Annotated in this window: 56 protein-coding genes (1 of these 56 only partly in view); 38 read left to right on the top strand and 18 right to left on the bottom strand. The window is 74.3% G+C overall.

The genetic code is table 11. The features are described from left to right. The 4 genes in view from WD794_16605 to map are tightly spaced (at most 37 nt apart) and all read right to left on the bottom strand, a layout consistent with a single transcriptional unit that may run on beyond the window. On the bottom strand, positions 1-70 hold the beginning of the coding sequence (locus tag WD794_16605) for a DUF6480 family protein (protein ID MEX2291934.1). Its footprint begins 197 nt before the window's first position; only the first 70 of its 267 coding nucleotides appear in the window; its start codon is at positions 68-70; its stop codon lies off the left edge, out of view. Positions 71-107: 37 nt separating this feature from the next. Next, positions 108-1,034 (bottom strand): phytoene/squalene synthase family protein, encoded by a 927-nt coding sequence (locus WD794_16600; protein ID MEX2291933.1) that lies wholly within the window; start codon positions 1,032-1,034, stop codon positions 108-110. Beyond that, positions 1,031-2,557 carry a phytoene desaturase family protein gene (gene crtI / locus WD794_16595; GenBank protein ID MEX2291932.1) on the bottom strand — a complete coding sequence of 509 codons (1,527 nt, stop codon included), beginning with the start codon at positions 2,555-2,557 and terminating at the stop codon, positions 1,031-1,033. The genes WD794_16600 and crtI (WD794_16595) overlap by 4 nt, the downstream gene beginning before the upstream one ends. A 27-nt stretch (positions 2,558-2,584) precedes the next feature. Further along, complete coding sequence (gene map, locus WD794_16590) at positions 2,585-3,583, bottom strand: type I methionyl aminopeptidase (protein ID MEX2291931.1); 999 nt, start codon at positions 3,581-3,583, stop codon at positions 2,585-2,587. 135 nt (positions 3,584-3,718) lie between these two features. Here map and WD794_16585 point away from each other — a divergent pair, with 135 nt between their 5' ends. After that, positions 3,719-4,561 (top strand): EAL domain-containing protein, encoded by an 843-nt coding sequence (locus WD794_16585; GenBank protein ID MEX2291930.1) that lies wholly within the window; start codon positions 3,719-3,721, stop codon positions 4,559-4,561. Between the two features lie 42 nt (positions 4,562-4,603). Here the strand turns inward: WD794_16585 and WD794_16580 are convergent, their stop codons facing one another. Further along, positions 4,604-5,671: a polyprenyl synthetase family protein gene (locus WD794_16580; protein MEX2291929.1), complete on the bottom strand. Its 1,068-nt coding sequence runs from the start codon at positions 5,669-5,671 to the stop codon at positions 4,604-4,606. A 57-nt stretch (positions 5,672-5,728) separates the two neighbouring features. Here WD794_16580 and metF point away from each other — a divergent pair, with 57 nt between their 5' ends. Both metF and WD794_16570 read left to right on the top strand, forming a co-directional pair. Continuing rightward, positions 5,729-6,613 (top strand): methylenetetrahydrofolate reductase [NAD(P)H], encoded by an 885-nt coding sequence (metF, locus tag WD794_16575; GenBank protein ID MEX2291928.1) that lies wholly within the window; start codon positions 5,729-5,731, stop codon positions 6,611-6,613. A 28-nt stretch (positions 6,614-6,641) separates the two neighbouring features. Beyond that, positions 6,642-7,421: a CDP-alcohol phosphatidyltransferase family protein gene (locus WD794_16570; GenBank protein ID MEX2291927.1), complete on the top strand. Its 780-nt coding sequence runs from the start codon at positions 6,642-6,644 to the stop codon at positions 7,419-7,421. Positions 7,422-7,438: 17 nt separating this feature from the next. Here WD794_16570 and crtI (WD794_16565) read toward each other — a convergent pair whose 3' ends face one another. The 8 genes from crtI (WD794_16565) to WD794_16530 all read right to left on the bottom strand — a co-directional run bounded on the left by crtI (WD794_16565) (position 7,439) and on the right by WD794_16530 (position 14,331). Next, positions 7,439-8,929 (bottom strand): phytoene desaturase family protein, encoded by a 1,491-nt coding sequence (gene crtI, locus WD794_16565; GenBank protein MEX2291926.1) that lies wholly within the window; start codon positions 8,927-8,929, stop codon positions 7,439-7,441. After that, a complete protein-coding gene (locus WD794_16560) occupies positions 8,926-10,002 on the bottom strand; it encodes a glycosyltransferase (protein ID MEX2291925.1) in 1,077 nt (358 codons plus the stop codon). Before WD794_16560 ends, crtI (WD794_16565) begins: the two co-directional genes overlap by 4 nt. Further along, complete coding sequence (locus WD794_16555; GenBank protein ID MEX2291924.1) at positions 10,002-10,769, bottom strand: carotenoid biosynthesis protein; 768 nt, start codon at positions 10,767-10,769, stop codon at positions 10,002-10,004. Before WD794_16555 ends, WD794_16560 begins: the two co-directional genes overlap by 1 nt. Before the next feature lie 22 nt (positions 10,770-10,791). After that, entirely contained in the window at positions 10,792-11,238 is a 447-nt protein-coding gene (locus WD794_16550) for a hypothetical protein (GenBank protein MEX2291923.1), read from the bottom strand. Continuing rightward, positions 11,231-12,823 carry an NAD(P)/FAD-dependent oxidoreductase gene (locus WD794_16545; GenBank protein MEX2291922.1) on the bottom strand — a complete coding sequence of 531 codons (1,593 nt, stop codon included), beginning with the start codon at positions 12,821-12,823 and terminating at the stop codon, positions 11,231-11,233. The genes WD794_16550 and WD794_16545 overlap by 8 nt, the downstream gene beginning before the upstream one ends. Next, positions 12,820-13,350, bottom strand: coding sequence for a GNAT family N-acetyltransferase (locus WD794_16540; protein ID MEX2291921.1), 531 nt, complete (start codon positions 13,348-13,350; stop codon positions 12,820-12,822). The genes WD794_16545 and WD794_16540 overlap by 4 nt, the downstream gene beginning before the upstream one ends. A gap of 17 nt (positions 13,351-13,367) precedes the next feature. Beyond that, positions 13,368-14,069, bottom strand: coding sequence for a monooxygenase (locus WD794_16535; GenBank protein MEX2291920.1), 702 nt, complete (start codon positions 14,067-14,069; stop codon positions 13,368-13,370). Between the two features lie 106 nt (positions 14,070-14,175). Further along, positions 14,176-14,331, bottom strand: coding sequence for a hypothetical protein (locus WD794_16530; GenBank protein MEX2291919.1), 156 nt, complete (start codon positions 14,329-14,331; stop codon positions 14,176-14,178). Between the two features lie 69 nt (positions 14,332-14,400). Here WD794_16530 and WD794_16525 point away from each other — a divergent pair, with 69 nt between their 5' ends. After that, on the top strand, positions 14,401-15,081 hold the full coding sequence (locus WD794_16525) for a phosphoadenylyl-sulfate reductase (GenBank protein ID MEX2291918.1): 681 nt from the start codon (positions 14,401-14,403) through the stop codon (positions 15,079-15,081). A gap of 102 nt (positions 15,082-15,183) precedes the next feature. Here WD794_16525 and WD794_16520 read toward each other — a convergent pair whose 3' ends face one another. Both WD794_16520 and WD794_16515 read right to left on the bottom strand, forming a co-directional pair. Beyond that, a complete protein-coding gene (locus WD794_16520) occupies positions 15,184-15,354 on the bottom strand; it encodes a hypothetical protein (GenBank protein ID MEX2291917.1) in 171 nt (56 codons plus the stop codon). A 27-nt stretch (positions 15,355-15,381) separates the two neighbouring features. Continuing rightward, complete coding sequence (locus WD794_16515) at positions 15,382-17,016, bottom strand: nitrite/sulfite reductase (protein MEX2291916.1); 1,635 nt, start codon at positions 17,014-17,016, stop codon at positions 15,382-15,384. Between the two features lie 372 nt (positions 17,017-17,388). Here WD794_16515 and cysC point away from each other — a divergent pair, with 372 nt between their 5' ends. From cysC to WD794_16445, 14 genes are all read left to right on the top strand, one after another. After that, positions 17,389-17,955: an adenylyl-sulfate kinase gene (cysC, locus tag WD794_16510; protein ID MEX2291915.1), complete on the top strand. Its 567-nt coding sequence runs from the start codon at positions 17,389-17,391 to the stop codon at positions 17,953-17,955. Further along, positions 17,952-18,860 (top strand): sulfate adenylyltransferase subunit CysD, encoded by a 909-nt coding sequence (cysD, locus tag WD794_16505; GenBank protein ID MEX2291914.1) that lies wholly within the window; start codon positions 17,952-17,954, stop codon positions 18,858-18,860. Before cysC ends, cysD begins: the two co-directional genes overlap by 4 nt. Continuing rightward, entirely contained in the window at positions 18,860-20,104 is a 1,245-nt protein-coding gene (locus WD794_16500) for a GTP-binding protein (GenBank protein MEX2291913.1), read from the top strand. Before cysD ends, WD794_16500 begins: the two co-directional genes overlap by 1 nt. Then, positions 20,104-20,937 (top strand): ABC transporter ATP-binding protein, encoded by an 834-nt coding sequence (locus WD794_16495; protein ID MEX2291912.1) that lies wholly within the window; start codon positions 20,104-20,106, stop codon positions 20,935-20,937. Before WD794_16500 ends, WD794_16495 begins: the two co-directional genes overlap by 1 nt. Before the next feature lie 2 nt (positions 20,938-20,939). Continuing rightward, the gene (locus tag WD794_16490; protein MEX2291911.1) at positions 20,940-21,785 is read left to right on the top strand and encodes an ABC transporter permease; all 846 of its coding nucleotides are present in this window, start codon (positions 20,940-20,942) and stop codon (positions 21,783-21,785) included. Positions 21,786-21,804: 19 nt separating this feature from the next. Next, positions 21,805-22,662 carry an NAD(P)-dependent oxidoreductase gene (locus WD794_16485; GenBank protein ID MEX2291910.1) on the top strand — a complete coding sequence of 286 codons (858 nt, stop codon included), beginning with the start codon at positions 21,805-21,807 and terminating at the stop codon, positions 22,660-22,662. Then, positions 22,659-23,489 (top strand): sirohydrochlorin chelatase, encoded by an 831-nt coding sequence (locus tag WD794_16480; GenBank protein ID MEX2291909.1) that lies wholly within the window; start codon positions 22,659-22,661, stop codon positions 23,487-23,489. Before WD794_16485 ends, WD794_16480 begins: the two co-directional genes overlap by 4 nt. 296 nt (positions 23,490-23,785) lie before the next feature. Then, positions 23,786-24,100, top strand: a complete 315-nt coding sequence (locus WD794_16475) for a DUF6504 family protein (GenBank protein ID MEX2291908.1) — start codon at positions 23,786-23,788, stop codon at positions 24,098-24,100. 12 nt (positions 24,101-24,112) lie between these two features. Continuing rightward, the gene (locus WD794_16470; protein MEX2291907.1) at positions 24,113-24,523 is read left to right on the top strand and encodes an SAV_6107 family HEPN domain-containing protein; all 411 of its coding nucleotides are present in this window, start codon (positions 24,113-24,115) and stop codon (positions 24,521-24,523) included. Positions 24,524-24,525: 2 nt separating this feature from the next. Beyond that, complete coding sequence (gene dnaE, locus WD794_16465) at positions 24,526-28,473, top strand: DNA polymerase III subunit alpha (protein ID MEX2291906.1); 3,948 nt, start codon at positions 24,526-24,528, stop codon at positions 28,471-28,473. A gap of 195 nt (positions 28,474-28,668) precedes the next feature. Then, the gene (locus WD794_16460; protein ID MEX2291905.1) at positions 28,669-29,451 is read left to right on the top strand and encodes a hypothetical protein; all 783 of its coding nucleotides are present in this window, start codon (positions 28,669-28,671) and stop codon (positions 29,449-29,451) included. Between the two features lie 49 nt (positions 29,452-29,500). Then, positions 29,501-30,256, top strand: coding sequence for a methyltransferase domain-containing protein (locus WD794_16455; GenBank protein ID MEX2291904.1), 756 nt, complete (start codon positions 29,501-29,503; stop codon positions 30,254-30,256). A gap of 50 nt (positions 30,257-30,306) precedes the next feature. After that, the gene (gene dinB, locus WD794_16450) at positions 30,307-31,605 is read left to right on the top strand and encodes a DNA polymerase IV (GenBank protein ID MEX2291903.1); all 1,299 of its coding nucleotides are present in this window, start codon (positions 30,307-30,309) and stop codon (positions 31,603-31,605) included. A gap of 123 nt (positions 31,606-31,728) precedes the next feature. Beyond that, positions 31,729-32,181 carry a DUF3040 domain-containing protein gene (locus WD794_16445; GenBank protein MEX2291902.1) on the top strand — a complete coding sequence of 151 codons (453 nt, stop codon included), beginning with the start codon at positions 31,729-31,731 and terminating at the stop codon, positions 32,179-32,181. A gap of 82 nt (positions 32,182-32,263) precedes the next feature. Here WD794_16445 and WD794_16440 read toward each other — a convergent pair whose 3' ends face one another. The 3 genes from WD794_16440 to WD794_16430 are packed head-to-tail and all read right to left on the bottom strand — an operon-like array spanning position 32,264 to position 36,928. After that, the gene (locus WD794_16440; GenBank protein ID MEX2291901.1) at positions 32,264-34,636 is read right to left on the bottom strand and encodes a DUF3488 and transglutaminase-like domain-containing protein; all 2,373 of its coding nucleotides are present in this window, start codon (positions 34,634-34,636) and stop codon (positions 32,264-32,266) included. Further along, on the bottom strand, positions 34,633-35,922 hold the full coding sequence (locus WD794_16435) for a DUF58 domain-containing protein (protein ID MEX2291900.1): 1,290 nt from the start codon (positions 35,920-35,922) through the stop codon (positions 34,633-34,635). Before WD794_16435 ends, WD794_16440 begins: the two co-directional genes overlap by 4 nt. Positions 35,923-35,935: 13 nt before the next feature. Further along, positions 35,936-36,928 (bottom strand): AAA family ATPase, encoded by a 993-nt coding sequence (locus WD794_16430; protein MEX2291899.1) that lies wholly within the window; start codon positions 36,926-36,928, stop codon positions 35,936-35,938. 306 nt (positions 36,929-37,234) lie between these two features. Here WD794_16430 and mraZ point away from each other — a divergent pair, with 306 nt between their 5' ends. From mraZ to WD794_16330, 20 genes are all read left to right on the top strand, one after another. After that, entirely contained in the window at positions 37,235-37,654 is a 420-nt protein-coding gene (gene mraZ / locus WD794_16425; GenBank protein MEX2291898.1) for a division/cell wall cluster transcriptional repressor MraZ, read from the top strand. Between the two features lie 132 nt (positions 37,655-37,786). Beyond that, positions 37,787-37,948, top strand: a complete 162-nt coding sequence (locus tag WD794_16420) for a hypothetical protein (GenBank protein ID MEX2291897.1) — start codon at positions 37,787-37,789, stop codon at positions 37,946-37,948. A gap of 1 nt (position 37,949) precedes the next feature. Further along, positions 37,950-38,909 (top strand): 16S rRNA (cytosine(1402)-N(4))-methyltransferase RsmH, encoded by a 960-nt coding sequence (rsmH, locus tag WD794_16415; protein ID MEX2291896.1) that lies wholly within the window; start codon positions 37,950-37,952, stop codon positions 38,907-38,909. After that, positions 38,906-39,328 (top strand): hypothetical protein, encoded by a 423-nt coding sequence (locus WD794_16410; protein MEX2291895.1) that lies wholly within the window; start codon positions 38,906-38,908, stop codon positions 39,326-39,328. Before rsmH ends, WD794_16410 begins: the two co-directional genes overlap by 4 nt. Next, positions 39,325-41,265 carry a penicillin-binding protein 2 gene (locus tag WD794_16405; GenBank protein MEX2291894.1) on the top strand — a complete coding sequence of 647 codons (1,941 nt, stop codon included), beginning with the start codon at positions 39,325-39,327 and terminating at the stop codon, positions 41,263-41,265. Before WD794_16410 ends, WD794_16405 begins: the two co-directional genes overlap by 4 nt. A gap of 9 nt (positions 41,266-41,274) precedes the next feature. After that, a complete protein-coding gene (locus WD794_16400) occupies positions 41,275-42,783 on the top strand; it encodes a UDP-N-acetylmuramoyl-L-alanyl-D-glutamate--2,6-diaminopimelate ligase (protein ID MEX2291893.1) in 1,509 nt (502 codons plus the stop codon). Next, positions 42,780-44,222, top strand: a complete 1,443-nt coding sequence (gene murF, locus WD794_16395) for a UDP-N-acetylmuramoyl-tripeptide--D-alanyl-D-alanine ligase (protein MEX2291892.1) — start codon at positions 42,780-42,782, stop codon at positions 44,220-44,222. Before WD794_16400 ends, murF begins: the two co-directional genes overlap by 4 nt. Beyond that, positions 44,219-45,304 (top strand): phospho-N-acetylmuramoyl-pentapeptide-transferase, encoded by a 1,086-nt coding sequence (gene mraY / locus WD794_16390; GenBank protein MEX2291891.1) that lies wholly within the window; start codon positions 44,219-44,221, stop codon positions 45,302-45,304. Before murF ends, mraY begins: the two co-directional genes overlap by 4 nt. Further along, positions 45,304-46,686 (top strand): UDP-N-acetylmuramoyl-L-alanine--D-glutamate ligase, encoded by a 1,383-nt coding sequence (gene murD, locus WD794_16385; protein ID MEX2291890.1) that lies wholly within the window; start codon positions 45,304-45,306, stop codon positions 46,684-46,686. Before mraY ends, murD begins: the two co-directional genes overlap by 1 nt. Continuing rightward, positions 46,683-48,020: a putative lipid II flippase FtsW gene (gene ftsW, locus WD794_16380; protein ID MEX2291889.1), complete on the top strand. Its 1,338-nt coding sequence runs from the start codon at positions 46,683-46,685 to the stop codon at positions 48,018-48,020. Before murD ends, ftsW begins: the two co-directional genes overlap by 4 nt. Then, positions 48,017-49,108: an undecaprenyldiphospho-muramoylpentapeptide beta-N-acetylglucosaminyltransferase gene (gene murG / locus WD794_16375; GenBank protein MEX2291888.1), complete on the top strand. Its 1,092-nt coding sequence runs from the start codon at positions 48,017-48,019 to the stop codon at positions 49,106-49,108. Before ftsW ends, murG begins: the two co-directional genes overlap by 4 nt. Then, positions 49,105-50,493: a UDP-N-acetylmuramate--L-alanine ligase gene (murC, locus tag WD794_16370; GenBank protein MEX2291887.1), complete on the top strand. Its 1,389-nt coding sequence runs from the start codon at positions 49,105-49,107 to the stop codon at positions 50,491-50,493. Before murG ends, murC begins: the two co-directional genes overlap by 4 nt. Next, positions 50,490-51,242, top strand: coding sequence for an FtsQ-type POTRA domain-containing protein (locus WD794_16365; GenBank protein MEX2291886.1), 753 nt, complete (start codon positions 50,490-50,492; stop codon positions 51,240-51,242). The genes murC and WD794_16365 overlap by 4 nt, the downstream gene beginning before the upstream one ends. Positions 51,243-51,312: 70 nt before the next feature. Then, the gene (locus WD794_16360) at positions 51,313-52,266 is read left to right on the top strand and encodes a diguanylate cyclase (protein MEX2291885.1); all 954 of its coding nucleotides are present in this window, start codon (positions 51,313-51,315) and stop codon (positions 52,264-52,266) included. Between the two features lie 271 nt (positions 52,267-52,537). Further along, positions 52,538-53,722, top strand: coding sequence for a cell division protein FtsZ (gene ftsZ / locus WD794_16355; GenBank protein MEX2291884.1), 1,185 nt, complete (start codon positions 52,538-52,540; stop codon positions 53,720-53,722). A gap of 4 nt (positions 53,723-53,726) precedes the next feature. Then, complete coding sequence (gene pgeF, locus WD794_16350) at positions 53,727-54,476, top strand: peptidoglycan editing factor PgeF (GenBank protein MEX2291883.1); 750 nt, start codon at positions 53,727-53,729, stop codon at positions 54,474-54,476. Continuing rightward, positions 54,469-55,161 carry a YggS family pyridoxal phosphate-dependent enzyme gene (locus WD794_16345; GenBank protein ID MEX2291882.1) on the top strand — a complete coding sequence of 231 codons (693 nt, stop codon included), beginning with the start codon at positions 54,469-54,471 and terminating at the stop codon, positions 55,159-55,161. Before pgeF ends, WD794_16345 begins: the two co-directional genes overlap by 8 nt. Before the next feature lie 50 nt (positions 55,162-55,211). Then, the gene (gene sepF / locus WD794_16340; GenBank protein ID MEX2291881.1) at positions 55,212-55,796 is read left to right on the top strand and encodes a cell division protein SepF; all 585 of its coding nucleotides are present in this window, start codon (positions 55,212-55,214) and stop codon (positions 55,794-55,796) included. Positions 55,797-55,881: 85 nt separating this feature from the next. Beyond that, positions 55,882-56,178 (top strand): YggT family protein, encoded by a 297-nt coding sequence (locus WD794_16335; protein MEX2291880.1) that lies wholly within the window; start codon positions 55,882-55,884, stop codon positions 56,176-56,178. 37 nt (positions 56,179-56,215) lie between these two features. Continuing rightward, positions 56,216-57,073: a DivIVA domain-containing protein gene (locus WD794_16330; GenBank protein ID MEX2291879.1), complete on the top strand. Its 858-nt coding sequence runs from the start codon at positions 56,216-56,218 to the stop codon at positions 57,071-57,073. Positions 57,074-57,200: the final 127 nt, after the last annotated feature.

Raw genomic sequence — 57,200 nt, 5'->3', positions numbered from 1 at the left:
TGGCCTCGCGGCTGGTGGCGGTCTCGGACGGGTCGCGTCCCTGACGGCTGCTGGCGCTGTCTTCGGTCACGTCCGGATGGTCCCCGCAGTGGGAGAGTCCAATCCCCTCAACCGGTGGTGCGGCGGCGGGCCGCCCATGCCCGCGTCAGGCCCGGGGCGGCCACCCTGGCGCGCTGAGCGGCTCCCACGCCGACCCGCTGGCCGAGCACGGCGTAATCGGCCGCCTCCACCTCGTCCAGGATCCCGCCGTACAGGCGCAGGGCGGTCTGGATGCAGGGCCGGCTGGTGGGGTGCAGCAGCCGGGTGCCGTGTGCGGCGGAGCGGTAGATCTCCCGGGTGCGGGCCACCTCGAAGGCGAGCAGCCGGCGTACCGGCCCGTCCACCACGCCGTGCTCCAGGTGCTCGCGGGTCACCCCGAACACCTCCAGATCCTCCGCCGGCAGATAGATCCGGCCGCGGCGCAGGTCCTCGCCGACGTCGCGCAGGAAGTTGCTCAGCTGGAAGGCGATCCCGAGGTCGCGGGCGTAGGGGTCGGCGACCTCGCGCGGCACGAGCGGCTCGAGGATCGGCACCATCTGCAGCCCGATCACGGCTGCCGAGCCGTGGACGTAGGTCATCAGGTCCTCGTAGCGGGCGTACGACGTGACCGTCAGGTCCATCCGCATGCTGGCCAGGAACGCCTCGAAGTACTCCATCGGCAGCTCCCACCGGCGCACGGTGTCGACCACGGCCCGGCAGACCGGATGCTCGCTGCCGCCGCTGGCGACATCGCGCGCGAACTGCTCGCCCCAGCCGATCAGCCAGTCGGCCTTCTCGGCGTCGCTGAGCGTGCTGCCGAGGTCGTCCACGATCTCGTCGGCGTAGCGCGCGAAGCCGTACAGCGCGTGGACGTACGGCCGCTTCCAGGCGGGCAGCAGCAGCGTGGCCAGGTAGTAGGTCTTGCCGTGGCCGGCGTTCAGCCGGCGGCAGGCCTCGTAGGACGCCCGCAGCTGCGGATCCCGGATGCCGGCCGCGTCCAGCTCGCGCGCACTCACAGCGCGCGGGAGCGGTAGGTCCGGTCCTTGCCCAGGATCCGTTCGGCGGCCAGCCGGCCGGAGATCAGTACCATCGGCACCCCGACGCCCGGCTGCGTCCCGGAGCCGGCGAAGACCACGCCCGCCACCCGGGGTGCCAGGTTCGCCGGGCGGAACGGCCCGGTCTGGAAGAACGAGTGCGCCGCGGCGAACGGCGCGCCCTGCTCCATCCCGCGGCGCTGCCAATCGGCGGGTGTCGTCACGTGCTCGACCTCGATCGCGTCGCCGAAGCCGACGTAGCCGAGCGCCTCGAGCCGCGCGACCGCCTCCTCGCGGTAGCGCGGGCCGACGACCTGCCAGTCGATGCCGGCGCTGGTGTTCGGTGTGGGCAGGAGCACGTAGTACATGTGCCGGCCGTCCGGCGCGAGCGTCGGGTCGCTGTGCGTCGGGTTGGTGACCAGGATCGACGGGTCGCTCATCAGCGACTTCTCGTCGATCAGCTCCCGGAAGACGCGCTTCCAGGAGCGACCGAAGTGGATGTTGTGGTGGGCGATCCGGGAGTACGGCTGCGTCGACCCGGCGAGCAGCAGGAAACACGAGGGGGAGTACGACAGCGTCTTCACCCGGGCGGGCGTGGCCGCGGGCGGCAGCAGCTCGCGGTAGGCCACCGGCAGGTCCGGGTTCAGCACCACGACGTCGGCCGGGAGGCGCTCGCCGTCAGCCGTCTCGACGCCGACCGCGCGGCCGTGCTCCACCAGGACCCGCGAGACCGTCGTGTCGTAGCGGAACACGACGCCGTGCTTTTCTGCCGCCCCGGCCAGCGCCCGCGGCACCGCGTGCATGCCCCCCTTCGGGAAGAAGACGCCGGCGACGGAGTCCATGTAGGCGATGACGGCGTAGAGGGCGAGGGCGTCGTACGGCGACAGCCCGGCGTACATCGACTGGAAGGACAGCACCCGCTGGGTGCGAGGATCCTTCAGGTACTGCCCGACCTTCGGCGCGAGCCGGCCGAAGCCGCCGATCGCGGCGAGCCGGGCCAGGTTCGCCGTCAGCAGGTCCAGCGGCGAGTCGATGTTGCGGTCGATGAAGTCCTTCATCTCGTACCGATAGAGCGTCGAGACGAAGTCGACGTACGCCAGATAGCCCTTCGCCTCGGCCGGACCGCAGACCCGCTCGACCTCCGCTGCCATCGCGCCGGCGTCGGCCCTGACGTCGAGCGTCGACCCGTCGGGGTAGTACGCGCGGTAGAGGGGGTCGACCGGCGTGAGCTCGAGCCAGTCCGCGAGCCGCTCCCCGACGCAGTCGAGGGCATCGGCGATCAGGTCCGGCATGGTCAGGACGGTGGGGCCGGTGTCGAACCGGTAGGTCCCGTCGCCGCCCGGCGACGGGACCTCGAGCAGCCCGTTGCGGCCGCCGGGCACCGCCGCGCGCTCGAGCACGGTGACCTCGCGGTCGGCGCCGGCCAGTCGCAGTGCCGCCGACAGCCCGGCGAGCCCGGCTCCGACGACGACGACGCGGTCGGTCCTGCCGGGGACGGTCTTCACGCACGGAAGCGTAGGCGGGCGCCGGCGTCAGACGAGGGTCAGGATGTCCGCCCCGTCCCCGGTGACGACCAGAGTGTGCTCGAACTGCGCGGTCCGGGAGCGGTCGGCGGTGACGGCGGTCCACCCGTCGTCCCACATCTCGTGGTGCCAGTCGCCGATGGCGATCATCGGCTCGATGGTGAACGTCATCCCGGGCAGGATCTCGGTGCGTGCCGCCGGGTTGTCGTAGTGGAAGACCTGCGGGTCACTGTGGAAGCTGCGGCCGACGCCGTGTCCGACGAAGGCCCGCACCACGCCGTAGCCGTGGCTCTCCGCGTGCGTCTGGATCGCCCGGCCGATGTCGCGGATCCGGGCCCCCGGCCGCACGGCCGCGATGCCCAGGTCGAGGCACTCGCGGGTGACGTCCACCAGCCTGCGGGAGGCCTCGTCCACCTCACCGACCAGGAAGGTGGCGTTGGTGTCGCCGTGCACGCCGTCGAGGTAGATGGTCACGTCGCAGTTGACGATGTCGCCGTCGTTCAGGACGGTCGAGTCGGGGATCCCGTGGCAGATGACCTCGTTGACGCTGGTGCACAGCGACTTCGGGAAGCCGTTGTAGCCGAGTGGGGACGGGTAGCCGCCGCGCCGGACGCACTCCTCGTGAGCGATCGCATCCAGCTCGTCGGTCGTCACGCCCGGTGCGATGGCGGCCCCCACGATCTGCAGCACCTCGGCCGCGGCCCGTCCGGCGGCCCGCATCAGCTCGATCGTCTCCGCGTCCTTCGGCCGGCCGCTGTCGTGGTGCCTGGGCCGGCCGTGCTTGTCGAGGGCGTAGTCCGGCCGTGGGATGTGGGCGGGTACCTCGCGGCGCGGCGAGAGCGTGCCGGGGCGGACGAAGGAGGCGGCGCGGCGCTCGGCCTCCAGCCTGCGGGCCTGCTCGGCGGCCGCCCGGGCCGGGTCGAGATCGGCGATCCGGTGGCAGCGCTTGTAGCGCCGGCCGCTGCCGCACCAGCAGGGTTCGTTCGCGGCAAGGGCAGGTGTGTTCACCCCGGCAAGCCTAGAGGGCGCACCGGCACCCACGACATCCGGTGATCAATCTGCTACAACTCGTCACCATTGGCTGGTGCGGGAGTTGTTCCTGTGGCAGCTGCCCGGATTGTCCAGGTCACGAAGGAGGGGGCGGTGACGTCGACCGTCGACGCCGGCTCGGCTGCGCCGCCGGTCCCGGCTGAGCCGGCTGCGCCGCCGGTCCCGGCTGTGCCGGTTGGGTCGGGACAGCGCGCGCTGCGGGAGGTGCTCTCCGGCGCACAGCCGCTGCGGGTGCACCTGCAGCCGGTGGTGGAGCTGTCCACCGGCGCGATCTGGGGGGTCGAGGCGCTGGCCCGCTTCCCCGGCCATCCGCAGCCGGGGCCCGCGGAGTGGTTCGACGCGGCGCTGCGCGACGGGCGCGGCCCGGAGCTGGAGGCGCTCGCCCTGCAGGGAGCACTGGAGGTGCTGCCGCTCCTGCCGGCCGGGCTGCGGCTCACGGTCAACCTGTCCGCGCAGGCGCTGCTCACCCGCGGCGTCCAGCGGCAGCTGCACGCCGCAGCGGACCCGCGCCTGCTGATCGAGCTCACCGAGCACGAGTCCGTCGCGGACTATCCGGCCCTGCTCGACGTGCTGGGAACCTTGCGTGAGCGGGGGATCGGACTGGGCATCGACGACTTCGGTGCCGGCCACTCCAGCTGGCGGCACGTCCTGCACCTCGCGCCGGACGTCCTCAAGCTCGATCTGTCGCTCGTCCAGGGGGTCGAGCTGTCCCGGCAGCGGCAGTCGCTGGTCGCGGCGATGGTGGCGTACTGCCTCGGGACCGACACGGTGCTGGTCGCTGAGGGTGTCGAGGAGGCCGGTGACCTGGCCGAGCTGCTGCGGCTCGGTGTGGCGCACGCGCAGGGCTGGTTCCTCGCCCGGCCGGCCGAGCCCGCCGTCGTGCTGCCGGTCCTGGGCCGCGGGGACCTGCATCCCGCGGTGCTGGTGCTGCACTGAGCGATCGGCTGAGGCTCAAGACGCTTGCGTCCGAGCAACCGGTCAGAGCGAGCGGCAGGTGGCGGCGGCTGCCAGGCACCGGAGCACCCCGCGGGCCTGCTCGTCCATCGGAGCCGCCTGCAGGGCGGTGAGGGCCTGGTCGGTCCGCTGGTCGATGAGGGCCTCGACCCGGCTCAGCGCGCCGGTGTCCTCGATCACGGAGCGCAGCTGCGCCAGGCCCTCGTCGGACAGGTGCGGGTCGCCGAGATGCCGGCGGACGGCTGCGGTCTGCGCCGGGCCGGCGGCTTCGAGAGCCATCGCGACCAGCGCGGTGCGCTTGCCCTCGCGCAGGTCGTCCCCGGCCGGTTTCCCTGTCACTGTCGGGTCACCGAAGACGCCGAGCACGTCGTCGCGCAGCTGGAAGGCCTCGCCCAGCGGCAGCCCGTAGCCGGAGTACCCCTCGAGCAGCTCCCGGTCCGCGTTGGCCAGTGCCGCCCCCAGGTGCAGGGGCTTCTCGATCGTGTACTTGGCGCTCTTGTAGCGGGCCACCCTTAGCGCACGCTCGACCGATCCGCCGCCGCGGGCCTGCTCCAGCAGGTCGAGGTACTGCCCGCCCATCAGCTCGGTCCGCATCTCGTCGTAGACTTCGCGGCCGGCGACCAGGCGCTCCACCGGCAGGCCGCTGCTGCCGAGCATCTGGTCGGACCAGGACAGGCACAGGTCACCCAGCAGGATGGCCGCACCCGTGCCGAACATCTCCGGGTCACCGGCCCACCCCTCGCTGCGGTGCATGCTCGCGAAGCGCCGGTGGACCGCGGGCTTGCCGCGGCGGGTGTCGCTGCCGTCCATCACGTCGTCGTGGATCAGCGCGCAGGCCTGGAAGAGCTCCAACGCGGCCGCGGCCTCGACGATCGCGTCGGCGTCGGGGCCGCCCGCGCCGCGGTAACCCCAGTAGCAGAACGCCGGGCGCAGCCGCTTGCCGCCGGCCAGCAGCTCGGTGAGCGCGTCGGCCAGCGGGAGGAGCTCCGCGGAGATGTCGCCCAGCAGGGTGAGTCGGCGGGCGACGAAGCCGTTCAGCGCCTTCTGTACCCGCTGGCGCACATCGGCCCGGTCGAGCGGGTCAGTGCTCATGGCGCGCAGGCTACGGGCTGGCCGGGGATCCCGCGCGCCCGCCGCTAGCCTGACCGGATGGCCGACCGGACGATCAAGAGCATGCTCGACGCCGGGCGCCGGCTGTTCTCCTTCGAGTTCTTTCCCGCGAAGACCGACGAGGGCGAGCGCCAGCTGTGGCAGGCCATCCGACAGCTCGAACCGCTCCGGCCGGACTTCGTCTCCGTGACCTACGGCGCCGGAGGATCGACCCGCGAGCGTACGGTGGCGATGACCGAACGGATCGCGACGGACACGACGCTCACCCCGCTGGCGCACCTCACCGCCGTCAACCACTCGGTGGCGGAGCTGCGCCGGATCATCGGCCAGTTCGCCGCTGCCGGGGTACGCAACATGCTCGCGCTGCGCGGCGACCCTCCCGGCGATCCACAGGCCGAGTGGGTCCGGCACCACGAGGGACTGGAGTATGCCGACGAGCTGGTCCGCCTGGTGAAGGCGTCCGGCGACTTCTGCGTCGGCGTCGCCGCCTTCCCGGAGAAGCACCCGCGCTCGCCCGACCTGGACGTCGACACCGCGCGCTTCGTCGCGAAGTGCGGTGCGGGGGCCGACTTCGCCATCACCCAGATGTTCTTCCGGACCGAGGACTACCTGAGGCTCCGGGACCGGGTCGCCGCCACGGGCTGCGAGGTCCCGATCATCCCGGGCATCATGCCGGTCACCAACGTCGCGCAGATCGAGCGGATGGCGGCGCTGTCCGGTGCGGCCTTCCCGGCGGAGTTCGCCGCCCAGCTGCACGCGGTCCAGGACGATCCCGAGGCGGTCCGGCGGGTCGGTGTGGAGGCCGCGACGGCGATGTGCGACCGGCTGCTGGCCGAGGGCGTGCCCGGCCTGCACTTCATCACCCTCAACCGGTCCACCGCCACCCGCGAGATCTGGGCGCGGCTGGGCCTGCAGACGTCGTGAGGCTGCAGCTCGCGGGCGGGCGGGCGGCTTGACCGCCGCCGTCGTTCTGGCCGTCACCGGCCTGCTGCTCGTCGTGCTCGCGTGGGCGACGGCTCGCCGTCCCTTGCACGAGATCTCCGACAAAGAAGGCTATTTCGATCGCTGGGCGGTCCTGCACGGCGGCTACGACCCGCGTACCGGAAACCCGTGGTTGCGCGGCTGGCTGACGATGGTCTACACGGTCGCCCGGCCGCTGGCCCGGCGCGGCATCTCGCCCGACGTGCTGACGATCAGCTCCATCTGGCTGGCCGGCGCTGTGTTCCTCCCGCTGGAGCTGGGCGGCCGCTGGGCGATCCTCGCGGGCTGGGTGCTGGTCGTCAGTGGCCTGTTCGACACGCTCGACGGCTGTGTGGCCGCTCTCGAGAACCGCACCAGCCGGTGGGGCTACGTCCTGGACTCCGCTGTCGACCGGGTCAACGACGTCGTCTACCTCGTGGCGGTGGTCTCGGTCGGCGCGCCTCCCGGCCTCGCCGTCGCCTGCGGCTTCCTGTTCTTCTTCCTGGAGTACGTCCGCGCGCGGGCCGGCAACGCCGGCGGCGGCGACGTCGGGCGGATCACCGTCGCGGAGCGGCCGAGCCGGGTCATCGTCCTGGCCGCCTCCCTGCACTTCGGCGGCGTCTTCCTCGGATACCGCGAGCTGGTCGCGACGATCGGCATGGCGCTGATCGCGCTGTTGACGCTGGTGGGTGTCGGGCAGTTGTTGATCGCGGTGCGCCGTCAGCTGCTCGACCTGCCGGACGAGCCGGCCGTCCAGGTGCCGGAGGCGTGACCGGGCTGGCAGCGCGCTCACGCCGGGCCGATCAGCCCCGCCACGATCTGCGCCGACAGCGCCACCAGCGGGAGCCCGCCGCCGGGGTGGGAGGAGCCGCCGACAAGGAACAGCCCGGGGACGGGTGACCGGTTCGCCGGCCGGAGGAAGGCCGCGGTCGCGCCGTTGCTGGAGGTGCCGTAGATCGCCCCGCCGACCGAGCCGGTGCGGTCCTCGAGGTCGGCGGGGGAGAGCAGGTGTGACCAGCGGACCCGGTCGCGCACCGGCAGCCCGCGCTCGCCGAGCAGGTCGAGCAGCCGCTCGCGGTAGGTGGCGGCCAGGCCGGGTTCCCGCCAGTCCACGGCGCCGCGGCCGGTTCCGTGCCGCGGGGCGTTGACGAGCACGAACCACGCCTCGCAGCCCTCGGGTCGCAGCGCCGGGTCGTCCGGTGCGCTGATGTACAACGTCGGGTCCGGGACCGGCTGCGCCGGGCCGCCGAAGACGGCGTCGAACTCCGCGTCGTAGTCGGCCGGGAACAGCACGTTGTGGTGCGCCAGGCCCGGAGTGCGCCCCTCGACCGCCAGCAGGAGCACGAAGCCGGACAACGACGGCGTCGCGCGGGCCAGCCGCCGGGCTGCCGCGGGGGCCTCGACCAGCGTGCCGTAGACGTGGGCGGCGTCGGCGTTCGCGACGACGACGTCGCCAGCCAGCCGCTCACCGTCTGCCAGCCGCACACCGCACGCGCGGCCGCCCTCCACCTCGACCCGAACCACCTGGCTCCCCAACCGCAGCCGTGCGCCGCGCTCCACCGCGCGCTCGGCCATCGCCTGCCCGAGCCGGTACAGCCCGCCGGGCACGTACCAGCCGCCGTACGCCTGCTCGACGTACGGGACCGCGGCCAGGGCGGCCGGAGCGCGTCGTGGATCGGACCCGGTGTAGGTGGCGTAGCGGTCCAGGAATGTCCGCAGCCGCGGGTCCCTGAGGTGGCGCCGCCCCAGCGAGCGCAGCGACCGCCCCGGCAGGATCGCGGCGAGGTCGCGTGGCTGCCGGACGGCCAGCCCGGCGAGGCTGCGCCGGCCGTCGAGCGCGGACTCCAGGAACGGTGTGCGGCTGGCCTCCCACACCCGCTGCGCGCGTGCGGTGAAGCCGCGCCAGTCCTCGCCGCTGCCCGGCAGGAGCGCGGTGTCGAGCCGGTCGCAGAACTCCTCGAGGTCGGAGGTGGCGTCCAGCAGCGTGCCGTCGGCGAAGCGGTAGCGCGCCACCGGGTCGAGCGGCTCGAGCGACAGGCCGTCCGGCCACCCGCCGGTCTGCTCGAACAGGTCGCGGAAGACCTGCGGCAAGGTCACCAGCGACGGCCCGGTGTCGAAGCGGAAGTCGCCGAGCCCGGGCACCGCATGCTCGACCAGGCCGAGCTTGCCGCCGACGCTCTGCGCCGTCTCGCACACCGTGACGTCGTGGCCGAGCGCGGCCAGCCGGGCGGCGGCGGCCAGCCCGCCGACACCGGCTCCGATGACCAGGACCCGGCTCACGGTCCGGCACCCACCGGGCGGCCCTTCCAGATCAGCGCGCCACGCCGGCGCTGCACCCGGGACCGCAGCGCCAGCAGGCAGAAGGCGGTCACCGACAGGGGGTGCGCGAGGGCGTGCGGCAGCGCCGGCCCGCCGGTCCGGCGGGCGGTGACGACCCGCCCGGCCACCCCGGCGGCGTAGCCCACGGCGCCCGCTCGCGAGCCGCGCAGCGCCGCCACCGGCGGCAGCACGTAGAGCAGCGACATCAGCAGCAGGGACGCGGGCGGCAGCGTCCACAGCGACTTGGCGTAGCCGTCCATGAGCTGGCCCCAGGTGTCGTACATCCGGGTGGTCGCCAGAGCGGTCCCGTCGCAGACGCCGCCGCGCCCGCCGGCCCGCTTGAGGGCGCGGAGCAGCTCGACGTCCTCGACCACCGCCGACCGCACGGCGCCGTGCCCGCCGGCGCGGTCGTAGGTCGAGCGCCGTACGGCGAGCAGCTGGCCGTTGGCCGCCGACAGCGACGGGCGGGGCGAGCGCTCGGCCAGCCGCAGCGGCAGGAACGTCAGCCAGGACCACTGCAGCAGCGGCTGCACCAGGCCGGTGGCGCCGGGCGCCTCCTGCCGCGGGTAGGGGCTGAGCAGGTCCAGGCCCGTCTCCTCGAGCAGCGCGACGGTCGCGGCGACGGCGTGCGGTGCGAGCACCACGTCGGCGTCCACGAACACCAACACGCTGCTGCTCGCCGCCGCCGCGTCGGCCAGCTGCTGGCAGGCATGCGGCTTGCCGAGCCAGCCGTGGGGCATCGGCCGTCCGGTCAGCAGCCGCACCCGCGGGTCGCCCTCGGCCACTCGCCGGACCACGCAGGCGGTGCCGTCGGTGGAGCCGTCGTCGAGGACCACCACCTCGAGGTCCACACCCCGCTGCGCGAGCAGCGCCCGCAGGCACGGCTCGAGCCGGCCGGCTTCGTCGCGTACCGGCAGCAGCACCGAGACCCGCGTCGCCGTGGCGGTCGCCGCCGGCACCCGCAGCAGCGCCGCGTTCACCGCGGCGTGCACCGCGAGCAGCGCGGCGCCGCACGAGGCCAGCCGGACGAGCATCATCCGCGCCGCAGCGACAGCGCGTACGGCACCGCGACGATGCCCATGCCGACGCCGCCGAGCAGGGCCACGGCGGGACGGCCGAAGAAGACGGCGTTCGCCAGCACCGACGAGCCGTAGGTCCACAGGAACAGCGCGGCCGGCACCCGGTCGTCGGCGTCGCGCCGGGGCAGCAGCTGCAGTACCGCGAGCATCAGCAGAGCCACGAGCAGCCAGCCGAGGTAGTTGCTGACGGGGATGTCGGGCGACCCCGGTAGGGCCACCTGCACGTTCGACCACGACCAGTGCCCGGCCTGGACCATCTGCGGGTCGAGGAACAGGTCCCAGGACGCCAGCGCCCAGGCCCCGACGACCGCAGCGCCCAGCCGGGTGGAGGCCAGCCGCCGGCCGACGAGCAGGCACGGGTAGGCCATCATGGCCCAGGCCAGCGGGATGACCAGCGGCACCGAGAACAGCTTCCAGCCCAGCGATCCGGCGTAGTCGTACTGCCCGAAGGGGAAGCCGGTCGAGGTGCCGACCGACTCGGCGAGCAGCCCGGTGCCGACGGTGACCGCGACGTAGCCGCCGGTCCAGCGGGCACCGCGGTGGACCAGCGCATGGGACAGCGAGGCCAGGAAGAAGACCACCACCGTGACCACGGTCAGGACGTCGCGCGGCCGCCCGGCCAGGAGCGGGTAGCCGATCTGCAGCAGCACGGTGGCCGCTGCCAGGAGGACCGGGAGCCGGCGCGGCCAGGTCGCCACCGATGCGTCCGCGGGGGCAGTCACGCGGGCGAGCCTAGGCCTGCGGTCAGGCTGGCCGCAGGATCGAGCGGAGCCGCCGGACGGCGTCGGCCAGCGCCGGGCGCGCCGCCGCACCGTGGGTGGCGAACCAGTCCGGCGCGTCCTCGACCAGGTCGTCGTAGGCCTCCCCGAGATCCTCGCTGCCGAGCGCAGTTCCGACCAGCGGGTCGTCGTAGAGCAGCTGCCACAGCTCGCACACCTCGGCCGTCGACGGCTGCCGGGTGCCGGAGGTCAGCCAGCCGCCGAGGTCGAGGTCGATCTCGTCGGGCAGGTCGTCCTGCAAGGACAATCGGTGCTGCTCGGCGTGCTGCTCGAGCGCCGCGCGGCTGGCGAAGACCGGCACGTGCCGGCCGTCGCGCAGCAGCACGTCGGTCTCGGCCTCGTCGTCGACCACCCAGCCGACGTGCCAGCGGGTCTGGCCGTCGACGAGCAGCACCTCGTACAGATCAGGCACGGCGCAGCCTCTTTCCGACTCGGGACAGTGGGGACGGTCGGCGGTCGGCCAGCGCGACGCCGGCGGCCGACCGCCCGCTGGCACCGAACACGCCGCCACCGGGATGGGTCGACGCGCCGCACAGGTAGAGCCCGTCCACGCCGGGCATCCGGTAGCCGGCCAGCTCGGGCATCGGCCGCCACATGAACATCTGGTCCAGGCCCATCTCGACGTGCATGACCTGGCCGTTGCGCAGACCGAGCTCGCGCTCGAGGTCCAGCGGAGTCTGTACGTGCATGTGCTCGACGCTGCCGGCGAAGCCGGGCGCCACCCGGTCCACGGCCTCGACCAGCTTGCTGCCCTCGCGTTCGCGGATCGCGTCCCAGGTCTCGCCGTTGGAGAGGGCGTACGGGTGCCACTGGCCCCACACGGTCACGTTGTGCTTGCCGGCCGGGGCGATCGTGTCGTCGAACGCGCTGAACGTCATGGCCAGCGCGGCCGGGTGCTCCGGCGGCAGGCCGGCGTTGTACTCGCCGTGCGCCTTGCGCAGGAACTGCCGGCTCGGCGCGATCAGCTGCATCGCACGGTGCGTCTGGTCGGTGCCGGCGGCGTACTGCGGCAGGGCGGAGGTCGCCAGCCGCACCACCATCCCGATCCCGTTGCCGGTGCGGATGCTCCTGCGCGCCCGGGCGGCGAGCGCCGCCGGAAGGCCGTCGCCGAGCAGGTCGACCGTGGCGAGGATGTGGCAGCCCGCCACGACGAGGGTCGCGGCCAGGTGTTCGCCCGACTCGGTCAGCACGCCGGTCACCTGCCCCCCGCCGGAGGTGATCGCCGCCGCACCGTCGCCCAGCCGGACCCGTCCGCCGTAGGACTCCAGCCGGGTCTGCAGCGCCTCCGACAGCATCCCGCTGCCGCCCCTGGGGTGCCCCGGCGGCAGCAGGTGCATCACGGTGTTCCAGCCGACCAGGTCCGCGGTGGCCACCTCGTGCGTCGGCGGACCCGACTGCGCCCCCATCCAGGCCAGCGCGGTCTTGAGCCGCTCGTCGCTGAAGTGCTCGTCGAGCAGCGAGTCCGCGCTGGTGAGGAACTGCCGGGACAGCTCGCTGCCGCCCAGAGCGGTGGACCTGCCGACGCCCCACAGGGTGCGGCCGAGGTGGGCCGTCGTCGGCGCGCCCTGGAAGGCCTGGAAGACCCGGAGGTTGCGGGCCGACCAGTCCAGCACGAAGGCGCGGTAGGCGTCGGCGTCGCGCGGGCCGCAGACGCTCTCGATCGACGCACAGGTGCGGTCCAGGTCGACGAAGAAGTGGAGGCCCTCGGCCGTCCCGTCCGACACGAACGGCGCGAACCCCCACGGGTCGAGGTCCTGGTACTCGAGGCCGGCACCCACCAGGTCCAGGTCCTCCACGATCCCGGTGTGCCGGATCATGATGTGCGCGCTCGAGCCGCGGTCCATCCGGTAGCCGGGGAAGCGCTCGACGGTGCTCACGGCGCCGCCGACGACGGTGTCCCGCTCGACCACCTCGACGTCCAGACCGGCCCGGGCCAGGTAGCAGGCGGCGACCAGGCCGTTGTGCCCGGCGCCGACGACGACCGCCCGCCTGCTCACCGCTGCGACAGTAGGGGCAGCCCCAGGACCGCGAACAGGCGCGGGTCGCCCGGGAAGCGCAGCCCCGTCGTCAGGTCGACCCAGCCGCCGGCCCGGTAGAACCGGCGCGCCCGGGTCTCGCCGTCCGGCGTGGTCAGGACGGCGGTGCGGGCCGGGACCTCCTGCAGCAGGGTGTCGAGCAGGCCGCGGCCCAGCCCGGTGCCCTGCAGACCGGGGCGTACGTGCAACTCGCAGACCTCGAAGGCCCCCTCGAGCCACTCGCGCGACTGCGCCGCGGTGAGCGCGGCGTGCACCTGGTCGTGCCACCACTGCCCGGCGGCGCCGCGGTAGCCGTAGGCCACCCCGACCATCCGGTCGCCCTCGACCGCCACGACCACCCGCAGACCGTCGCGGTCCAGGTGGCTCGCCACGATCGACCGCCGGGAACGGGCCTCCTCCGGGGTGACCTGCATGGCCTCGGCGTAGACGTCGAGCACCTCGTCCGTACGCGCGCGGAACTGCGCCACCGGCAGCGCCAGCAGGCGCACGCTCCTGTCAGCGGTCCTCATGTCAGCGGGTCGCGGCCGTCGAGCGTGCCGCGGCCGCCGACCACGGCGAAGCGGGCGAACAGCTCCTCGGCGTACCACCGCTCAGGGTCGGTGCGGGCGACGACGGCGGCGTGCGCCGCCCCCTGGGCGAAGTCGCGCAGTGCCTGCGCCGACTCCCACAGGCTGAAGGTCCCCTGCAGGCCGACCGGCGCCTCGCCGATGCCGACCGCCGCGCGCAGCCCGGGCCGGTGGCGCAGGTCGGCGGACACCGGCGGCACGGCCCGCCAGAAGCCGGCCGCGGCGGCTGGGCGCAGCCGGGCGCGGGTCAACGCCGCGACCGGCCCGGTGACCCGTACCGGCACCGGGTCGCCGAACGGCGCGCGTCCGCTCCAGCGGCCGCGGGCGGCGACCGGCCGCAGGTCGACGCGCAAGGACTCGACCGCGTCGTGCTCCCACGACCGCACGACCGGGGACTGCTCGAAGCCGGCGGCGGCGCACTCGTCGGCCCACGTCACGAGCAGCCCCCAGCGCAGCGGGTCGGCATCGCGAAGGGTGAAGGTGCGGCCGTCGCCGGTGCCGAGCAGCTTGGCGAAGAGCACGCCGGGAGTACGCCGCACCCGGCCGCGGTCGCGCCCCATCCGCAGCAGCGCGCGAGGCACGCCGCGCGGCGGCACCCGCCACAGGTGCAGCGTGACGAGCGCGGGGACCGGCTCGCTCACCCGGCCACCCGCGGCGAGGACCTCGGCAGCGGGTGCACGCCGGGAAGCGTGCCATGCCTCGGGGTGTCGGGGCCTCGGGGTGTCGGGGCCTCGGGGTGTCGGGGCCTCAGGGTGTCGGGCTCTGCTCCGCCTTGTCGGCGTCGTCGCCCGGCACCTCGTCGATCTGGTTGTCGGTGTTGCTGTCGCCGGTCTGGTCGCTGCTGCACGCACCGGTGAACAGCAGGCCGAGCGCGAGCAGGAGGGCGGAGAGGGTACGCGTCATGCCTCAGGCTGTTCCCGCCGGAAGAGCGGGCTGCACCCCTGTGTTGGCACCGGTGTGGACAATGTTGTCGTGGAGCTGCAGTCGGTTGCCGAGCAGGCGGGCCGTGACCTCGAGGGGGCGCCCGCGCAGGAGGTCCTCCGCTGGGCCGTCGACACCTTCGGTGACCGCTTCGTCATCGCCTCCTCCATGGGCGACGGGCTGCTCGCGCACCTGGCCTCGTCGGTGGCCTCCGGCGTCGACGTGCTCTTCCTCGACACCGGCTACCACTTCGCCGAGACGATCGGCACCCGCGACGCGGTCGCGCAGGTCTACGACGTCAACGTCCGCACCGTCCTGCCGCTGCTGAGCGTCGCGCAGCAGGACGCGCAGCACGGCAGCAAGCTGTACGAGCGCGACCCCGACGCCTGCTGTGCGCTGCGCAAGGTGGAGCCGCTGGCCCGTGGCCTGGAGCCGTACACCGCCTGGGCTTCCGGCGTCCGCCGCGACGAGGCCACCACCCGCCGCGAGATCGGCGTGGTCGAGTGGGACGCCAAACGGGAGATGGTGAAGGTCAACCCGATCGCGGCGTGGACGCAGGCTGACGTCGACGCCTACGTCGAGGCCAACGGCGTGCTGGTCAACCCGCTTGCCTACGACGGTTACCCGTCCATCGGCTGCGCGCCGTGCACCCGCCGCGTCGCGCCGGGGGAGGACCCCCGCAGCGGCCGCTGGGCCGGCACCGCCAAGACCGAGTGCGGCCTGCACGTCTGATCCCACGCCTGCTCCGCCTTGCGTCCTGCTGCCTGCGCGGCGCCCTGCTCCGCTGAGCATGACGCAAGGGTTCAGGCTCGGGCTGAGCAGGACGCAGGAGAGCTAACCCGGGCCGGTCAGGCCCTTGTAGCGGACCGCGAACACCCGCAGGCAGGACGCGCAGCGCCAGTCCGTACGGCCGGAGTCGGGGTCGTCGCCGAACGGCCGGATGTCCTCCTCGCCGCAGTACGGGCAGTACATCGGCGCGGCCCGCTCGCCTCCGGGCGAGGTCATGTCAGCCGCGTCGTCATGTCCGCACCGTCATTTCAGCAGCGCCTCGTCGGCCCGGCGGGCCCAGGTGGCGAAGCGCTCGCCGTCGAGCCGGTGGTCGAGGTAGCTGCGCAGCAGTCGCTCGACGTAGTCGACCGCGCCGTCACCGGTGACCTTGAGACCGCGGGACTTGCGGCCGAAGCCGGCGTCCTCGCCGAGCCGCCCGCCGAGGTGGACCTGGAAGCCCTCCTCGCCGTCGACGATCGAGCCCTTCAGGCCGATGTCGCCGGTCTGGAACCGCGCGCAGGAATTCGGGCAGCCGTTGACGTTGATGGTCAGCGGCTCGTCGAAGTCGGGCAGCCGCTGCTCCAGCTCGGTGTAGATGTCGACCGCCCGCACCTTGGTCTCGACGATGGCCAGCTTGCAGAACTCGAGGCCGGTGCAGGCCATCGTGCCGCGGCGGAACACGGAGGGGCGCACCCGCAGGTCCTCGGCCTCCAGCGCGTCGACCAGCGTCTCGACGGCCTCCGGGCGGACGTCGAGGACGACCAGCCCCTGCTGCGCGGTGGTGCTGATCCGGGCGCCGCCGTGCTGCTCGGCGAGCTCCGCGACGCGCTGCAGCTGGAGACCGCTGGTGCGGCCCGCGCGCGGCACGGTCCCGACGTAGGGCAGCCCGTTGGTCTGCGCGTGCACCCCGACGTGGTCGCGGTCCGGGGTGGGCGGTGCGGCCGGCGCCGGTCCGTCCGGCAGGGGGGCGGTCAGGTACTCCTTCTCCAGCACCTCGCGGAAACGCTCCGGACCCCAGTCGGCCATCAGGAACTTCAGCCGGGCGTGCATGCGCGAGCGGCGGTAGCCGTAGTCGCGGAAGACGGAGGTGACGCCGGCCCACACCTCCTCGACCCGGTCCGGCTCGACGAAGGTGCCCAACCGGAGCCCGAGCTTGGGGTTGGTCGACAGCCCGCCGCCGACCCACAGGTCGTAGCCGGGACCGAGCTCGGGGTGCTGCACGCCGACGAAGGCGACGTCGTTGATCTCGTGGTTGGTGCAGTGTGTCGCGCAGCCGCTGATCGAGGTCTTGAACTTGCGCGGCAGGTTGCTGAACGCCGGATCGCCCACGAACCGCGCCGCGACCGCCTGCAGCACACCGCTGGCATCGATCACCTCGTCGGCGGCCACCCCCGCGAGCGGGCAGCCGAGGATGACGCGGGGCGTGTCGCCGCAGGCCTCCGTGGTGCCGAGGCCGACGGCCTCCAGGCGCTCCCAGATGACCGGCACGTCCTCGATCCGGATCCAGTGCAGCTGCACGTTCTGCCGGTCGGTGATGTCGGCGACGTCCCGGCCGTACTCCGTCGAGATCCGCCCGATCTCGCGCAGCTGCTCGCTGGTGAGCTGCCCCCCGTCGATGCGCACCCGCAGCATGAAGAAGGGAGCCTCCAGCTCCTCCGGCTCCAGCACGGCCGTCTTGCCGCCCGGGATGCCGTCGGCCCGCTGGGTGTAGAGGCCGTACCAGCGCAGCCGGCCGCGCAGGTCGGCGCCGTCGATCGAGTCGAAACCGCCCTTGGCGTAGCTGTCCAGCACCCGCTGTTTGACCGTCAGCGGGTTGCTGTCCTTCTTGGACTGCTCGTTGGCGTTGAGCGGCTCGCGGTAGCCGAGCGCCCACTGGCCCTGACCGCGCTTGGCAGGCATGAGGAACTCCTGGGGGTCTTCGTACGGGGATGCGCCGGCGCGCTGGGGAGGCGGGACTAGGCCCGGGAACAGATGGCGCTGCTGGTGCGCTGCAGATCCACATGCAGCCGCGACGTCAGGAGGGCACCCATGTCTTCCAGGGTGACACAGCCGCCCGCGGCGGCGTGTGCGACCCTGGAGCCATGACCGGCTCGTTCCTCGTCGCGCGGCTGCATGTCGATCTGCAGCGCGTCTCGAGCGCGGTGTGTTCCCCGCCCCACTCGGGCGAGTAGACCCCGCGCCACCGCGCGCCTCTTCCGCCCGACCGGGACGTCCCGCGTCGGGCGTCCTGCTGTCCGGATGTGCACCGTCCCTGCCAGGAGGAACCGCCAGATGACCGCCCTCGACGAGCGGGCCCGTACGGCGACCGGCGCCACCGTGTGGTTGACCGGCCTGCCGAGCGCCGGCAAGACCACGCTGGCCAGCGCACTGGCTGCCCGGCTGCGGGACGCCGGCGTCGACCGCGTCGAGCTGCTCGACGGTGACGAGGTGCGCGAGTTCCTCTCCAAGGGACTGGGTTTCAGCCGGGAGGACCGCGACACCAACGTGCTGCGCATCGGCTGGGTGGCCGCCACGCTCGCCAAGCACGGGGTGCTGGTGCTGGCCAGCGTCATCAGTCCGTTCGCCCAGACCCGGGACGCCGTCCGCGGTCTGCACGACGGCAAGGGCGCGGGCTTCCTCGAGGTGCACGTTGCCACGCCCGTCGAGGTCTGCAGCGAACGCGACGTCAAGGGCCTGTACGCCAGGCAGCGCGCGGGCGAGCTGTCCGGCCTGACCGGGGTCGACGCGCCGTACGAAGTTCCGACCGCACCCGCTGCCCGCATCCCCACGCACGAGCAGACGCTCGAGCAGTCGGTGGACCAGCTCGTGGCGCTGTTGAAGGCGAAGGGGTTGGCATGACGACGGTGGCGACCGGATTGTCGCAGCTCGACCTGCTCGAGGCGGAGAGCATCCACGTGATGCGCGAGGTCGCGGCGGAGTTCGAGCGGCCGGCGCTGCTGTTCAGTGGGGGCAAGGACTCGATCGTGATGCTGCACCTGGCCAGCAAGGCGTTCTGGCCGGCCCGCATCCCGTTCCCGCTGGTGCACGTGGACACCGGCCACAACTTCGACGAGGTGCTCGCCTTCCGCGACCGGCGGGTCGCCGAGCTCGGCGCCCGGCTGGTCGTCGCCCGGGTGCAGGACGACATCGACGCCGGCCGGGTCCGCGAGGTGCCGGGCGGGCTGCGCAACCCGCTGCAGACGACGACCCTGCTGCGCGCCATCGAGGAGGGTCGGTACGACGCCGTCTTCGGGGGCGCGCGCCGCGACGAGGAGAAGGCCCGGGCCAAGGAGCGTTTCTTCTCCTTCCGCGACGCCTTCGGCCAGTGGGACCCCAAGAACCAGCGCCCCGAGCTGTGGAACCTCTACAACGGCCGGCACGCGCGCGGGGAGCACATCCGGGTCTTCCCGTTGTCGAACTGGACCGAGCTCGACGTCTGGCGCTACATCGCCCGCGAGGGCATCGAGGTGCCGGCGATCTACTTCGCGCACGAGCGCGAGGTGTTCGAGCGCGACGGGATGCTGCTGGGCGTCACGCCGCACTCGCTGCCGCGCGAGGGCGAGACCGTGAGCACCCGGGTGGTGCGCTACCGCACCGTGGGCGACGCCTCCTGCACCGGTGCGGTGTCCTCCCCGGCCCGCACGCCGGCGGAGGTCGTCGAGGAGGTGGCCGTCACCCGGCTCACCGAGCGCGGCGCCACCCGGGCGGACGACCGCGCGTCGGAGGCCGCCATGGAGGACCGCAAGAAGGAGGGCTACTTCTAGTGGTGGATCTCCTGCGCTTCGCCACCGCCGGCTCGGTGGACGACGGCAAGTCGACGCTGATCGGCCGGCTGCTCTACGACAGCAAGTCGGTCTTCCAGGACCAGCTGGAGTCGGTCGAGCGCACCAGCGCCGACCGCGGCGACGACTACACCAACCTCGCGCTGCTCACCGACGGCCTGCGTGCCGAGCGTGAGCAGGGCATCACGATCGACGTCGCCTACCGCTACTTCTCCACGCCGGTGCGGTCCTTCATCGTGGCCGACACCCCCGGCCACGTGCAGTACACCCGGAACATGGTCACCGGCGCCTCCACCGCCGACCTCGCGTTGGTGCTCGTCGACGCACGCAAGGGCGTGATCGAGCAGACCCGGCGGCACGCCGCGCTGTCCGGCCTGCTGCGGGTGCCGCACGTCGTCCTCGCGGTCAACAAGATGGACCTCGTCGGTTTCGACCAGTCGGTCTTCGACGCCATCGTCAAGGACTTCGCCGACCTGGCCGACGAGGTCGGGCTCACCGACGTCACCGCCATCCCGATGGCCGCGCTGCCCGGCGACAACGTCGTGCACCGCAGCGCGGCGATGCCCTGGTACGACGGCCCGGCGCTGCTGGAGCACCTCGAGCAGGTGCATGTCGAGCGGGACCACGGCGAGACCCGCCCGGCCCGTTTCCCGGTGCAGTACGTGATCCGCCCGATGTCGACCGAACGGCCCGACTACCGCGGCTACGCCGGCACCGTCGCCAGCGGCACGCTGCGGGTCGGCGACCACGTCCTGGTCCTGCCGTCCGGCCGCCGCACCACCGTCGCCGGGATCGACACGGCCGACGGCGAGTTGCAGCAGGCGGTCGCGAGGCAGGCCGTGACGGTGCGGCTGGCGCACGAGCTGGACGTCAGCCGCGGCGACCTGCTGGCGGCGGCCGACGCACCGCCGCAGACCCTCTCGGTGCTCGAGGCGACGGTCTGCTGGATGGCCGACACCCCGCTGCGTCCGGGCGCCCCGGTCCTGGTCAAGCACACGACGCGCACCGTCAAGGCCAGCGTCAGCGCGCTACACGACCGGCTCGACGTCACCACCCTCGCGCGCGGCCCGGTCGACGAGCTCGGCCTGAACGACATCGGCCGGGTGTCGCTGCGGACCGCCTCGCCGCTGGCCGTCGACCCGTACGCCGAGGACCGCACCACCGGGGCGTTCCTCATCGTCGACGCCGTGACGGGCACCACCCTCGGCGCCGGAATGATCGACTGATGGCCGTGCGGCAGCGCGCCGGCCGGCGCGGGAAGGTCGTCCACATGCACCCTTCGGGAGCGGCGCTGCACGTCGATGACGTCTCACGGTCGTACGCGGGCAGGCGCGGCTCGACGCTGGCGCTCGACCGCTTCAGCCTCGACGTCGCCGACGGCGAGCTGGTCAGCGTCGTCGGGCCTTCCGGCTGCGGCAAGTCGACGCTGCTGGACCTGCTCGCCGGGCACCAGCTGCCCGACGCCGGGCACGTCTACGCGCACGGCGCGGAGGTCACCGGTCCGAGCAGCCGCCGGATGGTGATCTTCCAGGAGCACGCGCTGTTCCCCTGGATGACCGCGCGCGGCAACGTCGAGTTCGGCCTGCAGCTGGCCGGGGTGGGCAAGGCCGAGCGGCGGGAGCGCGCCGAGCTGTGGCTGCACCGCGTGCACCTGGAGCAGTTCGCGGACAGCCTCGTGCACGAGCTGTCGGGCGGCATGCGGCAGCGCGTCGCGATCGCCCGCGGCTTCGCGCTCGAGCCCGAGGTGCTGCTCATGGACGAGCCGTTCTCGGCGCTGGACGCGCAGACCCGCGACCTGCTGCACGGCGAGCTGCAGCAGCTCTGGACCGCGACCGGCACGACCATCGTGTTCATCACGCACAACGTGCGCGAGGCGGTGCTGCTCGGGGACCGGGTGGTGTCCATGTCCGCCCACCCCGGCCGGATCCGGCGGATCGTCGAGGTCGACCTCCCACGACCGCGTCACATGGAGGATCCGGGGCTGATCGACATCGCCCGTGAGCTGATGAGCGACCTGCGCGACGAGGTGCCGACCCGACGCGCCGCCGAAGGGGCTTGAGCATGGTCGCACCCTCGCGGCCGGGACCGGGCGCCGTCCTCAGCCACGACGAGCCGGTCGACCTCAGCGCGCCGGCCGGCGGATCGGGCCTGACCGCCCGGGTCCTGCCACCGGTCGGGTTCGCCGCCCTGGTGGCCGGGCTGTGGAGCCTGGCTGCGGCCTCTCGGCCGGACAGTGTGCTGCCCTCGCCGTGGACCGTGCTCGTCGAGACCTGGCGGCTGCTGCTGGACGGCGGCTTCGCGTCGATCATCGGCCGGACGGCGAGCACGATGGCGGTCGGCTTCGGCGTGAGTGCGCTCGTGGGGGTCGCCCTGGGGCTGGGTCTCGCGCGGCGACGGCTCGCCGACCGCGCGGTGTCGCCGTACCTCATCGGGCTGCAGTCGTTGCCGTCGGCGGTGTGGATCCCGGTGGCAGTGATCTTCCTCGGCGCGTCCTCCGACGCGGTCCTGGCGGTGACCATCCTCGGGGCGCTGCCGTCCATCGCGATCGGCACGCGGGACGCCGTGCACAGCATCCCGCCGATCCTGCTCCGGGCAGCCCGGACGCTGGGCGCCGACGGCCGGATCCTGCTGCTGCGCGTGGTGGTGCCGGCCGCGCTGCCCGGCATCGTCAGCGGTCTCGAGCACGGCTGGGCCTTCGCCTTCCGGTCGCTGGTGGCCGGCGAGCTCATCATCGGCGCGTCGGGTGCCGGGCTCGGCTTCTTCGTCGCGACCTCGCGCGACGAGGGGCGGGTGGACCACCTGCTCGCCGCGGTGCTGGTCATCATGCTGTTGGGCGTGGTCGTGGACCGCCTCGGCTTCGCCCGGCTCCAGCGGCGCCTGCGGGAGCAGCGCGGCCTCGGGGCGTGACGGCGAGGACGCTGCCCCCGTGAGCCGCTTCCCCCTGCACCTCGACCTGGCCGGCCGGCGGGTGCTCGTCGTCGGCGGGGGAGCGGTGGCTGCGCGTCGGGTGCGTGCCCTGGCCGGGGCGGACGTGCGGGTCGTCGCGCCCGAGCTGGCGGAGGGTTTTCCCGACGTTCCGGTCCGCCGTCGCGCCTTCGAGCCCGCCGACGTCGACGGGGCCTGGCTGGTGCTGGCCTGCACCGGCCGCGTCGACGACCTGGTCGCCGCCGCCTGCGAACAGCGTCGGGTGTGGTGCGTACGCGCGGACGACGCCGCCACCTCGCCGGCCTGGGTGCCGGCCGTCGCGCGCGTGGACGACGTGGTCGTGTCCGTGAGCGCCGGCGGCGACCCGCGCCGGGCGGCCGCGCTCCGGGACGCGCTCGCCTTGGCGCTGGACACCGGCTCGTTGCCGCTGCGCCGGTCCCGTCCGGGCGCCGGCTCTGTCGCGTTCGTCGGCGCCGGCCCGGGCGACCCCGACCTGCTCACCGTGCGGGCGCGGCGGCTGCTGGCCGGCGCCGACGTCGTGGTCCGGGACCGGCGGGCGCCACACGTCCCGCTGCCCGAGGAGGTCGAGGTCGTCGAGGTCGGCGGGCCGCCGGACGCGCAGCGCGATCTGGGTGCCCTGCTCGTCTCGCGCGCGCAGGACGGCAGGCGGGTCGTGCGGCTCAGGGTCGGGGACGGGCACGGACCGGCCGGTGGTCTGGACGAGGTCGCCGCCTGCGCCGAAGCGGGCGTCGCGGTCGAGGTCGTGCCCGGTGTCGGGGTGCCGGGTGCCGGGGCCGTGCCGGGTGCCGGCGGACCCGGGGCCGCCGGGGGGCCCGGGGCCGCCGGGGGGGCCGCATGACCGTGCTGCTCGGCGTCGCCCACGGCTCGCGGGATCCGGCGTCCCAGGCGGTCGTCGAGGAGCTGCTCGTCCGCGCGGCCGTCCTGCGACCGGGGCTGCGGACCGCCGCCGCCTACATCGACAACGCCTCGCCCTCGATCCGGACGGCGCTGTCGGACCTGGTCGCGGAGGGGGTGCGCGACATCGCGGTCGTGCCGCTGCTGCTCACCCCCGCCTCGCACAGCAAGACCGACGTGGCGGCTTCGGTGCAGGCAGGGCGGCTGGCGCATCCCGCGGTGCGGCTGCGCTACGGCCGGCCGCTGGGCCCGCATCCCGTCCTCGTCGACGTGCTGGTCCGCCGGCTGGCCGAGGCCGGCGCGCGGGACACCGACCCGGTGCTGCTCGTGGCCGGCGGGGCGCTGGACCCCGATGCCAACGCGCAGGTCGCCGCGACCGCCCGGCTGCTCTTCGAGGGGCGCAGCTGGCCGTCGGTGGACATCGCCTTCGCCTCGACCGCCCGCCCGACCGTGCCGGAGGCGCTCGAACGCCTTCGGACGCAGGGTTTCTCCCGTGCCTCGGTGGCCCGTTACTTCCTCGGACCGGGTTACCTGCCGCGGCTGGTCGAGCGGTCGGCGCAGTCGGTGGAGGGGATCGAGGTCGTGGTGTCCGCCCCACTCGGGGTCAGCGACGGGCTGACGTCGCTGCTGGTCGGCCGCTACGACGAGGTACTCACCGGCGATCTGCGGATGAACTGCGACGTCTGCCTCTACCGCGTCCCGCTGCCGGGGCGCGAGGCAGCGGTCGGTGCGGTCCAGCAGCCGCACAGCCACCCGGACGACCTCGCCTGAGGGTGCGGGCCGGTTCCTCGACCCCGGGTCGAGTTGACGGTCCTGTCGGAGGCGGTGTCTACTGTCCATGTTGTTCGAACGTCCGTTCGAGCGATCATGACGGCGGGTCTGCGGACCCGCCGCGGGCGGACTCCCGCTCGGCGGCGCAGAGACTCGACCCTCCGCACCGTCGGGCGGGACCGTCGGCCCGGGCCGAGCGTGGGGAAGCGCTTGGTCCGGGCCGGCTCGCCCGGTGCCGACTTCCCCCGGCGCCCGCGGACAGCGCCCGCTGCCCGCACGTCCTGGGAGGAGGAGCCGTGTCCCGCCTGCACGCCGACGTCGTCGAGGTCTCGCGCCGGGACGAGGAGCCGGTGCAGTTCCTGTGGCGCGGCCGGCTCTACGTCGTGCGCGAGGTGCTGGCCCGCTGGACCGAGTCCGGCGGCTGGTGGCGCAGCGCCGCCGTCCGGGGGCTGTCCGACGGGCACATCCCGGCGTCCGTCTCGATCGAGGACGGCGAGCAGGACTGGTTCCGGGTCGAGGCCGGCGCGGGTCGCGCAGCCGGCACCGGTGTCTACGACCTGTGCTTCGACTGGTCCACGGGCAGCTGGTCGCTCGCCCGGGTCCTGGACTGAGAGGACGCTTCGATGACTGCTCCTGCTGCGGGTCTGCCCGCCGGCACCCTGCTCGCGCTGTCCCGCCGAGGCCTGCTCGAGGCCTGCACCGCCGCCACCCCCGGCGAGCGCTATGCCGCCGCGCACCTGGCCGCGCTGCGCGCCGCCGCCGCGGTGCTGGCCTGCCGTGCCCGCCCGGCAGCCGGCCGGCGCGCCCGGCCGACCAGCGCCTGGGTGCTGCTCGCCGACGTCGCCCCCGAGCTGGCCGAGTGGGCTGCCTTCTTCGCCGCGGGCGCAGCCAAGCGGGCGGCCGCCGAAGCCGGGCTGCCCTCGGCGGCCACCGGTCGGGAGGCGGACGACCTGGTGCGCGATGCCGAGTTCTTCCTCGGCGTGGTCGAGGCGTCCCTCGGGTTGTCCGGCCAGCTGCTGCTCCGGTCCGGCTGACCGTGCCCGACCCGTTCGTCCATCTGCACGTCGCCTCCGGCTACTCGCTGCGGCACGGCGCCTCGCACCCGCGGGTGCTCGTCGACCGGGCCGCCGAGCACGGCATGGACACCCTCGCCCTGACCGACCGCGACGGGGCGTACGGCGCGGTGAAGTTCGCCAAGGCGTGCGCAGCGGCGGGCATCCGGCCGGTGTTCGGGGTGGACCTGGCCATGGCTCCGGTGGCGCCGGCTCCCGGGACGCCGCGGTCCGGTCCGCCACGGTCCGGGACGCCGCGACCGGGACGGGCCGCACCGGCCCGTGGCGGTGCCTTCCTGGAGCAGCCCGGGGCGGCGCTGCCGCGGGTGGTGCTGCTCGCCCGCGACGGCCGCGGCTGGGCGGCGCTGTGCCGGCTGATCTCGGCCACCCATCTGGCCGGCGAGCGCGGCGCGCCGGTCAGCACGCTCGACCTGGTCGCCGCGCACGCCGGCGGGGCCGCCCAGGCCGGCTCACTGGCCGTCCTGCTCGGGCCGGCCTCCGAGCTGGGCCGTGCGGTGGCCGCCCGGCGCGACGACGTCGCCCGCGGGCACCTGGCCCGCTGGCGTGAGGTGCTCGGCCGCGACGGCGTCGTCGTCGAGGTGGTCTGCCACCGCGGGCCGGGCGACGTCGGCCGGGCCGCCCGGCTGCTCGGCTTCGCGACCGAGCAGCGCGCCAGCGCGGTGCTCACCAACGTCGTCCGCTATGCCGACCGCAGCGACGCCCCCACCGCCGACGTACTCGACGCTTCCCGCCGGCTGGTCGCGCTCGACCTGCGCCACGTCGACCGCCGCAACGCCGAGGCTGCGCTGCTGTCCGGCAAGGAGATGGCGTTCGTGGCCGAGCAGGTCGCGCGGGCGGCGGGCCTCGGTGACGACGGCCGCGCCCTGCTGGCCCGCACCCGGTCCGAGGCCGACCGGTGCGCGGTCGACCCGCGCCGCGACCTCGGCATCGGCCAGGTGCACTTCCCCGAGCTCGAGACCGGCGACGGGAAACCCGGCGCGATGCTGCGCGCACGGTGCGAGGCCGGCTTCGGCCGGCGCGGGCTGGCCCGCGACTCCGGCACCCTGGCCCGGCTCGAGGACGAGCTCGGGGTCATCCAGGGGCTCGGCTACCCCTCGTACTTCCTCACCGTCGCCGAGGTCGTCGACCTGATCAAGAGCATGGGGGTCCGGGTGGCGGCGCGGGGGAGCGGCGCCGGTTCGCTGGTCACCTACCTGCTCGGCATCAGCGACGTCGACCCGATCCGGTACGGCCTGCTGATGGAGCGCTTCCTGTCGCCGCTGCGCTCGGCGCTGCCCGACATCGACATCGACGTCGAGTCCGCCCGGCGGATGGAGGTCTACGACCAGATCCTCGCCCGGTACGGCGGGGAGCGCTGCACCTGCGTCTCGATGATGGACACCTACCGCGCCCGGCACGGCATCCGCGACGTCGGCGCCGCGCTCGGGCTGCCCTCCGGCGAGGTCGACGCGCTGGCCAAGGCGTTCCCGCACATCAGGGCCAACCAGGTGCGGGCGGCGATGCGCGACCTGCCCGAGCTGCGGGCCAGCGGCCTGGCGGGGGGCGGCTCATCACCTGGTGGAGGGCCAGGCCGCCTCGACCTGCTGCTGCGTCTGGTGGAGCGGCTCGACGGGTTGCCGCGCCACGTCGCGCTGCATCCCTGCGGGGTGCTGCTGTCCGACCGCACGCTGCTGGACCGTACCCCTGTCGAGTCCAGCTGGCTGGGCCTGCCGATGAGCCAGTTCGACAAGGACGACGTCGAGGAGTTGGGGCTGCTCAAGCTCGACGTGCTCGGCATCCGGATGCAGTCGGCGATGCAGCACGCGGTCGGCGAGGTGGCCCGGGTGGACGGCGCTCCGGTCGACCTCGACACCGTGCCGCGCGACGACCCGCGGACCTTCGAGCTCATCCAGTCGACCCGGACTCTCGGCTGCTTCCAGATCGAGTCGCCGGGGCAGCGTGAGCTGGTCGGCAAGTTCGCGCCGGAGACCTTCGAGGACCTCATCGTCGACATCTCGCTGTTCCGGCCGGGGCCGGTCAAGAGCGACATGGTCCGGCCGTTCCTCGAGGCGCGACAGGGGTGGAAGCCGCCGGACTACCTGCACCCTGACCTCGAGCCGGCGCTCGCCCAGACCTGCGGTGTCGTCGTCTTCCACGAACAGGTCCTGCAGATCGTCAGCACGATGACCGGCTGCCCGCTGGCCGAGGCCGACGAGGTCCGCCGCGCGCTCGGTACCCCGGAGGGCCAGGTCGAGGTGCACGCCTGGTTTCTCCCGACCGCGCTGGCCGCCGGCTACGGGCTCGGTGTCGTCGAGCGGGTGTGGGAGGTGCTGAGGGCCTTCGGATCGTTCGGCTTCTGCAAGGCGCACGCCGCGGCGTTCGCGCTGCCGACCTACCAGTCGGCCTGGCTCAAGGCGCACCACCCGGCCGCGTTCCTGGCCGGCGTGCTCACTCACGACCCTGGCATGTACCCCAAGCGGCTGATCCTCGACGACGCCCGGCAGTTCGGCATCGCGATCCTCGGGCTCGACGTCAACACCTCCGACGCGGAGTACCGCGTGGAGCGGGTCGGCCTGCTGGACGAGCCGCCGCCGGCGGTGCTCGATCAGGCCGGCGCCCCGGCGGCCGCCCCGCCGCTCGTTGCCCCGGCGGCCGCCCCGCCGCCCGTTGCCCTGGATGATCCACGCGAGCTTCGAGGTGGATCGGGACCCTCGATCCACCTGAAAGTCCCCGTGGATCACTGCGATCTGCGCGGGACTGGCGAGGCAGCGGTCGAGGGGCCGGGTGTGCTGGGCGGCGTCAGCGGGCCGCGCAGCGCGCCGTCCGACCCGCGGGTGCCGGACGGGCGCGGCTACGGCATCCGGATCGGGCTGGCCGACGTCAAGGGCATCTCGGATGCGGAGGTGGTGCGGGTCGTGGCCGGCCGGCCCTACGCGAGCCTGTCGGACTTCTGGCACCGCGCCCAGGTCTCCCGCCCGGTCGCCGAGCGACTGGTCGTGGCCGGAGCGTTCGACTCCGTCTACGGCCTCGGCTCGACCGTCCCGGTCCGCCGGCGCGGCCAGATCACCCGCCGCGACCTGCTGCTCCAGGTGGCCGAGCTCGACCGCTGGAGCCGCTCAAACGCTGCTGCGGGGCGCGAGGCCGACCCACGGCGTCCTTCTCGTACACCCTCCTCGTCCGTGGTCGAGCTTGCCGACGTCCGCGAGCGGCGGGTCCGGCAGTCACAGGCGCCGGCAGCGCCGGAGCCGGTCGACGTGCAGCTCGCGTTGGATCTCGGCGACACCCCCGGACAGGTTGTCTCCCACGGACTGCCGGAGATGACGGGTGCCGAGCGGGTGCGGGCCGAGCTCGACGTGCTCGGCCTGGACGTCAGCTCCCATGTGATGGACGCCTACGCGCCCTTCCTCCACGAGCTCGGCACGATCCGGGCGCGTGACCTGCTCGGCTGCCGCTCGAGGCAGGAGGTTCTCGTCGCCGGAGTGAAGGTCGCGACGCAGACGCCGCCGATCCGCTCCGGTCGACGGGTGATCTTCGTGACGCTGGACGACTCCACCGGCCCGCTCGACGCGACCTTCTTCGAGGACGCGCAGGTCGGCTACGCCTCGATCGTCTTCCATTCCTGGTTGCTCGTGATCCAGGGGCTGGTCCGGCGCACCGGCCCGCGCGGCGTCTCGATGCAGGCGGTCGGGTGCTGGGAGCTGCCCGCGCTGTACGCCGCGTGGCAGGCCGGCGGGCTGGACGCGGTCCGGGAGCTGATGGCGACACCGGCGCTGATCACCGAGGCGGCCGTCCAGGGTGCGGCGGCCAGCCGCTCCACCCGGCCGGTGATGATCAGCCCGCCGGCCGTCACGAGCGACACCGGGCCCTCGCGCGGCCAGCCGACCGCGCCGCGCAGGCTGTGGCACGCCAGCCCTGGGAGTTCGGGCCGATGAGGCACATGCGCCCCAGGCGTCCCATGCTGCCGATCAGCCCCACCGGCCTCCCAGGTCACCATTCGGACACAGATCCGCACGCAGCACTCCAGCACCCGCCGGGTCGGGCCGAAGCAGGACAGGCGGCCCGCATGCCGCCGTACGACCTTGCGCCAGGCGTGAGGTTCCCGACTCCTGCCGCGAGGTCCCTGCGCTGTGCCTTCCTGCTCCCGTGTCCTGTCCCGCCGGTCTCCTGCCGTCGCCACCCGCCGGTCTCCTGCCGTCGTCGCGCGCGTCCTGACCAGCGCCCTGCTCGGCGTGCTGGTCGTGCTCCTGCCTGTCTCCCCGGCCGCGGCGGCGCCCGCCACCGTCAGTCCCGACAGCGCGATCGAGGGCTTCTCGCCGTACCAGGGCCAGACCGCCTGCGAGCCGGTCGTCCGGCCGGGGGTCGTGGCCTTTCGCGACCTGGTGCTGGCGGCCTATCCCGGCACCGGCGACTCGGGCATGACCCGCGCCTGCACGTCCGGCGGCACCAGCGAGCACAAGGAGGGGCGCGCCTGGGACTGGCGGGCCAACACCGCCGATCCGACCCAGGTCGCCCAGGTGGCCGACCTGATGGACTGGCTGCTGGCTCCCGACGAGCACGGCAACTCCGCCGCCATGGCCCGCCGGCTGGGCGTGATGTACGTCATCTGGGACTCCCGGATCTGGAAGAGCTACCAGGCCGACAGGGGCTGGCAGTCCTACACCGGCGCCAATCCGCACACCGACCACGTCCACCTCAGCTTCTCCTGGGCCGGTGCCCTGAAGGAGACGTCCTACTGGACCGGCCGGGTGTCACCGGTGCTGACCCGACCGGTCCCGCCCCCGGAGACCACGACCTCCGACAGCGCGACCGTCACCATCGACACGCCGGCACTGGTGGCCGACCGGCGCGTCCAGGTCGAGCGGCGGCGCACCCTGGTACGAAACCTCCCCGGCCCCTGGCGTCGTCACTAGGCTCTGCTGCGAGCGCGTCGTTCCGGACGGCGCCGGGAAGGGGGCCGTGGTGCGATCCGAGCCGCTCACCGGCCCCGCCGGCTCCGCCCGCACCGCGGTGGTGTGGGAGGTCCTGTCCGCCGTGCTCGCCGAGGCCGATCCCTCCGGCGCCGGGCTGCACGTCGTCGACGCCGGCGGCGGTACGGGCGGGTTCGCCGTCCCGCTGGCCGCAGCCGGTCACCGGGTCACCGTCGTCGACCCGAGCCCGGACTCGCTCGCCGCGCTCCAGCGGCGGGTCGCCGAGCACGGCCTGGGCGACCGGGTGGCCGCTGTCCAGGGCGACCTCACCGAGCTGCCCGGCCTGGTCGAGCCCGGCAGCGTCGACCTGCTGCTGTGCCACAGCGTGCTCGAGCTGGTCGACGACCCGGCCGAGGCGCTGGCCGGCGCCGTGCGGCTGCTGCGCCCCGGCGGCCGGCTCAGCCTGCTGGCCGCCAACCGTGCCGCCGCCGTCTTCGCCCGCGCCCTGGCCGGTCATCCGGAGGAGGCGGCCCGGGCCCTCACCGATCCGGCCGGCCGGTGGGGCCCGGCCGACGGCACCCGCCGCCGCTTCACCGGGGAGGCGCTGGCCGCGCTGGTCACCGGCGCGGGCCTGGTCGTCGAGCAGCTGCACGGGGTGCGGGTCGTCAGCGACCTGGTCCCGAGCGCCGTACTCGACACCGAGCCCGGGGCGGCCGCCGCGCTGCTCGCCCTCGAGCGGGCGCTGTCGGACCGGGCGCCGTTCCGCGACCTGGCCACCTCGCTGCACCTGCTCGCCGTCCTGCGCTGACCTCGCGATGACCACATCCGGGGCGGGATCATGAGCTGCGGGGCCGGATCATGAGCCGCGGGTCCGTGCCGCCGCTCGGACCGCCGACCGGTCCGCCCGGCGACGATGCCGGCTGCACCGTGCTGCACGTCGACATGGACGCCTTCTACGCCAGCGTCTCGCTGCTGGCCCGCCCCGACCTGCGCGGGCAGCCGGTGATCGTCGGCGGCGGCGGTACCCGTGGTGTGGTGCTGTCGGCGACCTACGAAGCGCGCCGGCACGGCGTGCACAGCGCGATGCCGATGATGCGGGCCCGTCGGATGTGCCCGCAGGCCGTCGTGCTGGCGCCGGACCACGACGCCTACGCCCGCGCCTCGCACGGGGTGATGGAGGTCTTCCGGGCGGTGACGCCACTGGTCGAGCCGATCTCGCTCGACGAGGCGTTCCTCGACGTGCGCGGCGCCGCCCGCCGGCTCGGTACCCCCCGCCAGATCGGCGAGGGGATCCGGGCGACCGTCGAGGACGAGCAGGGCATCACCTGCTCCGTCGGCGTCGCGACCACCAAGTTCGTCGCCAAGCTGGCCTCCGCCCGCTGCAAGCCCGACGGGCTGCTGGTCGTACCGACCGACGACGTCGTCGCCTTCCTGCACCCGCTGCCGGTCAGCGCCCTGTGGGGCGTCGGCGGCAAGACCGAGGAGGTGCTGCGCCGCCTGGGCCTGCACACCGTCGGAGATCTGGCCGCCACCCCCACCACCACCCTGACCCGCGCGCTCGGCCCCGCGGCCGGACGGCAGCTCGCCGCGCTCGCCTGGGGCCGCGACGAGCGGGCGGTCGTGCCGCACGAGCCGGACAGGAGCCTCGGCGCCGAGAACACCTTCGCCACCGACGTCGACGATCCGGCCGTGATCACCCGCGAGCTGCTCCGACTGTCCGAGCACACCGCTGCGCGACTGCGTGCCTCGGACACGGTCGGTCGTACCGTCTCGATCAAGGTGCGCTTCGCCGACTTCACCACCATCACCCGGGCCAGGACACTGCCCGAGCCGACGGACGTCGGCCGGGTGGTGTACGACACGGCGTCGGCGTTGTACGACGCGCTCGGGCTGCAGCGGGCCCGGATCCGGCTGGTCGGGGTCCGGGTGGAGGGTCTCGGCGCCGCCGGCGGTACGCCGCACCAACTGGCCCTGGGCGAGCGGGAGCACGGCTGGCGCGACGCCGAACGCGCGGTGGACCAGGCGGCCCGCCGGTTCGGGGCCGGAGCGGTGCGCCCGGCAACACTGGTCGACCCCGCGGGGATGGTCGGCAGGCCTCCGGAAAGGGCACAGCATGAACGTGCGGCGACACCCTGCGACTCCTCGCGGAGCAACTGATGAACGATGACCTCCAGTTCCGCCTTTCCCGAAGCGCCTCGTCCTCGTATCCTCAAACGTGTGGCCCGGCTGTCAGGGGCGGGCCACAGTTCATGACCTCGACGTCCTCCGGGAGGGAGCGCCGTGCCGCTCTCTGATCACGAGCAGCGCCTGCTCGACCAGATCGAGCGCGCCCTCTACCAGGAGGACCCGAAGTTCGCCTCCACGGTGCGCGCGACCGACCTGCGTACCCACATGCGCCGGCGGCTGCGCCGGGCCGCCTTCGTGCTGGTCCTCGGCTTCGCACTGCTGCTGACCGGGCTGATCGGCTTCGGCGGCCAGGCGCTCGGCACCGTCATCGGCGTGGCCGGCTTCGTGGTCATGGTCGGCGCCCTGCTCCTGGCGATGACCGCGTGGAAGCGGTTGCAGCCCGGCGGTGCCGACCTGCACGTGGTGGACCCCCCCGAGCGCTCCGGCCGCTCCCGCGGTAACGGCCGCGGCAAGCCGCCCAAGCCGGGGGGCAGTGACGGCGGAATGAAGCAGCGCCTCGAGGAGCGGTGGAAGCGCCGCTGGGAAGACCGCGGCGGCGACCGCTGAGCCCCGGCGTTACCAGCGCCCCTGCGTGCCGGTCGGTTCGATCAGCCGCTGCCGGCTCCTGATCATCCGGGTACTGCGTCCCTCAGGCCGGGCCGCGCCGGCGCGGATGCCGGAGCCGCCCGGCGACAGCGCCGACCGCGGCATCCAGACCGTCCAGCACGTCGGCTGTGCCGGTACCGAGCCGGCCGCTCACCCGGCGCAGCGTCGACGGTGGCGCGAGGCGGGCGATCCAGCGCTGCGCGCGCGACGCATCCGCCAGCAGCCCGGCGCGCACGGTCCTCGCGTCCGCCAGCAGACTGCCGCCGGCCCCGCTCCCGGCCGCCCCCGGCCGCGCGTAGCGCGCCCGCTCCGCCCCGAGAGCAAGCCGCTCCAGCGCCGCGCGGCCCGGCGCGTCGAGGGATCGGGAATCGGCCAGCTGGTCCGCCGCCGCCCGCGGTGAGTCGGCCGGTCGCCAGCGGTGCCCGACGTCCGCCGCGTCCTCGCGGACCTGCTCCCACGCGACCAGCGGCGTGGGGGAGGACCACTGCCGGCGGCGCCGGGCGGCATGCAGCAGTGCCGGCACCGCCAGCAGCAGGAGCGGGACGAGCGCAGCGAACGCCAGGCCGACGATCCGGCGGCCCTGGCCCGACCCGCCGTCGGTCGCGCCGCCGGCGAGGTCGTCACCGCGGTCCTGCGCACCCGGGCTGCCCGGCGCCCCCGACTCCGCCGGAGCAGGCGCGGCGCCGGTGGCCGGGTCCGGCGCGTCGGGCTCCGGCGCCTGCACCGGAGGCACGGTGTAGCCGGGCGTCGTCACCTGCGAGGACGTGCGCGGGGTCGGCTCGAAGCGCACCCAGCCGGCACCGGAGAACCACACCTCCGGCCAGGCGTGCGCGTCGCTGGTCGTCACGGCGTAGCTGCCGTCGGCGCGGCGGCTGCCGGGCGTGAACCCGACGGCGACGCGGGCGGGAATCCCGAGGCCACGCACCATCGCCGCCATCGCGGAGGAGTACTGCTCGCAGAAGCCCCGCTGCCCCCGCAGGAACCGCTCGAGCGCGTCCGGCTGGTCGAAACCCTCCACCGAGGTGTCGTGCGCATAGCGGAACCCGTTCGACCGGTCCCGGAACAGCGCCTGGATCGCGGCGACCCGGTCGTAGTCGGTGCCGGCGCCGGCCACCGTCTCGGCCAGCAGCTGCCCGACGTACGACGACAGCGTCGGGCGCTCGGCGTAGACCTCCGTGATCTCCTCGGGAGCATCGGACGTGCGGCGCAGCAGCTCGGGATCGGGACGGCTGCGCCGGGACTGCACGGTGTAGGTGCCCTCGACCTCGCCCAGCGTGGTGCGCGCGGAGAAGACGGTGGAGCTCTCCGCGTCCCACCGCCAGGGGCCCCGGACGTCGATTTCCCGCGGCTCCGCCGGCGTGGGCAGCCACGGCCCGTCGACCTTCGCGATGTCGATCGTCGTCGTCACCGCGCCGGCCGGGGCCAGGGAGGTGTCCTCGGGTGCCGGGATTCCCCGCTGGACCGCGTCCTCCCGCGGGTCCGCCGACAGCTCCGAGCTCGACCAGCCGGTGTCCTCGTCGAACCGGTCCAGCGTGGTGAGCCGCAGGTAGTCCGGCGCCGGGTCGTCGGTCCGGTAGGTCAGCAGCAGCCGGCCCGGTTCCGGCAGCCGCAGCTGCCCACCCAGCTCGAGGATCGGGTTGTACGTCGTGGTGGTCTGCGAGCCGCCCGGCCCGCCGCCGCCCAGGCCGTCGCCGAGCAACCGGCTGTCGAGCCCGGGAACCAGGGCCGGGACGACCACGGCGACACCCAGCGCGGCCGCGCCGATCCGCCGGCCCACCCGCCCCGCGGCCGGATCGTCCGGCGCCGGGCCGGCGCCGGAGCCGGAGTGCGGCGGCGCCCCCCAGCGGGTGAGGGTGTCGGTGCCGTCAGCCAGCAGCAGGCCGAGCCAACCTGCGGCGCCGACGGCGAACGGCCACCAGCCCAGGCCACCGGGCAGCACGGCCGCCGGCACGGCGAACAGCAGCAGCAGCGGGAGCCCGGCGACCGCCGCCCTGCGCAGCGTCACGGCCAGCGCGTCCACGACGACGGCGATCACGCCGACGCCCAGCACGGCGAGCAGCACCAGCCCGGGGCTGGTCGGCACCGGCGGCGCGAGCTGCTCGACGTCGACCAGGCCCGCGCCGATCGTCCGGCCCAGCAGCCGCAGCGTGTCGGTGCCCGGGAGCACGCCGAAGGCCAGCGTCGGACGGGCGAAGGCGGCGCAGACGTAGCCGGCCAGGACGATCAGAGCGGCCAGCGGCTGCACCAGGCGTGGCAGTCCCACCCTGCGGGCGAGCGCGCCGGAGCCGCCGACGACGGCCACCGCACCGAGCACCCGCAGGGCCCAGCCGGGGCCGTCGAAGACCGGGACGAGCGAGGCGCTCGTGAGCACGACGGCCAGCGCGGCGGCCAGCGTCAGACGCGGGGAGGCGCTCACGAGCGGCCGCCCAGGCCCACCGGGCCGGACAGGGCGCGTCCGCCGGCCAGCGGCCAGACGGAGGCGAGGGTGGTGCCGTGGGTGATCGGCAGGACCCGCCAGCCGGAGGCCCGCAGCAGAGCTGCGGCCTGCTCGTGCTGGTGGACAGCGTCCGCCCGGGCCCGCGGACCGAGCGGCGCCCAGCCGTCGGCGTCGACCAGCACGGCGACGCAGCCGGCCGACCCGGTGCGCAGCCGGGCCAGTGAGTCGGCGTCCTCGAGATCCACCGCGCCGAGCACGGCGACCAGGACGCCGCCGAGGCCGCCGCGCCGGAGCCGTTCGGCCGCTCCCTGCAGCGAGCCGCTGCGGGTCGTCGAGACGGCGGCGAGGCAGTCCAGCAGCAGGCCCTCGGTCAGCGGCAGCCCGGGCGTCGACAGCGGCTGACCGGACTCGCGCATCAGCGACAGACCGAAACCGGCCCGCGCCAGTCCCACGCCGATCGACGCGACGGCGCTCACCGACCACTCGAACGACGAGCCCGGTCCGTCGCCGCGGTGCGCGGCGGCGCGACCGTCCAGCAGCAGCGTCGCGCGACTCGAGAAGGGCTGCTCCTCGCGGCGCACCATCAGCTCGCCGACCCGGGCAGTCGAGCGCCAGTGCACCTTGCGCAGGTCGTCGCCGTGCCGGTACTCCCGGGTCGCCGCGTCGTCGGTGCCGCTGCTCGAGACCGAGCGGGCGGCGGTGTCGCCGCCGCCCACCCGGTCGCCGTCGAGCCGGACCGCCGGCAGCCGGCTGACGACCGGCGTGACGACCAGCTCGTCGGTGCTGGTGAAGGCCCGGGTCAGCTCGCACAGGCCGAACGGATCGGTCAGCCGTACCGACAGCGGCCCGCTCGGGAAGCGCCCGCGGACGTCGGAGCGGATCTGGTACGACACCTCCCGCGTGCCACCCGGCTCGATCCGGTCGAGCACGAAGCGTGGACGGCCGCCGAGGAGGTACGGCAGCGCGTCCTCCATGAGCAGCACGCCGCTGGGCAGCCGCGAGACGTTGTCCAGGCGCAGCCGGACCGTCGCCGCCCGACCGGCCTGGACCCGGGCCGGCTCCAGCGAGCGCGAGCAGGACAGCCGGTAGCGGGTGCGCGACACCAGCCAGCCGGCCGTCAGCGGCAGGGCGAGCAGGAACACCCCCACCCGGAGCAGGTCGCGCTGCCCGAGCAGCAGTGCGCACGCCGTCAGCGCGACACCCGCGGCCAGCAGGCACCGGCCGCGCGTGGTCAGTCCGGTCAGGGACGGCCGCCGCCGGGTCATCGCGGTCGTCCGGTCACCGCCGTCGGGCCGGAGCCAGCGGCCCTGGCAGCGCCGTCGACTCCACCAGGCCGCGGACGACGTCCTGCGGTGCCCGGCCCGAGACCTGCGCCTCCGGGGTGGGGAGCAGCCGGTGGGCGAGCACGGGCAGGGCGAGCGCCTGCACGTCGTCCGGGAGCACGTAGTCGCGACCCGCGAGCGCCGCCCGGGCCCGGGCGGCGCGGACCAGCTGGAGCCCGGCGCGTGGGGAGGCGCCCAGGCGCAGGTCGGTCGAGCGGCGGGTCCCGCCGACCAGGTCGACGACGTACTGCTTGACCTCGGTCGAGAGGTGGACGCTGCGCACGGCCTCGATCAGCTTGCGGACCTCGAGCCCGTCCGCGACCGGCTCCAGGTCCTCGATCGGCTCGGCGGCGCCGTGGCTCGCCAGCATCTCCAGCTCGGCGGCGGGGGAGGGGTAGCCGATCGAGGCACGTGCGGTGAAGCGGTCCCGCTGGGCCTCGGGCAGCGGATAGGTGCCCTCCATCTCGATCGGGTTCTGCGTCGCGATCACCATGAACGGCGTCTCGAGGACATACGTGACGCCGTCCACGGAGACCTGCCGCTCCTCCATCGCCTCGAGCAGGGCGGACTGCGTCTTGGGGCTGGCCCGGTTGATCTCGTCGCCCACGACGAGGTTCGCGAACACCGCGCCCGGCTTGAACTCGAACTCGCGGGTGGCCGAGTTGTAGATCGATACCCCGGTGACGTCGCTCGGCAGCAGGTCGGGGGTGAACTGGATTCGGCGCACGGAGCAGTCGATCGAGCGCGCGAGCGCCTTGGCGAGCATCGTCTTGCCGACACCCGGCACGTCCTCGATGAGCAGGTGGCCCTCGGCGAGCAGCACCACCAGGGCGAGGTCGACCACCTCGGTCTTGCCCTCGATCACCTGCTCGATGTTGTCGCGGATGCGACCGGCCGACTCCTGGAGCATGTCCAGTCCTGCCGGGGCCGGGGATGTGCGGCGTGCCACCTGAGAGGTCCTCCTGTGTGGGCGGAGAGCGAAGGAAGTCTCTCACCGGACGCGCCGGCCGGCAGGTCGACCGGTCGCCCCTCCCCTCCGACGTGTCGGTCGCTGCGCCGGTTCCCGTCGTTCCTCGGATCAGGTCCCGGACGAGGCGAGCCGCCCCACAGCGCCCCACCCGAGCTGACCTGGGGATTCCCGCCGCAGAACAAGGCTCAAGAAGGAGTTTCTCGTTGACGATGGGGGAAAGTGGAGTAGCGTGGGGGATCGAGGAGCACCGAGCTCCACGACGACCGCGGACCGGGAGGAGGGGCCGTGTTCCTCGGCACCCACACCCCCCGGCTCGACGACAAGGGCCGGCTGATCCTGCCGGCGAAGTTCCGGGACCAGCTGGCGGAGGGCGTCGTGATCACCAAGGGGCAGGAGCGTTGCCTGTTTGTGTTCACCGCTGCCGCCTTCGCGGCCAAGGCCGCCTCGCAGGAGGAGCCGATGACCAAGGCGGCGCGCGACTACCGGCGCATCTTCTTCGCCAGCGCGTTCGACGAGGTCCCGGACCGCACCGGACGGGTCACCGTCCCGGCCGGCCTGCGCAGCTACGCCGCCCTGCAGCGCGACTGCGTGGTCATCGGCGCCAACACCCACCTGGAGATCTGGGACGCCGAGACCTGGCGCGCCTACGAGGCCGCCCAGGAGCAGGCGTTCGCCGAGCAGGAGGAGGTGGCGCTCACCTCCTGACAGCTCTTTCCCTCGTGCGAGGCCTCCGACCGCCCGCCCACCTGGCGCACCTTCCCCGGCGCCAGGCGGGTGAGCGGGCGGGGACCTGGCGGGAGGGCCCCACCACCACCCCCGCATGTTCGAGAGGTCGAGATGGACAGCCAGCCCCGCACCGACGGTCCCGTACCGCCCCTGCCCCCGCCCCCCGGGCTCGGCGCCGAGCTCCGCGAGAGCCTGCTGCTGCTCGGCTGCGCGCTCGGCCTCACCGTCGGCCTCACCGTCGTCGCTCAGGCGGCGCTGTCCGCGCTGGCCTGAGATGGGCACCGAGGAGCCGGCGCACGTCCCGGTCCTACTCGAGCGCTGCGTCGGGCTGCTCGCTCCCGCGCTGAACGGGCCGGACGCCGTGGTCGTGGACTGCACGCTCGGGATGGGCGGCCACGCCGAGGCGCTGCTGCAGGTCGCGCCGCATTGCCGGCTCGTCGGCCTGGACCGCGACCCCGAGGCGCTGCGGCGCAGCGGCGCCCGCCTGGCGCCCTACGCCGCCCGGGTGACGCTGGTGCACGCGGTGTACGACCAGCTGCCGGCGGTGCTCGCCGATCTCGGGCTGGACTGCGTCTCCGGCGTGCTGTTCGACCTCGGCGTGAGCTCGCTGCAGCTGGACGAGGTCGACCGCGGCTTCGCCTATGCCCGGGACGCCCCGCTGGACATGCGGATGGACCCCACCACCGGCCGTACCGCGGCCGAGGTCGTCAACGGCTACGACGGCAAGGCACTGGCCCGGGTCCTGAAGGACTACGGCGAGGAGCGCTTCGCCTCGCGCATCGCCGACGCGATCGTGCGCGAGCGCGCGCGCGAGCCGTTCACCAGCACCGCCCGGCTGGCCGAGCTGGTACGCACAGCCGTCCCCGCCGCGACGCGCCGGACCGGCGGCCACCCGGCCAAGCGGACCTTTCAGGCCTTGCGCATCGAAGTGAACGACGAACTCGGCGTGTTGCGCCGGGCAATTCCGGCTGCACTCGGCACCCTCTGTGTGGGCGGCCGCCTGGTCGTCCTGTCCTACCAGTCGCTCGAGGACAAGATCGTGAAGTCTGCGCTCGTCGCACGCTCGGCCTCCAGCGTCCCGGTGGACCTGCCGTTCGTGCCCGAGGGTGCCGTTCCCGAGCTCCGGCTGCTCGTCCGGGGTGCCGGCAAGGCGCCCCCCGGCGAGGTCGCTGCCAACCCGCGTGCGGCGTCGGTGCGCCTGCGTGCGGCCGAGAAGGTCCGGGCCGCCGCATGACCGCCGCCGCACCGGTCGCCCGCACCTCCGCTGCGCCGGCCGTCCGCCGCCGCGCCGTCCTCACTCTCGTCCCGGCCCGCGAGGCGGCCTCCCCGCGGGCGCCCTTCGTGCTGGCCGTCGTCTGCCTGCTGGTCGCGGGCCTGCTCGGCCTGCTCGTGCTCAACACGGCGCTCGCCAAGGACGCCTTTCGGCTGCACGCCCTGAAGGTCGAGGCCCGGGCGCTGGCCGACACGGAGCAGGCGCTGACGCTCGAGGTCGAAGCGGCGCGTGCGTCTGAGACGCTGGCGGAGAAGGCGGCCGCGCTGGGCATGGTGCAGGCCGGTCCACCGACCTTCCTGCGCCTGCCGGACGGCACCGTGCTCGGCTCGGCGACGCCGGCACAGGCACCTCCGGAGGCCCCGGCCCGGACGGCCCGATGACCGCAGGCCCCCGCGGCCCGCGGCCGTCCGGCCGCGAGGGCACTCCCGTTCCGCGGCGCCCGGCGGCCGGCAGCCGCCCGCGCTCCGCGGCGGCGATGCGCACCCGGCGCCCGACCACGCGCGCGCCCCGGCGGGTGCGGATGGGCCGCCCCGCGGTGCGCCTGCGTACGGGCCTGCTGGCGGTGCTGATCATGCTGTCGCTGATCGGTGGCCGGCTGATCTGGTTGCAGGGCTTCCAGGCCGAGGCGTACGCCTCCGAGGCGAGCCGGCAGCGGTTGTCCACCGTCAAGCTGGCGGCCCCCCGTGGGTCGATCCTCGACCGCAACGGCCAGCTGCTGGCCCTGTCGGTCGATGCCCGCGCGATCTACGGCGAGCCACGCACCATCGCCAAGGCGACCTGCCCGCCGGACGCGAAGACTCCCTGCGAGCCGGCCACCATCGCCGCTGCGCTGGCGCCGGTGCTCGGCCTGCCGGCGAAGGAGATCCAGAGCAGGCTCGAGCTGTCTCCCAAGGCCACCGGCGCGACCTGCTCGGCGACCGAACTGCTGGGCTGCAAGGGCTTTGCCTACCTGGCCCGTGGTCTCGAGGCGGAGCAGGCCAACCGGGTGCGCGACCTCGGTCTGGTCGGCATCGGCACCGTCGCCGAACCGCGCCGCGTCGCGCCCGGCGGGCAGGTCGCCGCCAATGTCGTCGGCTTCACCACGGTCGAGGGCAGCGGCACTGCCGGTATCGAGATGCAGTTCGACGACGTGCTGGCCGGCACGGACGGCAAGCGGACGGCCGAGGTCGACGGCGGGGGCCGCATCATTCCCAACGGCTTCACCTCCACGGTGGAGCCGCGGCCCGGCCGGGACGTGCGGCTCACCCTCGACCGGGACCTGCAGTGGTACGCCCAGCAGGTCCTGGCCCGGCAGATCGCCCAGAACAATGCCGAGAGCGGCAGCGCGACGCTGATGGACGTCACCACCGGTGAGGTGCTCGCACTGGCTTCCGTGCCGACCTTCGACGCCAACGAGCCGGGCAAGGCAGACGTCTCCGTCCGCGGGAACCGCGCGGTGTCCGACGTTTTCGAGCCCGGCAGCACCGGCAAGGCGATCACGGCTGCCGCCGTGCTCGAGGCGGGCGCGCTGACGCCGGACAGCGCGCTGTCCGTGCCATGGCAGTACCGCCTGTCCAACAAGACCTTCAAAGATTCCCACAAGCACCCGGTCGAGCAGATGACGTTCACCGGCGTGCTGGTCGAGTCCAGCAACGTCGGCACGATCATGGCCGCACAGAAGGTGGGCGGAGCCAAGCTGCACGAGATGCTGAAGCGCTTCGGGATCGGCGCCAAGACGGGCATCGAGCTGCCGGGCGAGAGCCGGGGGATCCTGCGGGACCAGCAGGGTTGGGCCGGCACCGACTACGGCACCCACCCGATCGGCCAGGGCTATGCCGTCAACGGCCTGCAGATGGCGTCGGCCTACGCGACGATCGCCAACGGCGGCCTGCGCGTGCAGCCGACCATCCTCGCCTCGACGACCGATGCCGACGGCACGGTCGTCCCGGCGCCGCGGGCGGAGCCCAGCCGGGTGGTCAGCCAGGACGTGGCGGACCGGTTGCGCGGCATGCTCGAGGGCGTCACCAACCAGCGCGGAACCGCCGTCAGTGCCGCGATCGACGGCTACCGGGTGGCCGGCAAGACCGGCACCGCGCAGCGGGTGGTCGACGGGCGCTACAACGGCTACACCGCCAGCTTCGTCGGTTTCGCGCCCGCCGACGCGCCGCGCCTGGTCCTGTCGGTGTCCATCCAGGACCCCAAGAAGGGCTACTACGGCGGGTCGGTCGCGGGGCCGGTCTTCCACGACATCATGAGCTCCGCGCTGCGCAGCCTGTCCGTCCCGCCGACCGGCGCGCCCTCGCCGAAGCTGCGGCTGCGCGCCGACGACCCCCGGTAGCCTGACCTCGTGCCCGCGACCCCCGGCGGCGCGGACCGCACCCTGCGTCCCGCCCGCCCCGCCGCGCGGCCGCTGCCCGCCCTGCTGCCGCTGCTGCCCGCCCTGCGCGCCGACCGTCCCGTCGACGGCGTGCGGCTCACCGGCTGCACCCTGGACTCCCGGGCCGTGCTGCCCGGCGACCTCTACGCTGCGCTGCCCGGCTCCCGTGCCCACGGGGCGGAGTTCGCCGGCCAGGCGGTGCGGGCCGGTGCCGCCGCCGTACTCACCGATCCGGCCGGCGCGGCGCGCTGTGCGCCGTACGACGTTCCGGTCCTGGTCGCCGACGACCCGCGAGGGGTGCTCGGGGCGGTCGCCCGATGGGTGTTCGGGGAGCCGGGCGGGGACCTGCTCGTCCTCGGCGTCACCGGCACCAACGGCAAGACGACCACGGCGTTCCTGCTGGAGGCGGGGCTGCGGGCCGGCGGGCACGCCACCGGGCTGCTCGGCACGGTGCTCACCCGGATCGGCGACGAGGTCCTGCCCAGCGTCCGGACCACCCCCGAGGCGCCGGACCTGCAGGCGCTGCTGGCGGTCATGGTCGAGCGCGGCAGCACCGCGGTCGCGATGGAGGTCAGCAGCCACGCCCTCTCGCTCGGCCGGGTCGACGGCGTCGTCTTCGACGTGGCGCTGTTCACCAACCTGTCCCAGGACCACCTGGACTTCCACGCCTCGATGCAGGAGTACGAAGCCGCCAAGGCCTCGTTGTTCACGCCGGAGCGGGCCCGCCGCGCGGTGCTCAACGTCGACGACGCCGCCGGCCGCCGCATCGCGCGGGACACCCCGCTGCCGAGCGTGACCTACGGCGAGGACGCCGACTGGCGGGTCCGCGAGCTCGACCTGCGACCCGACGGCAGCCGCTTCCGGCTCCTGGGTCCGGGCGTCGACGTGCGCGCCTCGGTGCAGCTGCCGGGTGCGTTCAACGTCGCGAACGCCGTGGCGGCGCTGGCGACGTTGGTCACCGCCGGCATCCCGGTCGAGGACGCGGTACACGGGGTCGCCGGGCTCCCGGGGGTGCCGGGCCGGATGGAGCGGGTCGCCGTGGGCCAGCCCTGGCTCGCCGTCGTGGACTACGCGCACACCCCGGACGCGGTGGCGCGCCTGCTGGAGACGGTGCGCACGGTGACTTCGGGCAAGGTGGTGGTCGTGCTGGGCTGCGGCGGGGACCGCGACCGGGGCAAGCGGCCGGCGATGGGGCGGGTGGCGGCTGCGGGCGCCGACGTCGCCGTGCTGACCAGCGACAACCCGCGCAGCGAGGAGCCGGCCACGATTCTGGCCGAGATGGCCGCCGGCGCGCCCGATGCGCTGCGCGAGGTCGACCGGCGCGCGGCGATCGCGTTGGCCGTCGCGCTGGCGGAGCCGGGTGATGCCGTGGTGATCGCGGGCAAGGGACACGAGACCGGCCAGGAGGCCGGCGGGGTCGTCACGCCGTTCGACGACCGGCAGGTGCTGCGTGAGCTGATCCTGGAGGCGACGGAGTGATCCCGGTCCCGGTGGCGGACGTCGTGGCGATCACGGGCGCGGGGGGCGTGGGGGGCCCCCCCCCCCACGTCGCGGTGACCGCCGACGTGGAGGTCGACAGCCGGCTGGTGCGCCCGGGCGGACTGTTCGTCGCCCTGCCGGGCGAGCGGTCGGACGGCCACGACCACGCCGCCGCCGCGGTCGCCGCCGGCGCCGTCGCGGTGCTGTCCGCCCGTCCGGTCGCCGGTGTGCCCTGCCTGGTCGTGCCCGACCCGCTGGCGGCCATGCAGGCGCTCGCGCGGCAGCTGTGGGCCCGCGGCCAGGTGCCGTTCACCTTCGGGATCACGGGCAGCAGCGGCAAGACGTCGACCAAGGACCTGCTGGCGACGGTGCTGGCCGCCTTCGGCCCGACCCTGTCCCCGCCGGGGTCGTTCAACAACGAGATCGGGCTGCCGCTGACCGCGCTGCGCCGCGCGGCCGACACCCGCTTCGCGGTGCTGGAGTACAGCGCCCGGGGGGTCGGGCACATCGCCTTCCTGCGCGGCCTCGTGCCGCCGCACGCCGCGACGGTGCTCAACATCGGCTCCGCCCATCTCGGCGAGTTCGGCAGCCGGCAGGCCATCGCCCGGGCCAAGGGTGAGCTGGTCGAGGGCGCCGAGGGGGAGGACGGGCCCGCGGTCGCCGTGCTCAACGCGGACGACCCGCTGGTGCTGGGTCTGTCCGCCCGCACGACGGGGCAGGTGGTGACCTTCGGGGCCGGTGCGGAGGCCGACTACCGCGTGCAGGACCTCGAGCTCGACGAGGGGGGCCGGCCCCGCTTCCGGCTGGTCACCCCGTCCGGCGCGGCCGAGGTCGGGCTGCAGCTGCGCGGCGCCCATGCCGCGGTCAACGCCGCGGCCGTCGCCGCCAACGTGCTGGCCACCGGCTGCGCCGGCGCTCCGGTCGAGCGGGTCGCGCAGCTGCTCTCCGCGGCGCGCCCCGCCAGCCGCTGGCGGATGGAGGTGACCGAGCGTCCGGACGGCGTGACGGTCGTCAACGACGCCTACAACGCCAACCCCGAGTCGATGCGGGCCGCGCTGCAGACGCTGGCGGTGATGAGCGCCGGCAAGCGCCGCCGGACGGTCGCCGTGCTGGGACCGATGGCCGAGCTGGGGGAGGGCGCGCGGGAGGCACACCTGGACCTGGGACGGTTCGTCGTGCGGCTGGACATCGGCCAACTGGTGGTGGTCGGCGAGGACGCCGGCGGGATCCACGCCGGGGCGGTGCTCGAGGGCTCCTGGGGCTCGGAGTCGATCCACGTCCCGGACGTCGACGCGGCCGTCGCGCTGCTGCGGCAGCAGCTCGCAGCGGGTGACGTCGTGCTGGTCAAGGCTTCCCGCTCCGCCGGCCTCGAGCGGGTCGCTGCGGCACTGCTCGAACCGGACCTGCCAGGATCGTCCGCCGTGGAGGCCTCGCGGTGAGATCGGTCCTGATCGCCGCGATGACCGCGCTGCTCGTGTCGCTGCTGTGCACCCCCGCGGTGATCCGGCTGTTCCGGCACCGCGGCTACGGCCAGGAGATCCGCGAGGACGGCCCGAGCAGCCACGCCACCAAGCGCGGCACGCCGACGATGGGCGGCGCGGTGATCATCGGCGCGACCCTCGTCGGCTACGCCGTGGCCCACCTGGCCGTCGCGAGCCAGCCGGGCCGCGGCCCCACCGCCAGCGGGCTGCTCGTCCTGGGGCTGATGACCGGCCTCGGACTCGTCGGCTTCCTCGACGACTTCATCAAGATCCGCAAGCAGCGTTCGCTGGGCCTCAACGCCGCCTCCAAGTTCCTCGGCCAGCTCATCGTCGGCGTCGGCTTCGCCGTCGCGGCCCTGCAGTTCAGGAACAGCTCGGGCCTGACCCCGGCCTCGACCCAGCTGTCGTTCATCCGCGACTACACCGCGATCGGGCTCGGCTCGGTCGGTTTCGTGATCTTCGCCTACCTGATCATCACGGCGACCTCGAACGCCGTGAACCTCACCGACGGGCTGGACGGGCTGGCCGCCGGCTCCTCCATCATGGTCTTCGCGGCCTATGTCGTGATCGGCTTCTGGCAGTTCCGCAACTCCTGTGTGCTCCGGCCCGGCCTGGTCCAGTGCTACACCGCCCGCGACCCGCTCGACATCGCGTTGGTGGCCGCCGCCGCCATGGGCGCCTGCTTCGGCTTCCTGTGGTGGAACGCCTCGCCCGCGAAGATCTTCATGGGCGACACCGGGTCGCTGGCCATCGGCGGCGCCCTGGCCGGCATCGCGATCGTGACCCGTACCGAACTGCTGCTCATCGTGCTCGGCGGGCTGTTCGTCATCGAGACGCTCTCGGTGATCCTGCAGATCGGCGTCTTCAAGGCGACCCGAAAGCGGCTGTTCAACATGGCGCCGATCCACCACCACTTCGAGTTGGCCGGCTGGGTCGAGAACACCGTCATCGTCCGGTTCTGGATCATCGCCGGTCTGGCGGTGGCCTTCGGCCTGGGCGTGTTCTACGCCGAGTACCTCGCCACGGGCCCACTGCGTTGATCGTCGAAGGGCTGCCCGTCGTCGTCGCCGGCGCCGGGGTCAGCGGAGTGGCCGCCGCCCGCGTGCTGCAGGAGCGTGGCGCCCGGGTGACCGTCGTCGAGGCACGGCAGGATCGGGCCGAGCCGCTGCGCGCCGCGGGCCTGCAGGTGCTCGCCACCGACGCGCCCCCGCCCGGCACGGCGCTGGTCGTGACCAGCCCCGGCTGGCGCCCGGACTCCCCGCTGCTCGTCGCGAGCGCGGCAGCGGGGATCGAGGTGATCGGCGAGGTCGAGCTGGCCTGGCGGCTGCGCGGCGCCGCGGCGGCCCCCTGGCTGGCCGTCACCGGCACCAACGGCAAGACCACCACCGTCCGGATGCTCGCCTCGATCCTGGCCGCGGCCGGCCGCCGCACGGTCGCCGCAGGCAACGTGGGCCTGCCGCTGCTGGACGCGGTCCTGGCCGCCGAGCCGTACGACGTCCTGGCGGTGGAGCTGTCCAGCTTCCAGCTGCACTGGTCCAGCTCGTTGCGCCCGCACACCGCTGTCGTGCTCAACGTCGCACCCGACCACGTCGACTGGCACGGTTCGCTGCAGGACTACACCGCCGCCAAGGGGCGCATCCACGGCCCGGGCACCGTCGCGGTCTACAACCGGGAGGATGCTGCGTCCGTACGCCTGGCGGCCGCCGCCGCGGCGCAGGGGGCGGTGCGGGCCGGCTTCACCCTCGGCAGCCCGCGCGCGGGCGAGCTCGGCGTCGTCGAAAACCTGCTCGTCGACCGGGCCTTCCTCGACGCCGCGGGACGGGACGTCGCGGGCGAGGCCACCCCGCTCGCCACGCTGGACGACCTGCCGCTGCCCGGGGCCCACAACGTCGCCAACGCCTTGGCCGCCGCCGCGTTGGCCCGGTCCTACGGCGTGCCGGCCGAGGCGGTCGCCGCCGGGCTGCGGGAGGTCGCACCCGGGCCGCACCGCAACACCCTGGTGACGACCGCCGCCGGCGTCGGATGGGTCGACGACAGCAAGGCCACCAATCCGCACGCCGCCGCCGCGAGCCTGGCCGCCTACCCGTCGGTCGTGTGGGTGGCCGGCGGGCTGCTCAAGGGCGCCGACGTCGACGAGCTGGTGCGGGAGGCCGCCGACCGGCTGCGGGCCGTCGTGCTGCTGGGCACCGATCGTGCGCAGTTCGCCGAGGCGCTCCGGCGACACGCGCCCGAGATCCCCGTCGTGGAGGTCGAGCGGCTCGACACTGGAGCCATGCTCGATGCCGTCTCCGCCGCGCGCGGACTCGCCCGGCCGGGGGACACCGTCCTGCTCGCGCCGGCTGCCGCCTCGATGGACTGCTTCCGCGACTACAACGAGCGCGGCGAGCTGTTCGCCCGCGCCGTCACCGGGACGTCCTCATGAGGGCTCCCTCGACCGCGTCCGCCGAGCAGGACGTCGGTCCGGCGCGGGTGCCGGTGCTGCTCCGGCCCCTGGCCAGCTACCACCTGCTGCTGGCCAGCACGCTGCTGCTGCTCGTCCTCGGGCTGGTCATGGTGTTCTCGGCGTCCAGCCTGCGCTCCTACGCCACGACCGGCTCGCTGTTCGCCACCGGCATCAAGCAGGCGACGTTCATCTCGCTCGGGCTGCCGCTGATGTTCGCGGCCTCGCGGCTGCCGGTCCGGTTCTACCGGGCCGCGGCCTACCCGCTGCTGCTGACGTCGCTGGCGCTGCTCGTCGCCGTTCTGCTACCGGGGGTCGGCAGGCAGGTCAACGGCGCGACCAGCTGGATCCCGTTGCCGCTCGGCTTCAACCTGCAGCCGGCCGAGCTGGTGAAGCTGGCGCTCGTGCTGTGGGGGGCGGACCTGTTGGTCCGCAAGCGGCGGCTGCTGGACATCCGGATGCACCTGCTCGTCCCCCTCGTCCCCGTCACCGGGGCCGTGCTGCTGCTGGTGATGCTCCAGCCCGACTTCGGCACCGCGGTCTCGATCGCGACCGTCGTGATCGCGCTGCTGTGGGTCGTCGGCACCCCGCTGCGGATCTTCGGCGTGCTCGTCGGTGCCCTCGTCAGCGGCGCGATGTTCCTGGCGATCACGACCCCGCACCGGCTCGAGCGGCTGATGTCGTTCCGCGACCCGTTCGCCGATCCCGAGAACACCGGCTACCAGGCGGTCCAGGGTTTCTACGCGCTGTCCTCCGGCGGCCTGTTCGGCCTCGGCCTCGGCGCCAGCCGGGAGAAGTGGTCGGGCGGGCTGCCCGAGGCGCACACCGACTACGTCTTCGCGATCATCGGCGAGGAGCTCGGCCTGCTCGGCACGCTCACCGTCGTCGGGTTGTTCGCGGTGCTGATCTACTCCTGCATCCGGATCGCGCAGCACTCCGACGACCCGTTCGTCCGGCTGGCCACCTCCGGCGTCACCGCCTGGATCGGCTGCCAGGCGATCATCAACATGGGTGCCGTCGTCGGCCTGCTGCCGATCACCGGCATCCCGCTGCCGTTGGTGTCCTTCGGCGGCTCGGCGCTGCTGGTCACCCTCGTCGCGATCGGGATGCTGCTGTCCTTCGCGCGGCTCGAGCCCGGTGCCGCCGCGGCGCTCGCCGCGGCACCCACCCTGCGCGGTCGACTGCGCGGGGAGACCTCGGCCCCCGTCCGGTCCCGTACGGCGGGGCGGGCGCGCGCCGTCCCGCGCACCGGCGGGCGGGCAGGGGTGCCACGCACCGGTGCCCGCCGGACCGGCCCGGCACCCGGACGACGATGAGCCGGCCCCTGTCGGTGGTGGTGGCCGGTGGCGGTACCGCCGGCCATGTCGAGCCCGCCCTCGCGCTCGCCGACGCGCTGCGCCGCCGCGAGCCCTCCACCGTCGTCACCGCTCTCGGCACCGGCACCGGGCTGGAGGCCCGGCTCGTGCCCGCCCGCGGCTACGACCTCGCGGAGATCCCGCGCGTGCCGCTGCCACGCCGGCCGACGCTGGACCTGCTCCGGGTCCCGGGGCGGGTCGCCGATGCCGTCCGGCGTACCCGCGCCCACCTGGACCGGGTCGACGCCGACGTGGTGGTGGGCTTCGGCGGTTACGTCGCGCTGCCCGCGTACCTCGCCGCGCGCCGGCGCGGCACCCCGTCGGTGGTCCACGAGGCCAACGCCCGGGCCGGGCTGGCCAACCGGGTGGGCTCCCGGCTCACCCCCCATGTCGCGGCCGCGGTCGAGGGCAGTGGACTGCGCCACGCGCAGGTGCTCGGCATCCCGCTGCGCAGTGCCGTGGCCCGGCTCGACCGGGCCGCTGCACGCCCCGGGGCGCGGGCGACCTTCGGGTTGTCCGAGGGCCCGGTGCTGTTGGTGACCGGCGGCTCGCAGGGCGCCCGCAGCCTCAACGCCGCCGTCACCGGCGCGGCCGCCGAGCTGGCTGCCGCGGGGGTGCAGGTGCTGCACGTCGCCGGCCCCGCGCAGGTCGAGACGGTCCAGGCGGCCGTGGGGGAGCGGGCCACCCACCACGTGCTGCCCTACGTCGATCGGATGGAGCTGGCCTATGCCGCCGCCGATCTGGCCGTCTGCCGGGCCGGCGCGATGACCTGCGCCGAGCTGTCGGCGGTCGGTCTGCCGGCCGTCTACGTGCCGCTGCCGATCGGCAACGGCGAGCAGGTGCTCAACGCCCGGCCGGTCGTGGACGGCGGGGGCGGCCTGCTGGTGGAGGATGCCGGCTTCGACGCCGGCTACGTCCGCTCGACGGTGCTGCCCTTGCTGCTCGACGCCGCGCGGCTGTCGGCGATGGGCAGCGCCGCCGCCCGGCGCGGCCACCGGGACGCCGACGAGGCACTGGTCGACCTGGTGCTGGCGGCGGTGCACCGGTGAGCGAGCAGCTGGGCCGGGTGCACTTCGTGGGCATCGGCGGCGCCGGCATGAGCGGTATCGCCCGGGTGCTGCTGGCCCGCGGCGCCACCGTCTCCGGCAGCGACGCCAAGGACTCACGGGCGACGGCCGCGCTGCGGGTGCTCGGCGCCACCGTCCAGCTCGGTCATGACCCGGCCCACGTCGCCGACGCCGACACCGTCGTCGTGTCGACCGCCATTCCCCAGGACAACCCCGAGCTGCTCGCCGCCCGCGAGCGGGGGCTGAGGGTGCTGCTGCGGGCCGAGGCCCTGGCGGCCCTGATGGCCGGCCGCCGCGGCGTGGCCGTCGCCGGCACGCACGGCAAGACGACCACCACCTCGATGCTCACCGTGGCGGTGCAGCACTGCGGCGTGGACCCGTCCTTCGCCATCGGCGGCGACCTCAACGAGGCGGCCAGCAATGCCCACCACGGCAGCGGCACGCTGTTCATCGTCGAGGCGGACGAGAGCGACGGCTCCTTCCTGGCCTACCGCCCCTACTCCGCCATCGTCACCAACGTCGAGGCCGACCACCTGGACCACTACGGCGACGCGGACGCCGTCGAGCGGGCCTTCGAGCAGTTCGTCGGCACCGTCGACCCCGCCGGCTTCGTCGTCGTCTGCGCGGACGACCCCGGCGCGCGGCGGCTCGCGTCGTACGCCCGGGATCGCAGCGTCGACGTCCGCACCTACGGGACCGCCGCCGACGCCGACCTGCGGCTGGCCGACGTCACCGTGAGCGGCACCACCAGCCGGTACGAGCCGGTGCTGCGCGGCCGGCGGCTGCCGCCTGTGTCGCTGGGCGTGCCGGGGCGGCACCTCGCGCTGAACTCCGGCGCCGCGCTGCTCACCGGGATCGGCCTCGGCCTGCCCGAGGCGCTGCTCGTCGAGGGGCTGGGCGGCTTCACCGGCGTGCGCCGACGGATGGAACTCAAGGGGGTGGTGGCCGGCATCCGCGTCTACGACGACTACGCCCACCACCCCACCGAGCTGGTCGCGCAGCTGTCCGCTGCACGCGAGGTGGCCGGCTCCGGACGGCTCATCGTCGCCTTCCAGCCGCACCGTTACAGCCGCACGCTGGCCTTCGCCCGAGAGTTCGGCCAGGCTCTGGGGGCGGCGGACGAGGTCGTGGTCATGGAGGTCTACGCGGCCGGGGAGGAGCCGGTGCCCGGCGCGACCGGTGCGAGCGTGGCGGCCGCTGTCCCGCTGCCGCCCGCACGGGTGGTCTTCGAGCCCTCGTGGACGAGCGTGCCCCAGCAGCTGGCCGCCCGCGCGCAGGCCGGCGACCTGGTCCTGACCCTCGGCGCCGGCGACGTGACCGCGATCGGCCCCGAAGTCCTGCGGCTGCTGGCCGGAGCGGCCCCGTGACCGCGCCGGCCCGAGCGCGCCGGGTCGTGCCGGTGGCTCCGCGGCTGGCCGCCCGGGACCGGGCCGAGCGCGCGGCCCGCCGCGGCCGCATCCTGCGCCGCATCGGCAGTGTGCTGCTGGTCCTGCTGCCGCTGGCCGGTCTGGCGTGGGTGTTGCTGCTGTCCAGCTGGCTCGCGGTCGACCGGGTCGAGGTGATCGGCACGCAGCGGCTGCAGGCCGCGGCCGTCGTCGAGGCCGCCGCCGTCGCCCGCGGCACCCCCCTCGCCCGCGTGGACACCGGTGCCGTCGAGGACCGGGTGGCCGTCCTGGCGCCGGTCGGCGACGTGGCGGTCCGCCGCACCTGGCCCGGCACGCTGACCGTCGCGGTGACCGAGCGCACCCCTGCGGCCGGCGTCCTCCAGGACGGCGCGGTCACCCTCGTGGACGTCGGCGGCGTGCCGTTCGCCACTGAGCCCCGCCTGCCCCCGGGTGTCGTCCGGCTGCAGGTGCACACGCCGGCCGCGGACGACCCGGCCACCAGGGCGGCGCTGGACGTGCACGCGGCGCTGCCAGAGGCGCTCCGTAGCCGGGTGCGGATCGTGCGCGCGGCCTCGCCCGCCGCCGTCCTGCTGTTGCTGGCTGACGGGCGACAGGTCGTCTGGGGACGCCCCGGCGGCACCGCCACCAAGGCTGCGGCCGTGCTCGCCCTGCTGACCAAACCGGGGAGCGTCTACGACGTCAGCGCCGAGGATGTCGTCGTGGTGAGGTGACACCCACCGTGACGCAGTTGTGGCCTGCAGGTGCGCATCTCCGCGCCATTGGCGGGCAGATGTCCTGTCGATGACGACCTCCATGGACAGCCCGCAGGCGGCGCCGGCTCCCAGTGGGGAGCGCGCCGTGGCCGCGCGCGCGACGATGGAGGCGTTGACGTCCAGCCGGGACGTCTTCGAGACCTTCTTCGACGCCGCCCGGATCGGGCTGGCGCTGGCCGACCTCACCGGTAGCTACATCCGCGTCAACGAGACCTACGCCGCGCTGCTCGGCCGCGCGGCGGAGGATCTGATCGGCGTGCCGATCGCCGACGTCCTCGGCGGCGGTGATCCCGAGGCCTTCGACGACCTGCTCGCCGGGTGCACCCGCTCGGTGCAGGCCGAACGGCAGTACGTCCATGGCGACGGCGAGGTGACCTGGCTGCTGCACGGGCTGGCCTCCGTCGCCGGCCCCGACGGCAGCGTGGCCTGGTTCGCGGTGAGCGCGCAGGACATCACCGAGCGCCGGCGGGCTGAGCAGGACCTGCGCGAGCTGACCGCGGTGCTCACCGAGCGGGCGGTGCGTGACCCGCTGACGGGGCTGGCCAACCGCGCCCTGTTCGAGGAGCGGCTGCGCAGCTCGCTGGCCCGGGACGCCCGGTCGGGGGAGTCGACGGGGGTGCTGTTCCTGGACCTCGACAACTTCAAGGAGGCCAACGACCGGCACGGCCACGCCGTCGGCGACGCGGTGCTGCGCGCGGTGGCCGATCGGCTGACCGCTGCGGTCCGGCCGTCGGACACCGTGGCCCGGCTCGGCGGGGACGAGTTCGTGATCCTGATCGAGGGCGCCACGGACGCCTCGGCGGCTGCCCTGGTGCGCCGCCTGCAGGGGGCGGTCGCCGCGCCGATGCGTCTCCACGACCTCGACCTCACCATCGGGGTGAGCATCGGTGCGGCGGTCTCCCGGTGCGGTGAGGACGACCCACACGCGCTGCTGTCCCAGGCTGACGTGCGGATGTACGAGGCCAAGCGCGCCGCGCGTTGAGCATCGGACGGGGCGGCACAGCGGGCTCATCCGGGGCGGTGCGACCGTCGACAGCGAGTTTTCCGCGACACGCCGGTGCGGGCGGTTGACCCGCTCCGGCGGCTCGCTTAGCGTCCGGCTCGTCAGGTCCAGGTTGACATAACTCTAAGCGTGTCGTTGAGGTCGAGGGTTCGGCAAGGCTCCCGCGACCTCGCCCCGGACGGTCGCTGTCGCTGCGGCCGCCGGTGCTTGCCCGCCGTCCGTCCGCCCGCTCCGAGAGGCACCCCAACCCGTGGCAGCTCCACAGAACTACCTCGCCGTCATCAAGGTGGTCGGCATCGGAGGTGGCGGCGTCAACGCCGTGAACCGGATGATCGAGGTGGGGCTCAAGGGCGTCGAGTTCATCGCGATCAACACCGATGCGCAGGCGCTGCTGATGAGCGACGCCGACGTCAAGCTCGACATCGGCCGCGAGCTCACCCGCGGACTGGGCGCCGGCGCTCAGCCCGACGTCGGCCGGCAGGCCGCCGAGGACCACCGCGACGAGATCGAGGAGGTCCTGAAGGGGGCCGACATGGTCTTCGTCACGGCCGGCGAGGGTGGCGGCACCGGCACCGGTGGCGCGCCGGTCGTCGCCGCGGTGGCCCGCGGACTCGGCGCGCTCACCATCGGCGTGGTCACCCGGCCGTTCTCCTTCGAGGGCCGCCGCCGCGCCCAGCAGGCCGAGGAGGGCATCGAGGCGCTGCGCGCCGAGGTCGACACCCTGATCGTCATCCCGAACGACCGGCTGCTGTCGATCAGCGACCGGTCGGTGAGCGTCATGGACGCCTTCAAGAGCGCCGACCAGGTGCTGCTCTCCGGGGTCCAGGGCATCACCGACCTGATCACCACCCCCGGTTTGATCAATCTCGACTTCGCCGACGTGAAGGCGGTCATGAACGGCGCCGGCAGCGCGCTCATGGGCATCGGCAACGCCCGCGGCGACGACCGGGCGGCGGTCGCCGCGGAGATGGCGATCGCCAGCCCGCTGCTCGAGGCGAGCATGGACGGCGCCCGGGGCGTGCTGCTCAACATCTCCGGCGGCAGTGACCTGGGGCTGTTCGAGATCAACGAGGCGGCCCAGTTGGTCGCCGATGCCGCCCACCCCGAGGCCAACATCATCTTCGGTGCCGTCATCGACGACGCGCTCGGCGACGAGGTGCGGGTGACCGTCATCGCCGCCGGCTTCGATTCGGGCGAGCCCACCCCGATCCGACGGGTCGAGAGCCGCCGCCCACGGGAGCCGGAGGCCACGCCGCCGCCTGCGACCCCCGCCGCCCCGACCTTCAACCAGCGTTACAACCCCGGTTACAACCCCAGCTCCACCCGCAGCTCGCCGCAGCCGCCGCCCCAGCGCCCGACGCCGCAGCCGAGCAGCCCGCCGCGCCGCACCGTCGTGTTCGAGGACGACCTCGACGTCCCGGACTTCCTGAAGTAGGCCGGTGCTGGAGCTGCTGCCGGTCGGCCTGCCCGCGCCGGCAGCCGGCGCCTTCACCACCCGCGCCGGCGGGGTGAGCGCCCCGCCCTACGACGGCCTCAACCTCGGTCTGCACGTCGAGGACGATGGGCGCTGCGTGCAGGACAACCGCGACCTGCTGGCCGCGGCCGCCGGGCTGGCACCAGGCGGGCTGGTCTTCGCGCAGCAGGTGCACGGCGCCGGAGTCGCCGTCGTCGACCGCTCGTCCTCCTGGGGCCGCGACGGCGGCGTCGCGGCCGTCGACGCGCTGGTCACCACGACCCCCGGTCTGGGCCTGGTCGTGCTGGCCGCCGACTGCCTCCCGGTGCTGCTGGCCGACCCACGGGCCGGGGTGGTGGCGGCCGCCCACGCCGGCCGCGCCGGGTTGGCCCGCGGCGTGCTGCACGCGACGCTGCAGGCGATGGAAGCGCTCGGTGCCGAGCCGTCGCACAGCACGGCAGTGCTGGGTCCGGCTGCCTGCGGGAGGTGCTATGAGCTGCCGGCGGAGCTGGCCGACGAGGTCGGCGACGCGGTTCCCGGCAGCCGCGCGACGACCCGTACCGGCACGCCGTCGGTGGACCTCACGGCAGGCGCGACGGCGCTGCTGGCCGAAGCCGGGGTGGCCGTGCAGGCCGTCGGCGGCTGCACGATCGAGCAGCCGCAGCGCTTCTTCTCCTACCGCCGCGACGGCCGGACCGGGCGGCACGCCGGTCTGGTCTGGCTCTCCCGTGCCTGACCGCCAGGCCGTGCTGGCCGCTGCGCTGCACGCGCTCGAGCAGCGACTGGCGCAGGCCTGTCGCGCGGCCGGTCGCCGGCGCGAGGACGTCGTGCTGGTGGCCGTCAGCAAGACCTACCCGGCCGCCGACGTCGAGGCGCTGCGCGAGCTCGGGATCCGCGACTTCGGCGAGAACCGCGACCAGGAGGCCCGGCGCAAAGCCGGCGTCGTCGACGGGGTGCGCTGGCACTTCGTCGGCGGTCTGCAGACCAACAAGGCCCGCAGCGTCGCCTCGTACGCCGACGTCGTCCATTCGCTCGACCGCCCCGCTCTGGTGCAGGCGCTCTCGGCCGGGGCGCAGCGCGCCGGCCGAGAGCTGGACGTGTTGCTGCAGGTCAGCCTCGACGGCGACGTCACCCGTGGTGGCGCACCGTCGGAACAGGTTCCGGCGCTCGCCGCGCAGACCGCTGCGGCCCCCGGGCTCCGGCTCGCCGGAGTCATGGCGGTGGCACCGCGCGGGGCTGACCCGGCCGTCGCCTTCGCCGACCTGGCCCGCGTCTCGGCCGCGCTTCGCCGGGCGCATCCGCAGGCCTCCTCGATCAGCGCCGGGATGACCGGCGACCTCGAACACGCGGTCGCCGCGGGCGCGACACACGTGCGTGTCGGGAGCGCGTTGTTAGGCCGCAGACCGCCGACCAGCCGGTAGTCTGCGCGCCGAACACGACCGTCCGCATCACCTACCCGAGGGAGCCCGCGATGTCAGGCACCATGCGCAAGTTGGGCCTGTACCTCGGCCTGGTGGAGGACGACGAGGACATCCGTGACGGGCGGGACCGCCGCTACGCCGACGACGCCTACGACGCCTACGACGACGAGGACCTGCACGAGGTCGCCCCCCAGCCGAGCCCGGTGCCGAGCCGCCGGTGGAGCGGCGACGGGAGCACCAGCGCCCCCACCAGCGCCCTGCGCCGCCCGCCGGAGCCGTCCGGCACGGTGCGCACCCGTGGCGCCGTCGCCCTGGACACCCAGCTGCGTCCCGCGCCGGTCCCGGCCTTCGAGGAGGGCTACCGCATCACCACGCTGCACCCGCGCACCTACAACGAGGCCCGCCAGATCGGCGAGCACTTCCGCAGCGGCACGCCGGTGATCATGAATCTCACCGAGATGGACGACGGGGACGCCAAGCGTCTGGTGGACTTCGCGGCCGGTCTGATCTTCGGACTGCACGGCAGCATCGAGCGGGTCACCAACAAGGTCTTCCTGCTCTCTCCCGAGCACGTCGAGGTGACGGCCGAGGACAAGGCGCGCATCGCCGAGAGCGGCTTTTTCAACCAGTCCTGATCCGCGCCGCAGCCGTTACCGCCGCGGGACGTAGCCTCGTCGCAGGTCCGTACCGTCGTCCCCGTCCTCCAGGAGCCGTTTCACCGTGCAGGTCGTCGCGCAAGCCGTCTATTTCGCGCTGCTGATCTTCCTGATCTTCCTGATCCTCCGACTGGTCATGGAGTACGTCTTCCTGTTTGCCCGGTCCTATCGACCGGCCGGCGCCGTGGCGATCGTCCTGGAGTTGGTCTACTCGGTCACCGACCCGCCGTTGAAGGCGCTGCGCCGTGTGTTGCCGCCGCTGCGGCTCGGGCAGATCAGTCTGGACCTGGGCTTCATCGTGCTGTTCTTCGTCGTGACCATCCTCATGGATGTGGCGAGCAACGCTGCGCGGTCGGTATGACCCCTCCCGCCCCCGCTCTGGAAGAAAGAGTCGACCCGTGCCGCTGACTCCGACCGACGTCGCCAACAAGCAGTTCCGTATCGCCTTCCGCGGCTACTCGCTGGACGAGGTGGACGCCTTCCTCGACGAGGTCGAGACCGAGCTCGCGCGGCTGCTCCGCGACAACTCCGAGCTGCGCAGCAAGCCGGCGACCAGCGCGCCGGCGGCGCCCGTCGAGCAGGCCGCTCCGGCGCCGGTGCTCAGCGGGATGGAGGGCCAGGAGGCCGCCCTGCGTACCCTGCTGCTGGCCCAGCGCACGGCCGACGAGGCGATCGCCGAGGCGCGCGCCGAGGCCGAGCAGATGGTGGGCTCCGCCCGGGCCGAGGCCGAGGAGACGCTGCAGTCCGCCCGGGCCGAGGCCGAGCAGACGCTGTCCCGCTCGCGGCAGGAGGCGGAGCGCACCCTGGCCGAGTCCCGGCAGAAGGCGGCGCGGCTGGACCAGGATGTCGCCGCGAAGATCCACGAAGCGACCGGCGATCTCGAGGCCCGTCGCCGCGCTCTCGAGGTCCGCATCGAGGAGCTGCGCGCCTTCGAGCGGGAGTACCGCACCCGCCTCAAGGCCTACCTCGAGACCCAGCTGCGCGAGCTGGGTTCCGGCAGCGGCCCGGACGACAGCGGCGCCGGTGTCCCGGCCGGTGCCCGGGCTGCGGCCGTGGGTGGCGGCGCCGGCAGCTCCCCCGCCGCCCGTGAGCAGGACGCTCCGCACGGCCCGCCCCGGGAGGCCGGAGCTCCCGCCGGACAGCCGCGGGCGGTCCCGCCGCTGTCCAGCGGCAGCGCGCCCGTCGGACCCTTCAACGCCGCTCCCTCGGCCGGCGACGCCGACGACGGGAGCCCGGACGACTGGGCTGGCCGGTAGAGGCGACGCAGCCCGCCGCGTCGGCCGCCCCCCCCCCCCCCCCCGGCCGCCCCCCCCCGGGGGCGGCCGAAGCCCGACGACCCAGGCCCAGCCGATCAGCAGGGGCGCGACCGCCGCGTTCTCCTTG

The organism is Mycobacteriales bacterium, from assembly GCA_040902655.1.
Taxonomy (GTDB): domain Bacteria; phylum Actinomycetota; class Actinomycetes; order Mycobacteriales; family SCTD01; genus SCTD01.
Note: the sequence above shows the minus strand (reverse complement) of the source record. Positions and strands in the feature narration are given on the sequence as shown.

Excerpts from the sequence above, each read along its gene's own strand:
- WD794_16580 (MEX2291929.1), bottom strand. The coding sequence starts at position 5,671 with ATGAGCACTGACCCGCTCGACCGGGCCGATGTGCGCCAGCGGGTACAG.
- metF (MEX2291928.1), top strand. The coding sequence starts at position 5,729 with ATGGCCGACCGGACGATCAAGAGCATGCTCGACGCCGGGCGCCGGCTG.
- WD794_16560 (MEX2291925.1), bottom strand. The coding sequence starts at position 10,002 with ATGCTCGTCCGGCTGGCCTCGTGCGGCGCCGCGCTGCTCGCGGTGCAC.
- WD794_16530 (MEX2291919.1), bottom strand. The coding sequence starts at position 14,331 with ATGACGCGTACCCTCTCCGCCCTCCTGCTCGCGCTCGGCCTGCTGTTC.
- WD794_16520 (MEX2291917.1), bottom strand. The coding sequence starts at position 15,354 with ATGACCTCGCCCGGAGGCGAGCGGGCCGCGCCGATGTACTGCCCGTAC.
- WD794_16515 (MEX2291916.1), bottom strand. The coding sequence starts at position 17,016 with ATGCCTGCCAAGCGCGGTCAGGGCCAGTGGGCGCTCGGCTACCGCGAG.
- cysC (MEX2291915.1), top strand. The coding sequence starts at position 17,389 with ATGACCGCCCTCGACGAGCGGGCCCGTACGGCGACCGGCGCCACCGTG.
- cysD (MEX2291914.1), top strand. The coding sequence starts at position 17,952 with ATGACGACGGTGGCGACCGGATTGTCGCAGCTCGACCTGCTCGAGGCG.
- WD794_16495 (MEX2291912.1), top strand. The coding sequence starts at position 20,104 with ATGGCCGTGCGGCAGCGCGCCGGCCGGCGCGGGAAGGTCGTCCACATG.
- WD794_16490 (MEX2291911.1), top strand. The coding sequence starts at position 20,940 with ATGGTCGCACCCTCGCGGCCGGGACCGGGCGCCGTCCTCAGCCACGAC.
- WD794_16480 (MEX2291909.1), top strand. The coding sequence starts at position 22,659 with ATGACCGTGCTGCTCGGCGTCGCCCACGGCTCGCGGGATCCGGCGTCC.
- WD794_16470 (MEX2291907.1), top strand. The coding sequence starts at position 24,113 with ATGACTGCTCCTGCTGCGGGTCTGCCCGCCGGCACCCTGCTCGCGCTG.
- dinB (MEX2291903.1), top strand. The coding sequence starts at position 30,307 with ATGAGCCGCGGGTCCGTGCCGCCGCTCGGACCGCCGACCGGTCCGCCC.
- WD794_16435 (MEX2291900.1), bottom strand. The coding sequence starts at position 35,922 with ATGACCCGGCGGCGGCCGTCCCTGACCGGACTGACCACGCGCGGCCGG.
- WD794_16420 (MEX2291897.1), top strand. The coding sequence starts at position 37,787 with ATGGACAGCCAGCCCCGCACCGACGGTCCCGTACCGCCCCTGCCCCCG.
- rsmH (MEX2291896.1), top strand. The coding sequence starts at position 37,950 with ATGGGCACCGAGGAGCCGGCGCACGTCCCGGTCCTACTCGAGCGCTGC.
- WD794_16410 (MEX2291895.1), top strand. The coding sequence starts at position 38,906 with ATGACCGCCGCCGCACCGGTCGCCCGCACCTCCGCTGCGCCGGCCGTC.
- WD794_16405 (MEX2291894.1), top strand. The coding sequence starts at position 39,325 with ATGACCGCAGGCCCCCGCGGCCCGCGGCCGTCCGGCCGCGAGGGCACT.
- ftsW (MEX2291889.1), top strand. The coding sequence starts at position 46,683 with ATGAGGGCTCCCTCGACCGCGTCCGCCGAGCAGGACGTCGGTCCGGCG.
- murG (MEX2291888.1), top strand. The coding sequence starts at position 48,017 with ATGAGCCGGCCCCTGTCGGTGGTGGTGGCCGGTGGCGGTACCGCCGGC.
- WD794_16360 (MEX2291885.1), top strand. The coding sequence starts at position 51,313 with ATGACGACCTCCATGGACAGCCCGCAGGCGGCGCCGGCTCCCAGTGGG.
- sepF (MEX2291881.1), top strand. The coding sequence starts at position 55,212 with ATGTCAGGCACCATGCGCAAGTTGGGCCTGTACCTCGGCCTGGTGGAG.